The organism is Vibrio salilacus (genome assembly GCF_002811245.1).
Lineage (GTDB): Bacteria > Pseudomonadota > Gammaproteobacteria > Enterobacterales > Vibrionaceae > Vibrio > Vibrio salilacus.
Map to the genome: position 1 here is coordinate 1 of NZ_NIVQ01000023.1, position 40814 is coordinate 40814.

38 protein-coding genes, 1 tRNA gene and 1 riboswitch are annotated in these 40814 nt (G+C 43.3%); of the genes, 25 read left to right on the top strand and 14 right to left on the bottom strand.

What is annotated here, in order from left to right; all coding sequences use genetic code 11:
- Positions 1-813 precede the first annotated feature (813 nt).
- Positions 814-2130 carry an NAD(P)/FAD-dependent oxidoreductase gene (locus CDZ87_RS13695; protein WP_100754055.1) on the top strand — a complete coding sequence of 439 codons (1317 nt, stop codon included), beginning with the start codon at positions 814-816 and terminating at the stop codon, positions 2128-2130.
- A 286-nt stretch (positions 2131-2416) separates the two neighbouring features.
- Here CDZ87_RS13695 and CDZ87_RS13700 read toward each other — a convergent pair.
- Positions 2417-2492 (bottom strand) — tRNA-Asn (locus CDZ87_RS13700).
- A 535-nt stretch (positions 2493-3027) separates the two neighbouring features.
- On the opposite strand from CDZ87_RS13700, the gene uvrB reads away from it, so the two are divergent.
- The 3 genes from uvrB to luxU all read left to right on the top strand — a co-directional run bounded on the left by uvrB (position 3028) and on the right by luxU (position 7051).
- Positions 3028-5058 (top strand): excinuclease ABC subunit UvrB, encoded by a 2031-nt coding sequence (gene uvrB / locus CDZ87_RS13705; protein WP_100754056.1) that lies wholly within the window; start codon positions 3028-3030, stop codon positions 5056-5058.
- Positions 5059-5315: 257 nt separating this feature from the next.
- A complete protein-coding gene (gene luxO / locus CDZ87_RS13710; RefSeq protein ID WP_100754057.1) occupies positions 5316-6710 on the top strand; it encodes a quorum-sensing sigma-54 dependent transcriptional regulator LuxO in 1395 nt (464 codons plus the stop codon).
- Between the two features lie 2 nt (positions 6711-6712).
- Complete coding sequence (gene luxU / locus CDZ87_RS13715) at positions 6713-7051, top strand: quorum-sensing phosphorelay protein LuxU (RefSeq protein ID WP_100754058.1); 339 nt, start codon at positions 6713-6715, stop codon at positions 7049-7051.
- Here luxU and CDZ87_RS13720 read toward each other — a convergent pair.
- Positions 7040-7927 carry a YvcK family protein gene (locus CDZ87_RS13720; protein WP_100754059.1) on the bottom strand — a complete coding sequence of 296 codons (888 nt, stop codon included), beginning with the start codon at positions 7925-7927 and terminating at the stop codon, positions 7040-7042. The two genes, luxU and CDZ87_RS13720, sit on opposite strands and share 12 nt — an antisense overlap.
- Before the next feature lie 167 nt (positions 7928-8094).
- A riboswitch (molybdenum cofactor riboswitch) is annotated at positions 8095-8231 on the top strand.
- Between CDZ87_RS13720 and moaA the strand changes: the two genes are divergently transcribed.
- The 9 genes from moaA (at position 8220) to udp (ending at position 15425) form a co-directional block, all read left to right on the top strand.
- Complete coding sequence (moaA, locus tag CDZ87_RS13725; protein ID WP_100754060.1) at positions 8220-9209, top strand: GTP 3',8-cyclase MoaA; 990 nt, start codon at positions 8220-8222, stop codon at positions 9207-9209. Its footprint overlaps the riboswitch before it by 12 nt.
- Positions 9210-9284: 75 nt before the next feature.
- Positions 9285-9797, top strand: coding sequence for a molybdenum cofactor biosynthesis protein B (gene moaB / locus CDZ87_RS13730; RefSeq protein ID WP_100754061.1), 513 nt, complete (start codon positions 9285-9287; stop codon positions 9795-9797).
- A 14-nt stretch (positions 9798-9811) separates the two neighbouring features.
- Positions 9812-10291, top strand: coding sequence for a cyclic pyranopterin monophosphate synthase MoaC (gene moaC, locus CDZ87_RS13735; protein WP_038172997.1), 480 nt, complete (start codon positions 9812-9814; stop codon positions 10289-10291).
- Complete coding sequence (gene moaD / locus CDZ87_RS13740; protein WP_100754062.1) at positions 10288-10533, top strand: molybdopterin synthase sulfur carrier subunit; 246 nt, start codon at positions 10288-10290, stop codon at positions 10531-10533. The genes moaC and moaD overlap by 4 nt, the downstream gene beginning before the upstream one ends.
- Positions 10534-10535: 2 nt before the next feature.
- Positions 10536-10991, top strand: a complete 456-nt coding sequence (moaE, locus tag CDZ87_RS13745) for a molybdopterin synthase catalytic subunit MoaE (protein WP_100754063.1) — start codon at positions 10536-10538, stop codon at positions 10989-10991.
- Between the two features lie 224 nt (positions 10992-11215).
- Positions 11216-11410, top strand: a complete 195-nt coding sequence (gene nrtS / locus CDZ87_RS17195) for a nitrate/nitrite transporter NrtS (RefSeq protein WP_100754064.1) — start codon at positions 11216-11218, stop codon at positions 11408-11410.
- 130 nt (positions 11411-11540) lie between these two features.
- A complete protein-coding gene (locus CDZ87_RS13755) occupies positions 11541-11957 on the top strand; it encodes a CBS domain-containing protein (protein ID WP_038172993.1) in 417 nt (138 codons plus the stop codon).
- Between the two features lie 158 nt (positions 11958-12115).
- Positions 12116-14413, top strand: coding sequence for a zinc/cadmium/mercury/lead-transporting ATPase (locus CDZ87_RS13760; RefSeq protein WP_100754065.1), 2298 nt, complete (start codon positions 12116-12118; stop codon positions 14411-14413).
- Between the two features lie 253 nt (positions 14414-14666).
- Complete coding sequence (gene udp, locus CDZ87_RS13765) at positions 14667-15425, top strand: uridine phosphorylase (protein WP_100754066.1); 759 nt, start codon at positions 14667-14669, stop codon at positions 15423-15425.
- Between the two features lie 91 nt (positions 15426-15516).
- Here udp and CDZ87_RS13770 read toward each other — a convergent pair whose 3' ends face one another.
- Together CDZ87_RS13770 and metG are read right to left on the bottom strand one after the other, a co-directional pair.
- Entirely contained in the window at positions 15517-16329 is an 813-nt protein-coding gene (locus CDZ87_RS13770) for a hypothetical protein (RefSeq protein WP_100754067.1), read from the bottom strand.
- Between the two features lie 202 nt (positions 16330-16531).
- Positions 16532-18607: a methionine--tRNA ligase gene (gene metG / locus CDZ87_RS13775; protein ID WP_100754068.1), complete on the bottom strand. Its 2076-nt coding sequence runs from the start codon at positions 18605-18607 to the stop codon at positions 16532-16534.
- Between the two features lie 156 nt (positions 18608-18763).
- Here metG and apbC point away from each other — a divergent pair, with 156 nt between their 5' ends.
- From apbC to CDZ87_RS13790, 3 genes are all read left to right on the top strand, one after another.
- Positions 18764-19837 carry an iron-sulfur cluster carrier protein ApbC gene (gene apbC, locus CDZ87_RS13780; RefSeq protein ID WP_100754069.1) on the top strand — a complete coding sequence of 358 codons (1074 nt, stop codon included), beginning with the start codon at positions 18764-18766 and terminating at the stop codon, positions 19835-19837.
- Positions 19838-20083: 246 nt separating this feature from the next.
- Entirely contained in the window at positions 20084-20725 is a 642-nt protein-coding gene (gene udk / locus CDZ87_RS13785) for a uridine kinase (protein ID WP_100754070.1), read from the top strand.
- Between the two features lie 151 nt (positions 20726-20876).
- Complete coding sequence (locus CDZ87_RS13790) at positions 20877-23024, top strand: AsmA family protein (RefSeq protein ID WP_100754071.1); 2148 nt, start codon at positions 20877-20879, stop codon at positions 23022-23024.
- A 109-nt stretch (positions 23025-23133) separates the two neighbouring features.
- On the opposite strand, the gene cobO is transcribed toward CDZ87_RS13790, so the two are convergent.
- Positions 23134-23739 (bottom strand): cob(I)yrinic acid a,c-diamide adenosyltransferase, encoded by a 606-nt coding sequence (cobO, locus tag CDZ87_RS13795; protein ID WP_100754072.1) that lies wholly within the window; start codon positions 23737-23739, stop codon positions 23134-23136.
- Positions 23740-23869: 130 nt separating this feature from the next.
- Here cobO and CDZ87_RS13800 point away from each other — a divergent pair, with 130 nt between their 5' ends.
- On the top strand, positions 23870-24322 hold the full coding sequence (locus CDZ87_RS13800) for a low molecular weight protein-tyrosine-phosphatase (RefSeq protein WP_172953589.1): 453 nt from the start codon (positions 23870-23872) through the stop codon (positions 24320-24322).
- A gap of 44 nt (positions 24323-24366) precedes the next feature.
- Here the strand turns inward: CDZ87_RS13800 and CDZ87_RS13805 are convergent, their stop codons facing one another.
- The 3 genes from CDZ87_RS13805 to sodB form a co-directional block, all read right to left on the bottom strand.
- Positions 24367-25029 carry an SDR family oxidoreductase gene (locus CDZ87_RS13805; RefSeq protein ID WP_100754073.1) on the bottom strand — a complete coding sequence of 221 codons (663 nt, stop codon included), beginning with the start codon at positions 25027-25029 and terminating at the stop codon, positions 24367-24369.
- Positions 25030-25288: 259 nt separating this feature from the next.
- Positions 25289-25792: a VC2046/SO_2500 family protein gene (locus CDZ87_RS13810; RefSeq protein ID WP_100754074.1), complete on the bottom strand. Its 504-nt coding sequence runs from the start codon at positions 25790-25792 to the stop codon at positions 25289-25291.
- 133 nt (positions 25793-25925) lie between these two features.
- A complete protein-coding gene (sodB, locus tag CDZ87_RS13815; protein WP_038172980.1) occupies positions 25926-26510 on the bottom strand; it encodes a superoxide dismutase [Fe] in 585 nt (194 codons plus the stop codon).
- 301 nt (positions 26511-26811) lie between these two features.
- Between sodB and CDZ87_RS13820 the strand changes: the two genes are divergently transcribed.
- Together CDZ87_RS13820 and CDZ87_RS13825 are read left to right on the top strand one after the other, a co-directional pair.
- Positions 26812-27147 carry a Grx4 family monothiol glutaredoxin gene (locus CDZ87_RS13820; protein ID WP_038172979.1) on the top strand — a complete coding sequence of 112 codons (336 nt, stop codon included), beginning with the start codon at positions 26812-26814 and terminating at the stop codon, positions 27145-27147.
- Between the two features lie 85 nt (positions 27148-27232).
- Positions 27233-29191 carry a DNA topoisomerase III gene (locus CDZ87_RS13825; RefSeq protein ID WP_100754075.1) on the top strand — a complete coding sequence of 653 codons (1959 nt, stop codon included), beginning with the start codon at positions 27233-27235 and terminating at the stop codon, positions 29189-29191.
- Here the strand turns inward: CDZ87_RS13825 and CDZ87_RS13830 are convergent.
- Positions 29188-30174 carry a DUF3080 domain-containing protein gene (locus CDZ87_RS13830; RefSeq protein WP_100754076.1) on the bottom strand — a complete coding sequence of 329 codons (987 nt, stop codon included), beginning with the start codon at positions 30172-30174 and terminating at the stop codon, positions 29188-29190. The genes CDZ87_RS13825 and CDZ87_RS13830 overlap by 4 nt on opposite strands.
- A gap of 213 nt (positions 30175-30387) precedes the next feature.
- On the opposite strand from CDZ87_RS13830, the gene CDZ87_RS13835 reads away from it, so the two are divergent.
- The 4 genes from CDZ87_RS13835 (at position 30388) to CDZ87_RS13850 (ending at position 34203) form a co-directional block, all read left to right on the top strand.
- The gene (locus CDZ87_RS13835) at positions 30388-31308 is read left to right on the top strand and encodes a histone deacetylase family protein (RefSeq protein WP_100754077.1); all 921 of its coding nucleotides are present in this window, start codon (positions 30388-30390) and stop codon (positions 31306-31308) included.
- A 434-nt stretch (positions 31309-31742) separates the two neighbouring features.
- Complete coding sequence (locus CDZ87_RS13840) at positions 31743-31994, top strand: helix-turn-helix domain-containing protein (protein ID WP_058965064.1); 252 nt, start codon at positions 31743-31745, stop codon at positions 31992-31994.
- 118 nt (positions 31995-32112) lie between these two features.
- Positions 32113-33975 (top strand): hypothetical protein, encoded by a 1863-nt coding sequence (locus CDZ87_RS13845; protein ID WP_058965065.1) that lies wholly within the window; start codon positions 32113-32115, stop codon positions 33973-33975.
- A gap of 33 nt (positions 33976-34008) precedes the next feature.
- Positions 34009-34203 carry an AbrB/MazE/SpoVT family DNA-binding domain-containing protein gene (locus CDZ87_RS13850; protein WP_100754078.1) on the top strand — a complete coding sequence of 65 codons (195 nt, stop codon included), beginning with the start codon at positions 34009-34011 and terminating at the stop codon, positions 34201-34203.
- A gap of 10 nt (positions 34204-34213) precedes the next feature.
- Here CDZ87_RS13850 and abiEi read toward each other — a convergent pair whose 3' ends face one another.
- The 5 genes from abiEi to CDZ87_RS13875 all read right to left on the bottom strand — a co-directional run bounded on the left by abiEi (position 34214) and on the right by CDZ87_RS13875 (position 39123).
- On the bottom strand, positions 34214-34741 hold the full coding sequence (abiEi, locus tag CDZ87_RS13855) for a type IV toxin-antitoxin system AbiEi family antitoxin (RefSeq protein ID WP_100754079.1): 528 nt from the start codon (positions 34739-34741) through the stop codon (positions 34214-34216).
- Between the two features lie 46 nt (positions 34742-34787).
- Entirely contained in the window at positions 34788-35789 is a 1002-nt protein-coding gene (locus CDZ87_RS13860) for a hypothetical protein (RefSeq protein ID WP_100754080.1), read from the bottom strand.
- 70 nt (positions 35790-35859) lie between these two features.
- Positions 35860-37377: a hypothetical protein gene (locus CDZ87_RS13865; RefSeq protein WP_000848752.1), complete on the bottom strand. Its 1518-nt coding sequence runs from the start codon at positions 37375-37377 to the stop codon at positions 35860-35862.
- A gap of 97 nt (positions 37378-37474) precedes the next feature.
- Complete coding sequence (locus CDZ87_RS13870; RefSeq protein WP_100754081.1) at positions 37475-38575, bottom strand: tyrosine-type recombinase/integrase; 1101 nt, start codon at positions 38573-38575, stop codon at positions 37475-37477.
- A gap of 308 nt (positions 38576-38883) precedes the next feature.
- A complete protein-coding gene (locus CDZ87_RS13875; protein ID WP_001084862.1) occupies positions 38884-39123 on the bottom strand; it encodes a helix-turn-helix domain-containing protein in 240 nt (79 codons plus the stop codon).
- 224 nt (positions 39124-39347) lie between these two features.
- Here CDZ87_RS13875 and CDZ87_RS13880 point away from each other — a divergent pair, with 224 nt between their 5' ends.
- Both CDZ87_RS13880 and CDZ87_RS13885 read left to right on the top strand, forming a co-directional pair.
- A complete protein-coding gene (locus CDZ87_RS13880) occupies positions 39348-39968 on the top strand; it encodes a hypothetical protein (RefSeq protein ID WP_100754082.1) in 621 nt (206 codons plus the stop codon).
- A 149-nt stretch (positions 39969-40117) separates the two neighbouring features.
- Positions 40118-40411 carry a hypothetical protein gene (locus CDZ87_RS13885; RefSeq protein ID WP_100754083.1) on the top strand — a complete coding sequence of 98 codons (294 nt, stop codon included), beginning with the start codon at positions 40118-40120 and terminating at the stop codon, positions 40409-40411.
- The last annotated feature ends 403 nt before the right edge of the window (positions 40412-40814 follow it).

Genomic DNA, 40814 nt, shown 5'->3' on the forward strand with positions numbered 1-40814 from the left:
AAGTGGATCAGTTTTCGATGATCGTTAGTGGATCAGTTTTGCATGATCGGTGACAGACTAACCAAACAGGTGACGTCGCGCCTCCCGCAGGCGCGTGGATTGAAACAAACCAGTAAGTGTGATGAATAGCGATATTCTGGTCGCGCCTCCCGCAGGCGCGTGGATTGAAACGAGCTATAAACCTATGCACTTGCATTGAGAAAATGTCGCGCCTCCCGCAGGCGCGTGGATTGAAACCATTTTGGCACGACATCTGCCACCGCACGCTAAACGTCGCGCCTCCGCAGGCGCGTGGATTGAAACAAGTATAAATTCGTCTTCCACATCATCGCCGTACGTCGCGCCTCCCGCAGGCGCGTGGATTGAAACCAGTAGCCCTCATCGTTATCAACACGCACAATATGTCGCGCCTCCCACAGGCGCGTGGATTGAAACATTTGATCCAATGAGACCGAGTATATTGGCGGCGTCGCTGCATCTTTAATTTGCTGTTCACTGCCGCACAGGCAGCTTAGAAAACGTATGTAGCCAGAGACTGAGCCACGCGCAGTTTACTGCGTACAGTGTTGCGCCTCCCGTATCTGAGATTCAACTGCACTTATTAGAAGTTAAAAGCCCAGTCCTGGATGATATTAAAAAGTCAGACTTCTTTGAGCACTTCAAAGGCAAGGTATATATCAGCCAGTATGAAGCAATGGCTGATTTGGATAGTTCGATTTTTAATCGCTGATTTATTGCTACGCTATAAAGAGGATGAATAAAAATAAGTGATTGTACCACTTAGTAACTTGTGTATTTATAAAGGACCTATTTATGCCAATTACACGTAGAACATTATTAAAGTCCGGCCTTGCTATTGGTGCTGTAGGCGCTGTTGGTGTCGGATATACTGAAGTTAGTAAAATTGATACCAAAGCTAAAATTGTTATTGTTGGTGGTGGTGCCGGAGGAATTGGCATTGCTAACATGTTGTTACGCAAGCTTAATGGCGCGCAGATTACGGTTATTGAGCCACGCGATTTCCATTGGTATCAGCCTGGACAAACATTACTTCTTGCTGGCTCTTATAATAGTAAAAATGATGTTGTTACTCCCTTAGATCGTTATCTAGATAGCCAGATAAACTGGAAACGCGGCTCTGTGGTTGAATTTCAACCAGATATGAACGCAGTGATAATTGATGACGGTGAACAAGTCGCCTATGACTATTTGATTGTTTCTACTGGTATTGAGTTACGCTATGATCTTATTGAAGGAATGGACACTGGCTTAATAGGAAAAGATGGAATCGCTAGTATCTATTACAGTCCAGAAGCCGGTCTAGCGAGTTATAAGCAGGCTCAGCAGTTTGTCGACAACCCTGGGAATGGTCAAGCGGTGTTTACCCGTCCAGTTGGTGCGATGAAATGCGCTGGTGCACCAATGAAAGCCATAAACTTAGTTGAATATTTTGCCGCTCAAAGTGGGCGAAGAAACGAATTTACCTTCAACTACTATACGTCAGAAAATAGTCTTTTTGCTGTTGAGGTGTTTAATAACAAATTAAAAGAAATTTGGAAAAAACGACAAATCGAACCGAATTATGATCAGGTGCTCACCGCTATTGATAGTAGTAATAAATCGGCCGTTTTTACTCAGTCAGATGGTTCAAGCCAGCGCATTAACTGGGATTTTATTCATGTAGTGCCGCCGATGACACCACCAAAGGTTATTCGTGATTCCGCGCTAGCCGACAATAAAGATTTTCACGGATATTTGGATGTTGATAATTTCACCATGCAACATAACCATTACCCTAATGTATTTGGTATTGGCGATTGTGTCGGTACGCCAATTGGTAAAACAGCGGCATCAGTTAAAACCCAACTTCCAGTAGTGGCGGAGAATTTATGTAGTTTAATAAAAGGGCAGTCTTTAACCGCCAAATGGGATGGTTATACTTCTTGTCCAATGATTGTCGATGTCGGCCATGCAATGTTGTGGGAATTTAATTATGCTTTGCAACCGGTAACTGCACTACCCTTTGAAGTCGTTGATCCACTGGATGAAAGTGTGATTGCGTGGCATTTTGAAGAAACGCTTCTGAGGCCAGTTTATGATGTGATGTTAAAAGGCTATACACCGATCTAGTCATCTTTAAATGATAGGTTGGGCTTTATGGATAGGTGCAATGGCAGAGGCTATATTCTTTTAGTGGTTCTGTTGTGTATAGTTCACGGATGTCATCTTACTGAGCTGTACCAGCAGGGCTGAACACTTCACTAATCGATTTGCCGATACAAAAATTTGTCCGCATTTTTCTAATTTAAGCGATTACTCTAAAATGGTTTTGGCTTTGTTGTACTGTTTTCAGTTAGTGGTTTTGTAACGAGGTCTAGATACAAAAAAGACGTCCTAGGACGTCTTTTTTGGAATTTGGCTCCCCCTGCAAGACTTGAACTTGCGACATACGGATTAACAGTCCGCCGTTCTACCGACTGAACTAAGGGGGAATTGTTTTAGCGAGCGAATATTAGCTACCGAGTCGAATAGTGTCAATATTTTACCCAGCGATTTAATAAAAAAAAGCTTAAAAATTTGCTTTACTTTTCTGTAGCCCTTATCGCTAAAGGGCTAGATTTACTTATCCACCAAATTTGTGGATAAGTGTGTGCATTAAACTTGAGTATGTTGATCTTTGATTACTAAAAAGATTATGCACAACTCAATAATCTATAACCTTAAGCTTTGTTATATAAGGATTTTCTGTTTTTATTTAATGTTTTTGTCACAACGAGAGTATCGGATAGAAAATGTCAATATCAGGTGAAAATAAAGATAAATGTGAATATCTTGTGGGTGATATTTAGGGGGAAGTTACTGGTAGGCTCTGACGAGGTTGAGCATGATATCAGGATTAAAGGGATTGATCTAGTTGTTCTATGTGCGTTGATGTAAAACAGAGATTAATTTTCCGTGAATGCTTGAGTCTGTATATCTATACAGTCACAATGAGCAATAAAGTGCAACATCAACAAGAGAAAAGAGATGGGTAAAGTTTTCGATTTGGTCTCAGACTATCAGCCTGCTGGCGATCAGCCGACGGCGATTAATCAATTGTCCGAAGGGCTTGATGCTGGTTTAGCGCATCAAACATTACTTGGTGTGACTGGGTCAGGAAAAACCTTCACACTCGCGAATGTCATCGCCAATGCTCAGCGTCCTGCAATCTTGTTGGCACCGAATAAAACCCTTGCAGCGCAGCTTTATGGAGAGATGAGGTCTTTCTTTCCGAATAATGCGGTTGAGTATTTTGTCTCTTACTACGATTACTATCAGCCAGAAGCGTACGTACCGACTACGGATACTTTTATCGAAAAAGACTCGTCAGTTAACGCTCACATTGAACAGATGCGCTTATCTGCCACTAAAGCCTTATTAGAACGTAAAGATGCCATTATTGTTGCCTCAGTTTCAGCGATTTATGGTTTGGGTGATCCTGAATCGTATCTCAAAATGATGTTGCACATTCGTCGCGGCGACATCATGAACCAACGGGATATTCTCAGGCGTTTGGCAGATCTGCAATATAGCCGTAATGATGTGGCGTTTGAGCGTGGTCAATTTCGCGTGCGCGGCGAAGTGATTGACATTTTTCCTGCTGAATCGGACCAGGACGCGGTTCGTATTGAAATGTTTGATGATGAAATAGATTGTATCAGTGTGTTTGATCCATTGACGGGAGTGGTTAACCAGCGTGATTTAGCTCGCTACACTATTTATCCTAAGACTCACTATGTGACACCCCGTGACAGAATGCTTGAGGCAATTGAGCATATTAAGATCGAACTTGAAGCGCGTAAAAAACACCTGCTGGATAATAACAAGCTATTAGAAGAACAACGTATTTCCCAGCGAACCCAGTTTGATATTGAAATGATGAATGAGCTCGGTTTCTGCTCTGGTATCGAAAACTACTCGCGTTATTTAAGTGGTCGTAATGAGGGCGAGCCGCCGCCAACGCTGTTTGATTACCTGCCACATGATGGCTTGTTGATTATTGATGAGTCTCATGTGACAGTGCCGCAAATTGGCGCTATGTACAAAGGTGACCGCTCTCGCAAAGAGACCCTAGTTGAATTTGGTTTCCGTTTACCTTCAGCACTTGATAACCGACCACTGAAATTTGAAGAATTTGAATCACTTGCTCCGCAGACGATTTTTGTCTCGGCCACTCCGGGTAACTATGAGTTAGAAAAATCAGAAAATGATATCGCAGACCAAGTCGTGAGGCCAACAGGTCTCCTTGACCCGGAGTTAGAAGTTCGTCCGGTCGCGACTCAGGTGGATGACTTGTTATCTGAAATTCGCATTAGAGCGGTAAAAGATGAACGAGTGCTGGTGACGACATTAACCAAGCGTATGGCTGAGGATTTAACTGAATATCTCACCGAGCATGAGGTAAAAGTACGTTATCTGCACTCAGACATTGATACCGTCGAACGTGTTGAGATTATTCGTGATTTACGTTTAGGTGAATTTGATGTCTTGGTTGGGATCAACTTATTGCGCGAAGGACTCGATATGCCTGAAGTGTCGTTGGTTGCGATTCTTGATGCGGATAAAGAAGGTTTCCTGCGTTCAGAACGCTCATTAATTCAGACCATTGGCCGCGCGGCGCGAAATGTGGAAGGTAAGGCGATTTTATATGGCGACCGGATCACTAAGTCGATGGGGAAAGCCATCGATGAAACCAATCGACGCCGTCAAAAGCAGCAAGATCATAATGCCAAAATGGGCATTGAACCTCAGGCGCTGAAACGAAACATAAAAGATATTATGGAGCTTGGCGACATCACTAAGGGTAAAAAACAGCGCACGAGCAAAGCGGTTCCTTTGTCTAAAGTGGCTGAACCTTCACAAAGCTATGATGTTATGACGCCACAAGAGTTAGATAAAGAAATCCGTAAACTTGAAGCGCAAATGTATCAGCATGCTCAAGATCTCGAGTTTGAATTGGCGGCAGAAAAACGTGATCAAATTGACAAGCTACGTCAACAGTTTATCGCCAACAGTTAAGCGTACCCCAGTCAAAAAAATAGCCAATAGCAAGGATTCTATTGGCTGTTATTTGTGAATACGTTATTCACTAACAACGTCAGTTGGCTAGGTGACCCAGAAGGATCATGGTAAGAGCTGCATAGATTGTGCCAGTTGCTAAGCGATAAAATGGCGATTTGATCAAGCTTAAAGCGACTTTTAGAATGAAACGTTTGCAAATTGCAAAGCCTAATGCAATGATTTGTACATAATGCAAATTTAAATATGGCTAGGTTATGCAACAAGTGTTATCTGATCAGAAAGCAAGATATTTGCTGATGGTAGAAGATACAGCGTCGGTCGCGGCACTGTATCGCTCTTATCTTACTCCGCTGCAAATTGATATCAATATTGTCGGCACGGGTCGTGATGCGATTGAAAGCCTCAATTTTCGTACCCCGGATCTGATCTTACTCGATTTACGTCTACCGGATATGACGGGGATGGATGTGCTTCACGCGGTGAAAGCGAAGAATCCTGATGTGCCAGTGATCTTTATGACGGCGCACGGTTCGATTGACACGGCGGTTGAAGCGATGCGTCATGGCGCACAAGACTTTCTTATCAAACCATGTGAAGCGGACCGTCTTCGCGTTACCGTTAACAACGCCCTGCGCAAAGCCAACAAACTCAAAAATGATGCGAGCAGTTCTGGTAGTCAAGGTTATCAAGGCTTTATCGGCAGCAGTCAAACAATGCAAGCAGTTTACCGTACGATTGACTCAGCCGCGAGTAGTAAAGCAAGTATCTTCATTACTGGTGAGAGTGGTACGGGTAAAGAGGTATGTGCGGAAGCCATTCATGCCACGAGTAAGCGCAGAGACAAGCCATTTATTGCCATTAACTGTGCAGCGATCCCGAAAGATTTGATCGAGAGTGAGCTGTTTGGTCACGTCAAAGGTGCTTTCACTGGCGCAGCAACAGACCGACAAGGGGCCGCTGAACTGGCGGATGGCGGAACGCTGTTCCTTGATGAACTGTGTGAAATGGATCTTGATCTGCAAACCAAGCTATTGCGTTTTATTCAAACGGGCACCTTCCAAAAAGTCGGCTCATCTAAGATGAAGAGTGTCGATGTTCGTTTCGTTTGTGCTACCAATCGCGATCCGTGGAAAGAAGTTGAAGAGGGGCGTTTCCGTGAAGATTTATACTATCGTCTCTACGTGATTCCATTGCATTTGCCTCCTTTGAGAGAAAGAGGAGAAGACATCATTGAGATTGCGTATTCTCTGCTTGGTTATATGTCTAAAGAAGAAGGCAAAGATTTTGTGCGCCTCGCTCCTGAAGTGGTAGAGAGATTTTCTCGCTACGAATGGCCGGGCAATGTGCGCCAATTGCAAAACGTGCTGCGTAACGTCGTGGTGCTCAATAATGGTCGAGAAATTACCTTAGACATGTTGCCGCCACCACTCAATCAATCTACAAAAAGTGAGATTAGAGTACCGCTTGGCGTCGATAATGATGTTGTGTCAGTTCAAGATATTTTCCCGTTGTGGTTAACCGAGAAAAACGCGATTGAGCAAGCGATAAAAGCGTGCGATGGCAATATTCCTAAGGCTGCTGGATACCTTGATGTTAGTCCTTCGACACTGTACCGTAAACTGCAATCATGGAATGTAAAGGAAGCATAAACGTGGATTTATTACAACAGGCCAAACTAGACCGATTAGCCAATGAAATTGGTCAAGAAAACGTGCCAGTATTATTGGAGATTTTTCTGGGTGAACTGAGTCACTACATCGCTACTTTGTCACAACTCGATTCTCAGCAGCAAGACAGCTATCTTCAAGAGATCAGCCATGCCCTGAAAAGCAGCGCTGCCAGCTTTGGCGCCGAGGCACTGCGTACCTTTTCGGTTGAACTCGATGCAAGAGCGAAAGCGGGGGATGCATTAGCTTCTGAAGACGATAAACAGCAAATGTTATCTCTGCTCAAACAAACTGAACAGAGATACAAACAGTTACTCGACTAAGAGCTTCTCTATTGCTTGTTGCAACTTAATTCGGTCATGACGCCAATCCCTATTGGGTGAAGCTAAAGGTGTCGTGACGCAATTCCAACGCTGCAATTCAGGGTGGGCTTGATCACCAAGCACGACATCAATCTGTCGACCTTGGCAGGAGCGCTCGCACCAGTCGAGCTTTTCCTCTAATGTCATTTCTCCTGCGGGGCCAAATTCTGGCGACAAATTTTCGACAAAAATAACCTTAGCTTTGAGGTTATTGGCAATCGCACGGCCAATCTCGGGTAACAGTAAGGGGGGCATAATACTGGTCAGGAAGCTGCCCGGACCAAGGATGATGGCATCGGCTTGTTCTAGCGCTAATACCCCTTCTTTAGTGGCCGGTACTTCTGGCTCTAAATCAAGCCGAATCAGTTTATCTGGCATCTCATCAACATTGGTTTCGCCAGTAACCCAGCGACCATTGAGGGCTAATGCTCTTAAGTCGGAGGGGTGTTCAGACATCGGGATAATATTGACATCGACTTTGAGCATGTTGCGGATCAAATTGGTTGCATCAAGTGGCCGTACTGAGAGGTTATCGAGCGCAGTTAACATCAAGTTGCCTAGGTTGTGACCGTCAAGCTCTCCGGTGCCTTTGAAGCGGTATTCAAACATCATCGAGCTAATCGAAGGTTCTGTAATGAGCTGATTGATGCAGTTACGAGTATCTCCCCAGGCAATACCACCTTGACAGTTACGAATACGACCGGTTGAGCCGCCATTATCCGTCGTCGCGACAATGCCAGTGGCGTTTGAGCCGAAATCTTTCAATGCCGCAAGCATCCTACCGAGACCATGGCCTCCACCGACTGCGACCACTTTTTTGCTAGCGTAAAGTGTCATGCTGAGCTTCTATTTTTGTCATAACCAACTACAATTTAGAATATTGTATTCATATTAAATACTCAATAGGGAGTAATTTGCGCTTTAAGCACGATTTTTTGGTGCGCAGGGTGGAATCACACATAATTATTAAGTATTTTAATAGTCAAGCTACTACCCCATATAGGTGGTTGCCATAGCTCCGAGCTTCACAGGCTAAGTTCATCCTGAATACGCTTGTTAAGCCAGTGATATTTTGTCACAAGGGTATAATTGGAAATGATTATGCCTCCCGTGTTTGGAAAGGTGTTCCGTGGCGCAACAATTCGAAGATAGATTCAACCGTAAGTTTTATTACTTACGGCTTTCCGTTACAGATGTTTGTAACTTTAAATGCACTTATTGTCTACCTGATGGCTACCGGCCTTCGGGGCAGAAAAACTCGTCTTTTTTATCCCTGCCCGAGATTAAACGTGTGGTTTCGGCGTTTGCCGATTGCGGTACGTCTAAAGTCCGTATTACGGGTGGCGAGCCAAGTTTGCGCAAAGACTTCAACGATATTATCCATACCGTGGCTTCAACGTCAGGTATTGATAAGGTCGCGACGACGACTAACGGATATCGTATGGCCAAGCAAGTGGCAGACTGGAAGCAGGCAGGGCTAACGCATATTAATGTCAGTGTTGATAGCCTCGACCCGCGAATGTTCCAGCAAATTACCGGTGAAAATAAGTTTACCCAAGTAATGGATGGTATTGAGCGTGCTTTTGAAGTCGGGTATCAGCAGGTCAAAGTTAATGTCGTGTTGATGAAAGATCTCAATGCTGATGAATTGCCCGCTTTTCTGGCTTGGATTAAAGAACGACCGATTCAATTACGTTTTATTGAGCTGATGCAAACTGGCGAAATGGATACGTTTTTTCAGCGCCACCATGTGTCTGGAGTGGCGATTCGAAATCAATTGATTGCCAATGGTTGGCTACTGAAAGCACGAGCAAACAACGATGGCCCGGCGCAAGTGTTTATTCATCCTGACTATCAGGGTGAAATCGGTCTGATCATGCCATATGAGAAGGATTTTTGCGCAAGTTGCAATCGACTGCGTGTCTCGGCAATAGGCAAGTTGCACTTGTGTTTGTTTGGCGATCACGGCGTAGAATTGCGTGATTTGCTTGCAGATGATGCACAGCACTATTCACTGATAGATCGTATCCAAGCGCAATTGCAGACCAAGTCGGTCAGCCACTTCTTACATGATGGCAACTCAGGTATGACGCCACATTTGGCGTCAATCGGCGGTTAAATAAACTCAAACTATAGATAATGGCATTAAGCTTGGCGCTTAGTGCGAGTATTACTGATTAAAATAGGTGAACAAATGGGTCACGCAGATAGCAAATTTCAACCAGCAAATATCGCAGTACTAACGGTTTCTGATACGCGCACAGAAGAAACTGATACCTCAGGCGGTTACTTGGTTGAGCAAGCAAAAGAGTCTGGACACAATGTGGTTGATAAGCAAATTGTGATTGATGACATGTATAAGATTCGTGCGATCGTCTCACAGTGGATTGCCGATGATAACGTGCAGGCCGTCATGATCACTGGCGGTACGGGCTTTACTTCACGTGACAGCACTCCGGAAGCACTAAAGCCTTTGTTTGATAAAGAAGTCGAAGGGTTTGGTGAACTTTTCCGTATGGTCTCTTATGAGGAAATTGGCACGTCAACGATTCAATCGCGCGCCATTGCAGGTTTTGCCAATCATACGGTTATTTTCGCCATGCCGGGCTCTACCGGTGCTTGTCGCACTGGCTGGAGCAAAATCATCAAGCAACAAATGGATGCGAGTCATCGTCCTTGTAACTTTATGCCGCATTTAGCAGTTTAATCGGAGGGCGAGCAATGAGCGAATTTACTCACATTAATGCCTCTGGCGAAGCCAATATGGTTGATGTGTCAGCCAAGGCAGAAACGGTGCGTGAAGCCCGTGCCGAAGCCTTTGTTCATATGGCGCCAGAAACGCTTGAGCTGATTGTTTCTGGCCAGCACCATAAAGGTGACGTTTTTGCTACAGCGCGTATCGCCGGTATTCAAGCGGCAAAGAAAACCTGGGATTTAATTCCACTTTGTCATCCGTTGTTACTGTCAAAGGTTGAAGTACAGTTGCAAGCGATGCCGGCTGAAAATAAGGTCCGTATCGAGTCTGTTTGCAAACTCGCAGGAAAAACCGGCGTAGAAATGGAAGCGCTGACTGCTGCTTCTGTGGCGGCGTTAACCATTTACGATATGTGTAAAGCGGTACAAAAAGATATGGTGATAGAGCAGGTACGCTTGCTTGAAAAAACAGGCGGTAAGTCTGGTCACTTTAAGGTGGATGCATGATTAAAGTGCTTTTTTTTGCTCAAACGCGCGAGCTAGTTGGTATTGATGAGCTGCAACTTGACGGCGAGTTTAGCAGTGTTGAACAAGTGCGTGCGCATTTAGCTAAGCAGCAAGGTAAATGGGATCTTGCTCTAGAGCCGGGTAAGTTGCTCACGGCAGTCAACCAGTCGATCGTGCCGTTAGACCATCGGGTTGAATCTGGTGATGAAGTTGCGTTCTTTCCGCCAGTCACCGGAGGCTAAACATGGACAGTCGAGTATCGGTTTTTAAACAAGACTTTTGTGTTGGTGATGAATACCAAGCGTTGGCTGATGGAACCGCTTCAGGCGCTGTAGTGACGTTTGTTGGCAAGGTGAGAGATATGAACCTTGGTGACAATGTGACTGGTTTATCCCTTGAACATTATCCGGGGATGACGGAAAAAGCACTCAGCGAAATTTGTGATGAGGCAGAACAGCGCTGGCCACTACTCAACACTCGAGTGATTCACCGAGTCGGTGACTTGGATATCGGTGATCAAATTGTGTTCGTTGGTGTATCAAGCGCCCATCGTGGCGCAGCCTTTGAGGCGTGTGAATTCATTATGGATTACCTAAAAACCAAGGCGCCATTTTGGAAAAAAGAACGCACCACCGACATCACTCGATGGGTTGAGTCACGAGACTCAGATGCCAAAGCAGCCAAACGTTGGCAGTCATGACAAACGACAATCCTCTTCCTACTTGAAGCCGCAGCGGTGCGGGCTAGGTTCGTTCACCCCAATCACATAGTCTATCTAAGCTTATGGGGATTCACTCACTTGCCGACTACTTGCAACGCCAAGTGGTTTAGGTACATCTCTATTGCCTTTAAATACAATAACGACAAAGTTCACTATAGTTAATGTGATTAATAAAAAATTGAGATGGTAAGAAGGTGAATAGAATGAGCAAACTTGCAATAAAAAGATCGTTTGTGATTGCCTTGGTCGTGGGCACCTTACTCAATATTATCAATCAGTATGATGCGCTTCTTCTCACAGGCAGTGTCAATTTTTTTAAGGTCATCCTCACTTATTGTGTCCCTTTTTGCGTCTCACTCTTTAGTGTTTGGCTCTCGAAGCGTGATGCATTGGTTTAGTGACGAGCGTCTATTTGACTTTGATAGACGACACCGATTGCAAAAATTGTTGATTTCCATTTAGTAAAATCAAGAAATTAGACAACACTTACAGTATAAGCAGCGTAGGCTTGCAAGTAAGGAGACTCAAATGGAATCACTCAAAGTAAAAGACTATATGACCCTGCAAGCGGTAACTTTTACCCCAGAGATGTCGCTCAGTGCGGCGCTCGACAAAGTCATGAACTCTCGCTACCTCGGTGGACCTGTGTTGAATGAACGCCGTGAGGTAGTCGGCTTTTTATCAGGCCAGGATCTGCTCGAAAAACTCATCAACGTCAGTTACTACTGTCAAGACAGCCACACTGTCGCCGATTGTATGCACCCTGAGGTGTTGTCGGTTACCTCTGAAACGTCAATTATCGAGTTGGCGGATATGATGCGAGTAGGGAAGCCTAAAGTCTATCCGGTTATTGATAGTGGCAGACTAGTGGGAATTATCACTCGTCGGGATGTTTTGCGCGCAATTGGTAAAAACATCAACGATTGCTTTAAACATCCTGTGTGACCAATTCAATTAACAGTGACAAGAGGTGTGCCGCACACCTCTTTTGTAAGCGATATTGATTGAAAAATGCATTCTTTGTGAACGTGGCAAAAAAAGTTTGACCTTGGAGTAGACTCTAAGGTTTAGACTTAAGGTGTACAATGAATGGAGACAAACCTATGTGCACAAAACATCATGCATGCCGCTCACAAAAAATCGCGTTCAAACCTTCACAAACGGGGGGATGTTCTGGTCTCAACAAGGGGTCTATTACCATCTCTGACGTGATCACGCCAGAGTCTGATTGCTGCAGCTCAAGTGATTGTGGCAGTGGCGGCGACCCTTCCGATGAGGAAAGTGACTCCAGTCGCGCCGGCCTATTAACTTATCGCTGGAAGATTGAAGGGATGGACTGTCCATCTTGCGCACGAAAAGTCGAAACCGCAGTTACACGCGTTGAGGGCGTAATCAGTGCCAAGGTCTTATTTGCAACCGAAAAACTGATCATTGAAACCGAACATGCCGATGTGGTTACGCAAGTAGAGAGTGCCATTATTGACAGCGGTTTTTCTTTTACCACTCACCAACAGCCTCAAAGCACCCCGTCAGCGTCAAGTTGGCCATTGGTGATAAAACACAACGCACAGATTTTGGCGATTGCTTTGGCAATGATAATTGCTGCAATCATGCAACCTATTTCCCCTCAATTAAGCCACGGATTATTCGTGGTCACCTGTTTGTCTGGGCTTTATCCCATCGGACGCAAAGCCATTACTTTAGCTAAGTCAGGGACACCATTCTCGATTGAAACCTTGATGAGTGTTGCGGCACTCGGCGCGTTATATCTGGGAGAAACGGTCGAAGCGGCAATGGTGTTGCTGCTGTTTTTGATTGGCGAGCGCCTTGAAGCTTTTGCTGCTTCGCGGGCCCGCAGTGGCGTTAAGGCTCTGATGGCGTTAGTGCCAGAAAATGCCACGAAAATAGTGAATGGTCAGCGAGTCTGGGTTGGCGTCAGTGAATTACAACCTAGCGATATTATCGAAGTATCACCGGGTGGAAGATTGCCTGCCGACGGGCGCTTGCTTGAAGGGACGGCCAGTTTTGATGAAAGTGCGTTGACAGGGGAGTCGATACCCGTCGAGCGGAGCCAAGGTGATGCGGTCATTGCTGGCGCCGTTGTGGTTGATAAAGTGGTGCGATTGGCTGTGACATCAAAACAAGGCGAGAACGCGATAGACCGGATTCTTCATTTGATTGAAGAGGCGGAGTCACGCAAAGCACCTCTTGAACGTTTCCTTGATAAGTTTAGTCGCTGGTATACACCGCTAATGATGCTGGTGGCGCTTATTGTGATTATTATGCCGCCCCTTGTGTTTGCTCAGCCTTGGGAAACTTGGATCTACCGTGGTTTAGCACTGCTGTTAATCGCCTGTCCATGCGCACTGGTGATCTCCACACCTGCGGCGATTACCTCCGGTTTAGCGGCGGCCGCGCGTCGTGGTGCTTTGATTAAAGGGGGAGCCGCATTAGAACAATTAGGCCGAATTGAAACCGTGGCATTTGATAAAACGGGCACCTTAACGCAAGGCAAACCTCAAGTGACGGATGTAATTGGTTTTAGTGGTTGGTCGTCGGAGTCGGTACTTGAAAAAGTCGCAGCGATTGAAGTTGGCTCTAGTCATCCATTGGCGATTTCTGTGGTTGAAAAAGCGAAACAACGTGGACTTAATATCGTTGAAGCAGAGCACAAACAAGCGTTGGTTGGCAGTGGCGTTCAAGGTTTTATCGACGGGGTTGACTATCAAGTTCTCGCACCTAGTCGGATTAAGGTCAAGGTGAGCAACACGATAATAGCGCAAATAGAACAGCTTGAAGCGCAAGGGAAAACAGTGGTGGTCGCTTTTCAAGCTACTGAGATTATTGGCTTAGTTGCGTGGCAAGACACGTTGCGAGAAGACTCGTACCAAGCGGTAACAGCATTAAAGGCTCTGGGTATTAAGTCGATTATGCTCACGGGTGATAACACGCGTAGCGCTGATGCGGTCAGCGCCATGATTGGCATTGATTATAAAGCAGAGCTACTGCCTCAAGATAAAGTGACTTATGTTGAGCAACTGAGCAAAGACGTCAATGTTGCGATGGTGGGCGATGGAATTAATGATGCACCAGCGATGAAAGCGGCTCATATAGGTATTGCAATGGGCGGAGGAACCGATGTGGCTTTAGAAACGGCTGATGCTGCCTTGACGCATAATCGATTAACTGAGCTGGCGGGTATGATTGAACTATCACGCGCTACAGTGGCGATTATTCGACAGAACATAGCGCTAGCGCTCGGTCTTAAAGGCGTCTTCTTGGTGACAAGTTTACTGGGTATTACCGGGTTGTGGGTTGCGGTATTAGCTGACAGTGGGGCGACCGCTATCGTCACGCTCAATGCATTACGCTTGTTAAAATTTAACTCAAAACAGGTTTGATCCATCTACACTGACAATGGCCCTTGCTTCTATGACGTGAGGGCTGTTTTTATGCAACTACCTTACTCAGTTTACCTAAAAATGTGATGCAAACCGATTTTGCGTGCAATGTTGATATTTGTTGCGCGCATTGTTGTGATTAACATCACTATAAGAGTTTGGTTTGTTCGTTACAGTATAACCGTACCCGATGAATTTAAGAGCGTAAAAGTCGAACAAACGACGCTGCTACGCCACAATAAGGAGTTCCCCTATGTCTCAAGCTGTATTCCACCTTGGTGTTACTGAATCTGATCTTTCTGGTGCTACATTAGCGATTATTCCTGGTGATCCAGCGCGTGTACAAAAGATTGCTGAAGAGATGGAAAACCCAGTATTTCTTGCTAGCCACCGTGAGTACACCCTCTACCGTGCAGAGCTAGACGGTAAGCCTGTTGTGGTTTGTTCTACTGGTATCGGTGGCCCGTCAACATCAATTGCTGTAGAAGAGCTTGCTCAACTTGGTGTACGTACTTTCCTTCGTGTTGGTACCACAGGTGCGATTCAACCGCATGTCAATGTCGGTGATATGATTGTGACAACGGGATCGGTTCGTCTTGATGGCGCGAGCTTGCACTTTGCGCCGATGGAATTCCCTGCTGTGGCTGATTTTGAAGTTGCAACGGCAATGAAAGCGGCAGTAGAAGAGAGTGGTGCAACAGTGCACATGGGTGTCACGGCATCTAGTGATACGTTCTACCCTGGTCAAGAGCGTTACGATACGTTTTCTGGTCGCGTTGTGAAACGTTTCCAAGGGTCGATGCAAGAGTGGCAAGACATGGGTGTACTCAACTTCGAAATGGAATCGGCAACCTTACTTACCATGTGTGCAAGCTCTGGCCTTAAAGCGGGTTGTGTTGCAGGGGTTATCATCAACCGTACCCAGAAAGAGATTCCAGATCATGCCACGTTGAAAGAGACAGAAGCCCGCTCAATCAAAGTGGTAGTTGAAGCAGCTCGTAAAATGTTATAAGCAACGTTTAACACATACAAAAAACCTCGCGCCGGCGAGGTTTTTTGCTTTTAATCAACAACGAATTCATTACTTATCGATAGTGGATGAATTAGCTAAATGCAATTTTAGGTAATGGTTGATAGAGATTTTCAGTCATGTCTGACAACATTTGGTCATAGACTTGTGAGATAACCAACGAGATATCCGTCGCGAGTTGATACAAGTCTTCATTATTGAGCGTGAGTTCGTTACAGGCATTAATCTCAGTTAACGTGTGCATTGCCTTAGAGCTTATTGGCGACGCAACTGACAGGGGGCTTATGATCGACAATTGATTGAGCTTTCGACGCATCTTATCGCAGTAGTATTTGACGCGCAGCATGCCTTCTGCATCATTTGAGTCCTGAATGGAAATCCGCAATTGTGTCAGTACTTCCATGCTATCGAGGACCTGCTGCCAGTTCATATGATACTCATCACTAATGTCTTCACGACCAGATTCAATTAACCAAGCGATCGCGATTTCATCCATCAAAAACATGCAGTGCCGGATAGTCTTACCGTGTAACACCTGATTGCGAGCAACGGAGCGTTTATCCCACTCTTTATGCAGTGCCTTTAGCTTGAGTTGCAGGATCCGGTACATAGGTTTGTTTTCAAATTGAGCGTTGGCAATGAGGTCGTTTGAGCATGCCATCATGGCATCATAATTGTCTTCGAGCTTAGCTTGGTGAAGGTCAAAATGATGGCTGGTCAGCGCTTGATGGGTCATGGCACGATGTTGGCGACTTAACAGTAAAATCTGTCGTAGAGAAACGAGAATATCGAACTTACGTTCTAATCCTGTATAACGTTGTTTTGAAAAATAAAAGATTGTCAGCAAAATAAGCATAGAAATAATCAGAGAAACCAGCACAAACATAACCTACTCCTTGTCAATATGTACTACCAAAGGGGTAAGGCACTTTTGATGCCAAGAATTAAGGTTATATAAAACAAATACTTAAAATAAACCGGTTCTATCTAATGCCCAATAGTGGTGCAACTAGGCACCGAAAGTGTGAGTTTGGACACAAAAAAGCCCCGCTACAGAGAGCGAGGCTTAAGGTTAAAGTTAGCGCAGATTACATGACTCGCATACCTGGCTGAGCACCTTCATGAGGCTCAAGAATCCATAGATCGCTACCGCCAGGACCTGCGGCTAGGATCATGCCTTCAGACAGACCAAATTTCATCTTACGCGGTTTAAGGTTAGCCACCATCACCGTCAGCTTGCCTTCTAACTCTTCCGGTTTGTACGCTGACTTGATGCCAGAGAATACCTGACGAATTTCACCACCGATATCCAATTGGAACTTAAGCAGTTTGTTGGCTTTTGGCACTTCTTCACAAGAGATGATACGAGCAATACGCATATCTACTGCGGCAAACGCATCAAACTCAATCTCGTCTGCGATTGGATCTTTGTCGAGTTCGGTTTGGCTTGCTTGGTTCTTTTCCGCTTCTGCTTTCTCTTTTGCTGCCATTTCCACTGCCGCATCTTCTTTTGACGCTTCGATCATCGCTTCGATGTTTTTAGGGTCGATACGGTTGAATAGGGCTTTGAATTTAGTGATCTCGTGACCCGTTAGTGGAGCGGCGATACCTTCCCAAGTAAGTTCTTGGTTTAGGAATGCCTCCGTACGAGCGGCAAGTTCAGGCATGACCGGCTTCAGATAAGTCATCAGCACGCGGAATAAGTTGATACCGACAGAACAGATATCTTGCAGTTGTTGATCTTTGCCTTCTTCTTTGGCGACCACCCACGGCGCTTTTTCGTCAACGTATTGATTGGCTTTATCAGCAAGTGCGGTAACTTCACGAATAGCACGACCAAATTCGCGCGCTTCGAATAGTTCAGCAATGCGATCTGCGGCGGCAACGAATTCGTTGTATAGCTCAGGTTCGGCGAAACTCTCTGACAACTTGCCATCAAAGCGCTTAGCAATGAACCCTGCGTTACGAGATGCAAGGTTCACAATCTTGTTAACGACATCAGCGTTGACTCGTTGAGTAAAGTCTTCCAGATTCAGGTCGAGATCATCGATACGACTGTTTAGTTTGGCCGCGTAGTAGTAACGCAGACACTCAGGGTCGAGGTGGTTTAGGTACGTGCTGGCTTTAATGAAGGTGCCTTTTGACTTAGACATTTTCGCGCCATTGACGGTAACGTAGCCGTGAACAAAGACGTTATTTGGTTTACGGAAACCACTGCCTTCAAGCATCGCAGGCCAGAACAACGAGTGGAAGTAAACAATGTCTTTACCGATGAAGTGGTAAAGCTCGGTTTGGCTGTCTTTGTTCCAGTACTCTGCAAAGTCGAGATCGTCACGTTTATCACATAGGTTTTTGAATGAGCCCATGTAGCCGATAGGGGCATCTAGCCAAACGTAGAAAAACTTGTCTTTTTCACCTGGGATTTCGAAGCCGAAATACGGCGCATCACGCGAAATGTCCCATTGTTGTAGGCCAGACTCGAACCATTCTTGCATCTTGTTCGCGGTTTCTATTTGTAATGAGCCCGAACGCGTCCACTCTTTGAGCATACTTTCAAATTGCGGTAAGTCGAAGAAGAAGTGCTCAGAATCTCTCATGATAGGAGTGGCGCCCGATACGGCTGATTTAGGGTCAATCAGTTCGGTTGGGCTGTAAGTCTCGCCACAGTTATCACAGTTGTCGCCGTATTGGTCTTCAGACTTACACTTAGGACAAGTACCTTTGACGAAACGATCCGGTAAGAACATCTCTTTTTCAGGGTCAAACAGCTGAGAAATCGTACGGCTAGAGATAAAACCGTTTTTCTTCAGTTCTAGGTAGATATAAGACGCTAGCTCACGGTTCTCTTCTGAGTGGGTGCTGTGGTAATTGTCGAAGCTAATATCAAAGCCCGCAAAGTCTTTTTGGTGTTCTTCACTTACAGCAGCGATCATCTCTTCTGGTGTAATACCCATCTGTTGTGCTTTAAGCATGATTGGCGTGCCGTGGGCATCGTCAGCACAGATGAAGTTTACAGTGTTGCCACGTAGGCGTTGGTAACGTACCCAGATGTCCGCTTGAATGTGCTCAAGCATATGGCCTAGGTGAATCGAACCGTTAGCGTACGGAAGGGCACAAGTTACCAGCATTTTTCTTGAAGAAAGAGGTCGTGGATCGTTTGCCATACTTAATATTCGCTTCTAGATAGGTATAAAAAATTGAAAGTAATACTACCCTATCCAACCAGTGACTCCAAGGTCGGAAAGGCTCGATTACCTTAGTTTTTTCAGGGTTCAGTATCTGGTGGCACAGTGATAGGATGAGATGCATAAGGAGGACCTATGCGTCTATTCAGTTCAAAGCAAGACTTTTGTAATTGGTTAAACCAATTTGAGCATCAAAGCTTGGCTCCCGAGTGGGCCGATGTCGCCAATGTTGTCTCGGTTGAGTCGGACCGTTTTAACATTGAAATTCCCTTTGCCGCCAATACGCTTGTTGATGAGTTAACGCAGTGGATTGACCATGCCCAGCAAGCCGGGCAAGTGGCTCGTTTCTCCTATTCACTGTCGGTCGAGCCTAAAGCACTTGAAACACATCTGGGAGCGACGGTGAAAGGGGTGAAAAATATTATCGCAGTGACTTCCGCGAAAGGTGGGGTAGGAAAATCAACAACCTCGGTCAATCTTGCGTTAGCGTTATCTAAATCAGGCGCCAAAGTGGGTCTATTGGATGCGGATATCTATGGGCCTTCAGTACCGTTAATGCTCGGGCAGAGTGATGCGCATCCTGAAGTGCGAGACAATAAGTGGATGCAACCGATTAACGCTCACGGAATTTATACCCATTCGATCGGCTACTTAGTGGCAAAAGATGAAGCGGCAATCTGGCGTGGACCTATGGCGGCAAAAGCCCTAGCGCAACTGCTTAATGAAACCGACTGGCCCGATCTCGATTACCTGGTGATCGATATGCCACCGGGCACCGGGGATATTCAACTCAGCTTAGCCCAGCAAGTCCCTGTAACAGGTGCCGTGATCGTCACTACGCCACAAGACTTAGCCTTGGCTGATGCACGTAAAGGCGCTGCGATGTTCAGCAAAGTCGATGTGCCTGTGGTGGGGCTGGTTGAAAACATGAGCTATCACATTTGCAGTCATTGTGGTGAGAAAGAACACATTTTTGGTCAAGGTGGCGCGCAACAAATGGCTGCGGATCTTGGCCTCGATCTGCTCGCGCAAATCCCTTTACATATTCAAATGCGTCAAGATATCGATAATGGTCTGCCAACGGTGGCAGCGCGACCAGATTCAGAACATACTCAGTTGTATATGATGTTAGCTCAATCGATCAGTTCACGACTCTATTGGCATGGCAAAGCAAAACCTGATTCTATTTTGTTCACCATGGTGGAATAGCATTCAGTTTCATTAAAAAAGAGCGTTGAATTGGCGCTCTTTTTAATTCTTATCTGGTGTAATCGATTGCGCTGAAATCTTTTATTCTATTTCGTTAAATCGTGCCAATCACAACTGGCAACACTGACTTGAACTCCCTATAATCAGGCGGTTTATCTAAATTTGTCCTAATGCACAGAGCTCGAATCGTTGAGTGATGCTAGCATTAGCATATGACACCAATCTAAATCATCGGGTGCAAGAATAATGTCTGATAATAATCAATGCGTCATCGTCGGTATTGCTGGCGCGTCTGCTTCTGGAAAAAGCTTAATCGCGAGCACTATTTACAATGAGCTTCGTGCCAAAGTGGGCGATCATCAAATTGGTGTGATTACGGAAGATTGCTATTACAACGACCAAAGCCATTTGAGCATGGAAGAGCGTGTTAAAACCAACTATGACCACCCGAGTGCACTAGACCATGACCTTTTGTGTCAACATCTTGAGCAGCTAGTTCAAGGCGAGTCGGTCGAAGTGCCAGAGTATAGCTATACAGAACATACCCGCACGGAACATACCACCACAATGACACCAAAAAAGGTGATTATTCTGGAAGGTATCCTTCTTCTCACTGAGCCTCGCTTGCGTAATATTATGCACGCAACCGTCTTTATGGATACACCACTGGATATCTGTTTACTGCGTCGCGTAAAGCGTGATGTGGAAGAGCGTGACCGTACCATGGAATCGGTACTCAAGCAGTATCAAGAAACGGTTCGCCCGATGTTCTTGCAGTTCATTGAGCCTTCTAAACAGTACGCTGATATCATTGTTCCACGTGGCGGTAAAAACCGTATTGCCATTGATGTACTCAAAGCACACATTGCAAAACTTCTGAAAGCTTAGCGATGTTTGCTTGTTTAAGACTTTATTTTTTATGAGATAAGTGGCACTTTTAGTGCCACTTTCTTTTTATGGTCGTCAGATAATCGCGATGATCATTGGTACTTGGAGCGGACTTAACCCTTGAGTCTCTCACCAAGCAAGGATAACGCTGATGAAGAAATTTTTCCTAATACTAGCAATTCCGGTAATTGCTATCCTTGGTGCGCTAGTCGCACTGGTTATGTTGGTCAACCCTAATCAATTTAGACCGTTAATAGTCGAACAAGCAAAAACTCACACAGGCCTAGACCTTGTGATTGAAGGCAATATCAGTTGGCAGTTTTTTCCGTCGATTGGTTTTGAATTAGGCCAAACGGCGCTACGCAACCCGCAAGGTTTCGACAAACTGAACATGTTTAAGGTCGATAGCGTTGGTATTGATGTGTCGGTTATGCCGCTGTTTAGTCAGCAGCTTGAAATTGGTAACATCACGCTAGATGGTGCGGCATTTTCACTTGAGACGCTCAAAGATGGTCGCAAGAACATCGATGTACTTACCAAGGCGCAGAGTGCGCAAGCTGAGTCTGTTTCTGGCGCGGCGACCTCTTCACCTGAAACTTCAGAGCCGATAGCAGCAGAATCTGCTGGACCATCAGCATGGACAATCAACCTTGCTGGTGTAACGGTATCCAATGCTTCGGTTGAAATCGTCGATAAGCAAGCAGGGAGCCTAACTAAGCTTTACGATGTGTCGTTAAATTTATCTGAATTTGCCGTTGATACTTGGACAAAAATTGACTTTGCCGCCAAAGGTGAAGCCAATCAGCAGCAGTTCACCGCTCAAGGTGATGGCGAATTTAAACTCGCTCCAGGTTTCAAACAGTACGCGTTACGCAACATCAATCTCGAGACCACGTTCAGCGATCCTGCAACGCAAATCGACAGTGCAAACATCGGCTTAGAGACGTTTGAGTTTGATAAAGCCAATGCGCTGACTTATGCAGTTAAAGGTAACGCAGCCGGGTTAGATATTGATATGCAAGGCTCTGCGTCATTCACGGTTGACCAAGCGATGAGCAAGGTGGTAATGAATAAGCTTACCCTTGATGCTACCTTCCAAGGCGATAGTTTACCTCAGTCACCGATGAACGTGGATATGGCCTCGGATCTGACGTTTGATCTCACCAAGAGTCATTTAAGCTTTGTGCTTGAAAAGCTGACCGCTAATGCGCTCGCGTTTGATGGTAAAGCCGATGTGACGTTGGCTGACATTCCCAAAATCCGTTTTGCGCTGCATAGCCCAGATATAGATTTAGATGCGTTCTTGGTTTCTGCACCAGCGGGCGAAGAGAAATCTGCCACTCCAGCGCCACAGAATTCGCAGACATCTACCTCTTCTACTGAACCCGCGAAGCAACCGACGAAAGAGGTTGAACCCGATCTATCAGCACTGAAAACATTAGATGTTAAAGGTGATATTGCCATTGATAACTTCAAAGCCAGCAACGCGCGTATGCAAAACGTCAAAGCAAGCTTTGAAGTCAACCGTGGTGTTGCGGAATTAACTTCATTTACGTCTAATCTGTATCAAGGTTCGATTAACGCCACTGCTCGTCTTGATGCGCGCCAATCACCAGCGTCTTACACGGCGATAAAGCGTATTAAAGGCGTTAAAGTTCAACCGTTGCTGATGGATGTTAGCGGAAATGATACGCTAGAAGGTACGGGCAACATTGATATCGATGTGCGAGGAAGGAGCCTAACTCCGACAGGGATCAAACAGAATTTGTTGGGGACCATAGTGATTAATTTTGCTGATGGTGCGGTTAATGACATTAACATTGCGCAGCTAATTCGTGAAAATTACGCGAAAATTAAAGGCGAGCAAGTACCTGTCAGTGACAACGTACAAAAAACCGATTTCAGTGCGATGAAGGCGACCTTGACGCTCAATAAAGGCAATGTTTCGACCGACAACCTTACCATGCAGTCACCGCTATTGCGTATTCGTGGTGATGGCAGTGCTAACTATTTGGATGAGACCGTTGATTTTACTGTCAGTACTTCGATTGTTGGCTCACTGGAAGGTCAAGGTGGCAAAGACATTGACGAGCTGAAAGATGTGACGATTCCTATCAACATCTCAGGAGCATGGACAGAGCCTAAATTTAAATTGGTTTTTGATGAAGTCTTGAAGCAGAAAGCAGCAAAAGAGATCGATCGTGGACTGAAAAAACTCGATGAGAAACTTGGCGACAAAATCAAAGATGAAAAGACTAAGGAAGCGGTGAACAGTTTAATCAAAGGCTTGTTTAACTAAATCTACTTGCTGTTAGTTTTTATTGGTCAAAAGCAGTGCTACTCATAACGAATGCACTGCTTTTTTATTGTCAGTGACTGGATTATTGCCAATGACAGTTGATGGTCAGTTACCAGTCGACGCCTTTCAGTGCTTTGACACCAGACTCAAAGGCGTGCTTAACGTTTTTCACTTCTGAAACCGTATCGGCCATTTCGATTAAAGTGCGATGTGCGCCGCGGCCGGTAATCACCACTGACTGCATTTTCGGTCGATTGTTAAGCGCTTCAACCACTTCATCTAAATCAATGTAACCGTAGCTCACCATGTAAGTCAGCTCATCAAATAGCACCACGTCGATAGCATCGTCTTGGAGCATGCGCTTACACTCTTGCCACACTCGTTGTGCAGCGTCTGTATCGGCGGCTTTGTTTTGCGTCTCCCAAGTGAAACCTGTCGCCATCACTTGAAACTCCACGCCGAGTTTTTCGAGTAGGTTGCGCTCACCATTGTCCCACGTGCCTTTGATAAACTGAGCAACCGCAGCGTTTAAGCCATGGCCAACCGCTCTTGCTATAGTGCCAAAACCAGATGTCGATTTACCTTTACCATTACCGGTGATGATCAGCAGGAGGCCTTTCTCTTCTTGCGCCGCTGCCACTTTAGCATCGACTTGCTCTTTGACTTTTTGCTGACGAGCTTTGTGACGAACTTCTTTATTGGTTTCAGACGTCATGGGAAATCCTTTTTTATTTAATCAAACTGTGGCTATGATAGCCTAATCAGCGAGATGCAAATACCTATGATTTTTATGGGAAAGTGGCGATTTTTATGGGGAATTGACGTCAATGGCAATTAGGAGCACGATGAGTAAGAAAATTTTAGTGGTGTGTATGGGCAATATTTGTCGCTCACCGACCGGAGAAGCTATTTTACGTGCGAAATCGCAACAAATGGGTGTTGATGTCGACATTGATTCGGCAGGCACAATTGGCTATCACCAAGGAAATCGACCGGATCCACGTGCGAAAGCGGCAGGAGAAAAGCGTGGTTATTCGTTCAACGGGATTCGTGCTCGTAAAGTTATCGACAGTGATTTTGAGCGATTTGACCTGATTTTAGCTGCGGATGAAGACAACCTTGCCGATCTTAAGATGCAGTGTCCTAGCCATTTACAACACAAACTCAGGTTATTTCTTAGCTATGCTGACTCAGACTATGAGGAAATTCCTGACCCTTACTACGGCGGTGACAGGGGGTTTGAGTTAGTCATAGATTTGATCGAAGAAGCATCAGAACAGATTTTACGCTCTTTATAAATTCTCCCCTCGTTATCAACTCAGGTTCATTGATTCAATCAACCTTAAGCTGCCATTACTCTGCCACTAAAGTAGTCGTTTGAAACAATATATTCGGTGTTACGAATCAGTTCATCTTGAATTTCTGCCCAATGCGAATCGTGATGTTGGGCAGCAGGCACGACACCACCAACGCGAATATTAAACGGAGTAAGCTCCTTTGCCCAGCTTTGGGTAAAGCCCGCTACCATAGATGTTGCATTGTCAAAACCAGACAGATCTTGATAGTCGGCATAAGCGATGACATTGACGATGACGCCATTTTTTTTCTCTTGGCACATTCTTTCTGCGGTTGCTTGACCAAAAGTAAATAGGGTGGCAGCCATTAAAGAGAGTCGCTGGGTGAAAAGATCACTGGCGCGCTGATCAAAAATATTGGGCATCGCTTCTGCGGTTAGTGCATTGATCAAGACGTCGGGTGAGCGTTTGACATTTTTATCTATGAACGAGAAGAGAGCCTGAATGGAGGCAAGCGAATGGTCGTTAAGAGTGAACTGAAATACTTGATCTGAGATGGTGCTACATTGTTGATAAGTCTGCGATAGTTGCGGTGTTTTTTTATCACACAGGATGACGGTTGCGCCGAGTGAAACAAAATGTTGCGCTAATGTGCTACCGATTTGAGAACCAGCTGAAGTGACTAATATTACAGCAGTTTTTATATCCATGGGCTTAAACCCCTTACAAGCAGTGAGTGAATAATTGCGTTTGTATAGCATGGTTGATTAACTGTTGTTTGGTTGTGAATAAGGTCAAATAACCTTGTGAGTGAGTCAGGTTATTTACGATTATTTGGCGTCATTCACACTCTACGAGTAAACGGTTTTATCAGTTCAACAAATGAGACGATTGAACTGTGATCTTATCGATCCTTTGCAGATTTAATACCACTGTTAGTGATCGATAGACTATCGATAGGGGCAGAGACTAAGCTTGAGCCTGAAGCTGGAAGGTACGCTGTGCTTTAATCAGTTGATGATAAAGATCAATCGGTATTAACTTTTTCGGTTCCTGTTCCGCTAGCATTCTGCGGTGATGACCGGATAGGTTGTGATAAACCTCTTCAGGAAGATCATGCGTCTCTTCTGGAAGGTACGCTAACGCATCGGGCTTGAGGTAGTGGCATAGTTTAGCGCTAGGAAGGCCAGCACTATGGAACAACTCGGCTTGCTGTGCAGACTGCTGATATGAACCTTGATCAGAACGCAGTGATTGAGGCATTTGCAACTCAAAGCGTTTACGCAACGCTTGTTCACTTGAGTCGACCTGTTCGAGTTTTTCAATTGGCGTGTTATCGCGCACATCATCAGAGAACATCGACAAAATTAAAGCAAAGTCAGCACGACGACCTTCATGCACGGCATGGTTTATTCCCGTACCGAATTGAAGCTCATTAATAATGGCGGCTTTGTCTAATGTATGAATGTGCATAGTGTCTCTCTTTTGATGCCCTTATAACGACTAACTTGAGAGAAACTTTAGAAAAATCAGTATTCGAACCAATAAAAAAGCCAGCGAATGCTAGCTTTTTAAGCGACTAAATTTTAAATCCTAGGGGAGAGGATTATTTTGCTAGGTTTTCTGCAACGAAGTCCCAGTTAACCAATGCCCAGAAACCGTTCATGTAATCTGGACGAACGTTACGGTAATCGATGTAGTATGCGTGTTCCCATAGATCAACAGTAAGAAGTGGTGTTGTCCCTTCTTCTGTCAGAGGCGTTGCAGCGTTAGACGTGTTAACGATCTCTAGAGATCCGTCTGCTTTTTTCACAAGCCAAGTCCAAGAAGAACCAAAGTTATTGATTGCTGAATCAGTGAACTTTGCTTTGAACTCTTCGAAAGAACCGAATGCCGCGTTGATTGCTTCTGCAACTGCGCCTGTTGGCTCACCACCTGCGTTTGGCGCTAGACAGTGCCAGTAGAAAGTGTGGTTCCAAATTTGAGCTGCGTTATTGAATACGCCACCGGTAGAAGTCTTGATGATCTCTTCTAGAGATTTACCTTCGAACTCAGTACCAGGGATAAGACCGTTTAGCTTAACAACGTAAGTGTTGTGGTGCTTACCATGGTGGAAATCTAGCGTTTCCGCTGAAATATGTGGTTCTAGTGCATCTTTTGCGTAAGGAAGAGCTGGTAGTTCAAATGCCATTACTCGATTCTCCATTTATGTGAAAGAGTGACCTCTTTCGATTGCTTCCAGTGTTATTTATTATTCATGGTCAATCTAAGTTGCCATGAACGATTTGCTACTTGCGGTATAGTTTAGCAAGTTTTTACTTTATTAAAAGCATCGCTGACAAATTTCTATATGAAATTTCTTTATTAGTCAGTGTTGATGGATCTCAAAATTGCTTAAGCTTGCAAGACCATACACATAATAGGCTTTTTATTCTGTGCTAATGGTTTAGAATGGCCGACAAATTTGCAAAAACTTCATTTAAGAGGAAGCAATGGAAACTATCGATAAAATTAAACAGCAAATCGCAGAGAACACGATCCTTCTTTACATGAAAGGTTCGCCAAAACTTCCAAGCTGTGGTTTCTCTTCTCAAGCAGCTCAGGCGCTGATGGCATGTGGTGAAAAATTTGCTTACGTTGACATCTTGCAAAACCCTGATATTCGCGCAGAACTTCCTGCTTATGCCCAGTGGCCGACATTCCCTCAATTATGGATTGAAGGTGAATTAGTTGGTGGTTGTGACATCATCATTGAGATGTTCCAAAAAGGCGAACTGCAGTCTTTGATCAAAGAAGCCGCTGAGCGTAACCCGTCAGAAGACCAATAATACTGGTTAAATTTACAGTTTTTCTTGATTTATAAGGGCCACATTCGATAATGTGGCCCTTATTGTATCTGGCTATTTGTACTGTATGTCTCGTCTTTTTATTGCCGAAAAACCCAGCCTTGGCCGCGCGATTGCTGCGGCTCTCCCTGGACCAAAAAAAAATGACCAAGGTTTTATCCGTTGTGGTAACGGTGATGTGGTTACTTGGTGTATTGGTCATTTGCTTGAGCAAGTCGAGCCAGATGTTTATGACGATCGTTATAAAAAGTGGAATCTCGCCGATTTACCGATTGTCCCTGAGGTCTGGCAATTAAGACCGAGAAAGTCGGCCAACAAGCAACTCTCTGTCGTGCGTAAATTGCTTAAGGAGTCGAGTCAGATCATTCATGCTGGCGATCCAGACCGCGAGGGGCAGTTGCTGGTTGATGAAGTCCTCGACTACTGCAAAGTGACTAAAAGTAAAAAACAAGCGGCGCAACGTTTACTTATCAGTGACTTAAACTTACCAGCCGTGAAACGTGCGTTGAATCAAATGCGCAGCAATCGTGACTTTATCCCTTTGTCTGTTTCTGCTTTGGCGCGTTCGCGAGCTGACTGGTTGTATGGGATGAATATGTCACGAGCTTATACACTGCTTGGCCAAAAGGCGGGCTACCAAGGTGTATTGTCGGTCGGGCGTGTACAAACGCCGGTACTCGGTTTAGTTGTGCGTCGTGACGAAGAGATAGAGAATTTCTCTCCACGTGACTATTTTACCTTGCATGCGTTGATCCCTTATCAAGACGATGCGCGTCAATTTGATATCCGCGCCCGCTGGAAGCCTAGCGAAGCCTGCAAGCCTTGGCAAGATGAAGAAGGGCGAGTCCTTAATCGCAAGTTAGTCGAGAATGTTGCCAATCGTATTGTCAATCAACCAGCTACCGTGGTGGAGTCAGAGCAAAAACAAACCAAGCAAGCCGCGCCACTGCCCTATTCGTTATCAACACTGCAGATAGATTGTGCTAAGCGCTTTGCAATGAGTGCGCAGCAAGTGTTAGATACCTGTCAGTCGTTGTATGAAAAACATAAACTGATCACCTACCCACGTTCTGATTGTCGTTATCTGCCGCTGGAGCATTTAGCTCAGGCAAGTAGTGTTTGTGATGCGATCGGTAATAATGCCAAAGAGCTTGCGCAAGCGGTGCAGGGGGCGAACCTCTCACTTAAGTCGAAAGCGTGGAATGATAAAAAGGTCGATGCGCACCATGCCATTATTCCAACCCCCAAGAAAGCGTCAATGAATGCGCTTTCTGGCAATGAAATGAAAGTTTATCAACAAATTGCGCGACAATATTTGATGCAATTCTACCCTGCAGCAGTGTATGCAGAGGCGAAGTTAGTGTTTGACATTGCGGGTGGCAGTTTTGTTGCCAAAGGTCGACAATTGGTCTCTGCTGGTTGGAAAGCGTTGCTGGGTAAAATTGATGATGAGGACGCCAATGTCGATAGCGTACCAGCCTTGACTGAAGGATGCGTGCTCACTTGCCGTGAGGGTGAGATCAAAGATTGTAAAACCGAGCCACCAAAACACTTTACCGAAGCCACTTTGCTTCAGGCGATGACAGGTATCGGTCGTTTTGTTGCAGATAAAGAGCTAAAAAAGATCCTCAAAGAGACCGATGGACTTGGTACCGAAGCCACTCGAGCGGGCATTCTCGATACCTTGTTTAAACGCCAACTTCTTCAACGACAAGGTAAAGCGATCCTTAGCAGCGCGGCAGGACGAGGATTGATTCATGCCTTACCTGCAGAATCGACCTATCCAGATATGACGGCCAACTGGGAGCATCAGCTGCAAGGGATGGCGGAGCGCAATCAAGCGTATCAGCCCTTTATGCAGGCACTGCAAACCCGTATCGATGGTTTGATGTCCCAAGTGAAATCGGGGGAGATTCCACAATCACTGCGGCACCTGCCTAAGGTTGAACGCCCTGCCTACAAGAAGCGAAGTAAAGGCGGTTATCGTAAAAAACCAACAGCAAAGAAAGGTACTAACACGCGCTAACCTACTTGGCGTCCGCAGCGTTTAAATAATTGTTGCCAGTAATTAACGTGATCACGGATCGCGCGGCGAAATTGGTTGTGATTGTTTACCAGTGGATAAACGTACGGGTGAAGTTCGGGTTGAGGTTCAAACAGCGTTAATACTGGATTAAGGATCTGATAGTAACTATCGAGCTGCGCCATATACGGTTGAATAACGCCAACGTATTGTTGTTCGAAGACATTATTTAGATATTTGAATTTAGTGGCATCACGTTGCGCGCTACAGATGATTGTTTCATCAAAGGTATTGAGTTGACGGGTGACGGTATCAAGTTGATGCGTCGCATTGACCAATGAAAAGTCCAGATTGCCTATAACAGCACTCTTTTCTAACGTTTCCTGCACTTGTTGGATTTGGTATGGCTCGCCACTGAAAGCGCGTTGAATATACTCAAGTGCTTGGCCGACTTGTTGCACTTGCGGCGTCAATGCTTTCTCTAGCCAGTGATTACCGGAAAGCTGATGTTGCATGGCCTCACTGGTATAAAGTAGGTTCCATTGATGAGCATTAAGTTGAGCTTGTTTGTGGTTTTCAATTTCCGCCAATTTTTGTTTTAGTTGTGCATCGATGATATCGTTCGCCTGGCACTGGACAAGACCCTCCAACAGTTGTCGTTGGTAGTCATAACGGTGAAACTCATCGGCAACTTTACCCAGTACTGAATTGCGTTCGGCTATAAGGTTAAACAGCCCACACTGGCGCAGCTGGTAGCTATCTAACAGGCCAATCGATAGCGGTTCTATATCGATGAAGAGCTCTCGCTTACGTGGCAAGTGAGCTAACGGGGTTGGCGTCATGGTGACTTTTTCAACATTCTGAACGCGGGCAACTCGGCTCAAGTAATCTTGGTACCAGTCGCTTGGATTATCAGACCAGCATCCATTGAGTGTTAGGATCAATAGCGGCATTAATAAAGCATTAAGTCTTGTTGATTTACTCATGAACGCCATCCTTTTGGCTAAGGTGAAATTATGAGTATGACAACGTCAAGCTATTGTCTGCAAGTAAACGTCATCGATTTCGTGAGTACGCTGTGCTTGAGGTCAGAGCGATACTATGAACTGATGATACCGATTTGTTATAAACGAGTGGGCTGCTTATTGTTAACGGGGTTATGATATTCTTCCACTTATTGTCCATTTTCCACTAATGCCATGATTGCTCTTATTTATCACCCTATCTACTCACAGCTCCCGTTGCCCGACGGCCATCGTTATCCGATTAACAAATATCGCCTGTTATACCAAGCCGTAGAGCAACGTCGAGAGAGTCAACCGTTGTGGGACATGGCATTTCGTCTGGTTCAACCTTATCCGCTAACGGCAACAGAAGTAGCACAAACTCATAGTCCTTATTATGTGCAAGCGCTAATCAGTGGAGAACTGCCAGCAGCCAAAATGCGTCGGATAGGGTTTCCTTGGAGTGAAGCACTTATTGAGCGCACGCTCACCTCAGCAGGAGGAACTTGTGAAACTGTACTGCAAGCACTAGAGCACGGAGCGGCCATTCACTTAAGCGGCGGTTATCACCATGCCCACTACGACTTCGGTAGTGGATTTTGCTTATTTAACGACTTGGTCTTGGCGGCTAAGCATGCACTGGATCAACCGGGAGTGGATAAGGTATTGATCATCGACAGTGATGTGCATCATGGTGATGGGACCGCTACACTATGTAGTGAGGCGGCAGACATCGTAACCTTATCTTTTCATTGTGATAAGAACTTTCCTGCCAGAAAGCCTGACTCTGATTTAGACGTTGCGCTGAGTCGAGAAACTCAAGATGACGAGTTTTTAAGTGCGTTTACAAGTGTTGTCACAATGGCCATGAATCTTCATCAACCCGATGTAGTGATTTACGATGCTGGGGTTGATATTCACCAAGATGATGAGCTTGGTTACCTTGATATCTCTACCGCAGCCATTTATCAACGCGATCACTTTATGCTTGCGCTCGCCAAGGAGATGCAGATACCGATTGCCTGTGTCGTGGGGGGAGGGTATCGAACCGATCATCAACAACTAGTGCCGATACATATGCAGTTATTAGAGGCTGCGTTCCGTGTTTATGGATAACACGTGTTTTTATGGATAACACTAGAGAGGCAAGCGGTCATCTTCAACAGTAATGCTCGTGAGGCTTGGTGAGATGTAGATATGAAAAAAGCCCTGATAAATCAGAGCTTTTTTCATTTAAAATTGGCGGAGAGATAGGGATTTGAACCCTATCTCTTTGAAAACCTATATTTATCAAGCTCTTGATTTTATTAGCTTTCTTCGATTATCAATCAAATGTCGCGTTGACAGTTGTGAATCACATTTAGTATACAAAAACAGCTTAACTTAGCAAGTGAATCAAGCAGATAACGCGATAAAATTTTGTAGACAAAGATAACTAAAGGACGATGGTTGTGATTTCAGGCATTGTATAACTCAATAAACTTTAACCCCTTGGGGGCATAAATATAGTATTATCCCCCCAAGGGGTTAAAAATGTTATGGAGAATAAGATGTTGATTACTAGTCCCAGACAGTTGGGCATATACCTAAGAGATGTGCGCCGAACTCAAAAACGCAATCAAACTTTAGTTGGTGACATTGTAGGCTTGAAACAAACCACGGTGTCAAAACTGGAACGAGATCCAGCTTCGTCAAGCATCGAGAGTTTAATGCGCCTACTGTCTTCTCTTAACCTTGAGCTACATATTGAAGAGAAGAGCATAAGCAGAGAGCAAGGCAAGGTTGATCCTGACGATTGGTAAATCGTCTAAATAGACTTTATCTGTATAAGTCAAACCGATAACATCGTTGAATATTAGTGCTTTGGGGATGTACTGAATGACTTATTGCGAAGTGTTAGGCCAAAGGAGAAGTTGAAAAATGTACAACCGTTTACATGATTTTGATTCCGAGATCGACTCTATCGTTTATGATTACGAGCGATTTGTTATGCATACAAGCCATTTACCTCATTTGGGATTGTATCACAAAGATAATTTTCTGTTCTGTGTAATAGATGGTATTGACCCAATAGAAGCGAAAACACATGCGAAAAATTACGACGAGCGTTATCGAACTATTTGTAATCCCTCTCCATTAATTGTTCCTAAAATTGAAGATGATTTTAAAAAAATTCATTTCCGAGATGCATGGAAGAAAATTAATGACCATGGACACCCTTACACACATCCTGAAATAGAGAATGAGCTATATCTGAAACTTCCTAAAAAGTTTCATCCGTTTATCTTTGACTATAAAATGGATACTGGCAACTTTATACTAGAATTAGAGTTCACTCCGACATTAGATGAGATCAGTGAATTAGAATTATTGTTATCAGATTTAGGCTTAGATAATTATAAGTTAATTGTGGTAAAAAATACTGAAATTAGAGAACAACTAGAGATAAAAAGGAGAGAGCAAGGAAAGCTTTCGACCATTCTCAAACATGATCCCCATGCACTTATCTTGAAGGCTAGTGGACTTCTAGGGAATAACATACCTAGACTAGTATTGGAGAAGTACGAAGAAGATCAAGATTTTTGGGTTGATCATAAAATGGAAATTTTTCGAGAAATTGATTTTAATAAAAAAGATATCACTCAATTAAAAAATTTTGACATAAAGGGCTCTTGCTTTGTCGATGCTACATTTCATGATAGAAATAATCTGAGGACTTATATAGCATTATATAAAACTGTAATTATTGCTCTTCCACAAAATACACGAGAAAAACGTCAAACATTTTTTGAAATGTTCAATATTACAGAGTTTGAGATGAAAATATTAATCAAAAATGGAAGAATTAAATTTTCAATCCTTGATAACTTAAATTTGTACTCTTTGGAATTAATTGATTCAATTCTAGAGGTTGACCCGAGTGCTATTATTTTTCCAAGAAGCATTGCTGCATCTTGTTTAATAAGCATGAGGGAAAGAACTGGCTTACTTGGATATTCTTATACTACTGATGAACAATTTCGTTTTTTAAATGCACTCCATAACTCAAATAATAGACATGAGCGTTTGGCAAACGCACTTTCTGATTCATGGTATGGAATGGAGTCTTTGGTTAATCAGAATGGTTTAGCGTTAATCGGCCATATTGGTGTTGGAGGTTTGTTAAGCCGTATGCATTTTGACTCGGATGACTCTCTTGCTTTTTATAGCGCTAGCTATGAGATTGCACAAGGTTTAGGTGCACATTACTTTCCATTTGAAAGTTCTAATGAGCCTAGATATATAAAGGCTTCCGAAATTGTTAGTTCGGTTTACCATGGGGTTGATAAGAACTCTGCTGTAGTGAGAGAAAGTCGTCTGAACTCTTTATTAAACAGTGTTTATACCGTTGATAATGATATGAATATTTTGGATTTGGACAGGATTTTTTCACATAAGGAGATCCCTTATGCCTCTGATATTCTTCAGAACTGGTCTAGCTTAACGCAAGATGAAATTGACCATAAACTACTTAAGTTACGAGAAGATATTAGTAAATTAGAGAGTAATCAGAGACGTATTTCTTCTCTTGATTTCAGTGGTTTTATTGGCGGTATAGCTGCATATGCAACAGATAAACCCGCTGTCAGCCTACTAGTGTGGGGGCTTTTGGTTACGAGCAATTATTTGAAATTGACTCAAGCTGAAACTGAAGCTTTTACCCGCTTAGCTGCTTTAAATAACCGAGTTGATAGAGACGTTGTTTTAATAAAGAACTCCCGTGATAAATTGGCAACAAAATGATAACCACCTGTTTCTAAAGTCTTTTAAGGAATAATGCAAAACAAACCAGAAGCAGACGTGAATGAGCTTCTAGAAGACCATTATGAAAAAGCTTTTCTAAGTCTGTTAGATAAAGAAATTGATGAAAACAGCCCAAACCTTGTAATAGCGACGCCTGAACATAAGCAGGAATTGGACGAGATAGTTGGTGATTACAAAATTGATCTCAACGGAGAACTCAGTAACTAACATACTCAACTCAGTAAATCTCATTGCATAGCATATGAGTATTTCTACCGACGCGTTTTAAGTCTCGAATCGCCGCTGATTCCCTTGCGATTCTTAATGGTCTATCGTAAAGAATCGTATTGTTCAGGATGTCAATGTCACTACGTTCAGTATGTGTAAACTCGATAACACCATATGGCGTTTTAAAAGTCCCTTTTCTTCCCGTTGTCATCACTGTCAAACGATCAATTGGGATTTGAGAAATGACACCATACTCTGAAAGAGCGGATTCAAGTGAGATGTAGTTATATTCACCACGTCTAAGGCTTTTCGCAACATATTCAATGGTATCACCGCCTTTATGACGACTTAAAGCAAAAACATAAACTCCTCTGCATGCTCGCTCTAGCACTCCAAATTTGATCAAACGCGATAAGCTCTGCTTAAAAGCTTCGGCACTGTCATCAAAAAACACTCGCCGTAGATTACCTTTGGTATAGACATAAATTCCCTGCCTATCGAATTTGTACAATCTTTGTAAGGCGGTCTTAATGTCCATGCTAGCGATCCAATTAAATCAACATTAAAGATAACAATAGCATACCTTATTGTTCACTTAATGGCTTATTGAGAGAATCACTTTTCTCTCCTCTTTGTGAAAGCTGCTGCTCAAGCTTTTGGTTTCTGGTGTTCAGATCGGTTATCGTCTCTTGAGACTGACGTAAACTGTTTTCCAATAATTTATTGTTAACTGAAAGCGCTTGATGCTCAGCTTGTACCTTTCGAAGAAGTTTGTCTGATTCCGCAAGTGCTGTTTGTGTTGACTTGAGATCAGCCAGTGTTTCGTTCAGTTTCTGGGCTGTATGTTCATAACGTTCTACTTGTTCTGACAGTTTCGACTCATATTTTTTTGCTTCATTACGTGAATATTCAAGCTGTACCGTTTGCGCAGCAAAACCTTTCTCAATTTTTGCTAAGCTAGCCTTTAGCTCATTGATAGTCTCATGATGACTGTCTAGCTTTTCCGTTGTATGTTTTAGAGAGTTTGTAAGCTGGTTGTTCGTCTTGATTAGATCAGATTGCTGATGCCTAGACTCCATAAGCAATTCGTCTATGTGTTCAATTTTTTCTTCGAGTGATTCATTCAGTTCGATTTGCTTTAATAGTCGAACTTCCATTTCAGCACACGTATTTTCTGCCATAGCTTGAGCTTTGATTGCTAAGTCAGTTTTTGTATCGAATTCGTGAATACGAGCATTCATCAAGTTTTCATAATGTTGATGAACTTGGCAATTTAAGGATGTGGTAATGCGCTGAATTATCTTGCAAATTTCTTGCTCAGACTGGGCTAGTAGATTTTGAACCTCAATGGGTAATTCATAAGAAGCGATTACAGAATTTTCTGTAGCAGCAGTATTTTGCTCTTTACGCGTCGTATCAATTTCACCAGAGTCGATTAGTCGTTCCAAATCTCGCTTGATAGTTGATAATTTTCCGCGCCCCAACTGTTCTTTGATACGCCACGTGGATACTTCATCTCCTTGGCTTAAAATTTCTTGCACTATTTTAATAAGATCTTGATCTGTATAAGATTTAGGCCTAGCCATTATCATCACCATTATTATTGTTATTATCAAGGTTTGTTAAGTAAGTAACTTACTTACTAACTTACTAACTTTACTTATCGAGTTGCTGTGTTTCACGATCAGCCATTTTGTTTGGTTCCAAATCGACGGATTTCAACAGTATTTTGGCTCTTGTTTGCATGTGTGGCGGGAGCATGAGCATTTCTTTCATTGTCGTATCTAAAAAGGATTCCACCATCTTTTGTTGCCCTGATTGCTGGGCTTTTAACCCGAGGAATACCTGCTGACAGAATCTGCTAAGAGGTTCAATAATTCCATCCTTCAACGAGTCTAAAACTCGTTCAAGTTTGCGTCTCTCAGTTCGAAGTTCAGTTATTGTTTGATGTTGAATCGTTAACTCTTGGTCATTTTGCTCTTTTTGATCTTCTTGCATCATCAATTCACCTTGCACGATGCTTTGCTGCATGATGGTTTCGTCTAATAACTGTTTTTGTATTTGTGTCTGCTGCTCAAGCTCAGTCAGTTTGGCTTGTTGAGCTTCAATTAAGCGGTTCTGAAAGTTATACGTTCTCTCTTCTTTTGGGAGTTTCGACTCTCTGTTCATTTGCTTCCTCTGCTGAGAGCGGCGCTCACTTTCAGGAGCCAGCTCCGCATGAAGGCCTTTACAATGAAATAAATGCTTGTTAGCAAAATCAAAAACTAGTCGTTGGAAGTATTCGCCAAACTGCTTGTTTTGAGATCTGTTTAGTTTTCCGCCTTTAGGAAGCAATTCGATTTTTGGATGTCGGTCTTGGATATAACTGTTCACCACAGCAATCTGTGCTTTCAGTAGATCAAACTCGCCAGTCACTGAGTTTTGCGCTGAAAGAAAGTAATGTGTATGTGCTCCCGTATCTTCATCTACTAATCTTTCATCGTCGTGGGCGACAACAAAAAAAATCGGATACTCTGGAAAGTGATGCTTCAAGAAAAACTCAGTAAAGTGAATATACTCTTCCGTGGTGATTAATTTATTGCTCACCCCCCATTTTGCTGGAATTTTAAAAATTCCTTCTTGTACATACAGGTTATTGGCATTTGGAAAGGAAACCAGCTGATTGTGTGCGTCTAGGTACTTTTCCAGCATCTTGATACGTTGCGCTTTATATGTCATCGGAAGCAGCTTAAATCGCGAAATTTTTCTGTATGAACAGCGACCTTCTGTATTTAAAATGTCATTAAGAAACTCAGCAGCTTTATCATTCCCAGCTTTTAACAAGGAAGCAATAGCCTTCTTGATTTTGTGTTTATGGCTGGTGCGTTGACTTTGTAACTTCTTATGCATATGAAGTTTTGGAGCGGGTGCCACTTGATATAGTAAGCTCCACTTTTCTTCATGCCTCCACTGGTCTAAACGGGTGATGTTCCCGTTCACATATATTTTGTTGAAAGGCAATAACTCAGGTAACCATTGTATTGAAGTTTTTGTTTCAAATGGTTCGAAATTTCCATCTTCAGTTATGCGATGAGTGATACGAAGCGAATGCCTTAATGATGCCTCACAAGCTCTTCGGTCATCTTGTCTTGATGTATAGTTTACTCTGCTATGATAATGATGAATTGTCTTCATACCCGACCTCCGAAAGGTCGAGTAAACAACTGTAATAGAAAGCCAACTGGTCGTTGTATTTGTATTGCACTTTTACAATACGTGTTATTAAGAGTGCTCATCGCGCACTCTCCATAACGCTTTCTTGTTGCTGAGGTGCTTGAAATTTTTGCGATGCATCCAATGCAAGCTTAGTTGCAAAAGGCAGCTTTACGTCACTGTCTGGTATGAGTAACCCAAAAGAGTCTTGTAAATGCCGAGCAGCTTGTAATGAACAATCAGAGGAGTCTTCACGGATCCACTTTCCGTAGTGACGATCAATCATTTTGGTGTCACTATGCCCCATCTGCTGGGCTAACCACTCCTTGTTGATGCCAGCTGTTAGGCATTGAGATGCAAATGTGTGACGTAGCTGGCCAACTCCGCGATGTCTCACACCAGAAGCAATGAGATAGTTTTTGAAAAAACGCTCAGTGAACTCTTTAGCATCTGTGAACGGTTGATTCGTTTTAGTATTCACGAAGATGAAGTTAAGAGATTCTTGTTTTAATGTTTTATTATCGCGTTGCAAAACATTCACGGTTTTACTTCGACGTTTTCCCATGAGTTTTAGCTGTGATTTCAAAATAGAAATAGCAAGCGGGTTTAGATCGACATCGCGCACCGAATCTGTTGTTTTCGGGCATTTATAAACATCAAGTACACAAGCACGACGAACATAAAGTTTTTTGTTTTTCCAATCGACATCGTCCCAGCACAAGGCGATAAGTTCGCTAATACGAAGACCTGTTAGGATATCCAATGCTGTTGCATTTTTTACTTGCGGGCACACATCGTTGCAATTCGATAGTCGAGCGATTTCTATCTTGGTGAAGGGATCGGGTTCTGTTTTTTCTACCAATAAGTTCTTTATGTTTTCCATGGGATTATGATCGATGGTCTGATCCGCTAAACCTGTAGAAAAAACAAAGCGTAGGATAGTTAAGTGCTCATTAATAGTTTTATTTTTTAAGTGTGAATGCCAACCTGCAATCGTCATTCGAAGAGTACTATGCTTGATAGAACGTAAGTCATCTTTACCAAAAATTTTACGTAATCTGTTGATCCGAGGTTGTTCCCCATTTTTTGTGGATTTAACTTTGCGATACTCGCCATCCGCAATAAAAATGTCTAGATAGTGACCGAAGCTTTGAGTGCTGCTCATTGTTTTTACTGTCATAATTATTTCTCTTTTTCGATTTTTGATTGATTCGAAATGGAAATTACGACCAAGATAAAAATTTGTCAAACGCACAAGCCACTGAAAAATAACAATAAATTATTTACTCTGACCTTGTTTATATATAATAAGAAACAAGCGATGTTAAATTTGAGATAATTTATCAAGCGGATAAGGAGATGGAGTTTCTGGATTTACGGAAGCGAAATTTTTTTCGTAAAAATGAACTGTTTGAACAAAATTTAACCAACACCGCAAAGGTGGCTAATTGGGGATTGATAGTTCAGAGAAGTTAAAAGGTGATTTCATCAGCTGATGTCATCAAAAAAAACATTGACGCTGACATCAAGAACCACAGCCAGATTGTGTAAGATTTCATCCGTCACACGTATCATGCCCGTCTCAATTTTTGCCAATTTACTACGAGTCATATCGATTCCGCGTAATGTCGCAATACGCTCTACATCCTGTTGAGACAACCCTTTGCCTAAGCGGGCTTTTTTTATATTTTCACCCGTGATGTTCTTTGATTTTGTGATCGAGTTCATGGTAGTTAATGCACCTATATGGGTGCATTGAACTATCTCAGATAGTACTATACCCATGTGCACCCAAATGGGTGCACATGAACTTTAATAGCATTTATCAAAATGATATCCGCTTCGATATCTATCAACTAATGGATTGAGATAGTTGTGTAACAACGAGAACCCATAGGACAAGGTGTTCGTATCTATCTCATTTATTTTAGAAAAATAGTAAGTAGGTTTAAATGGAACTCGCCATCAATCATTCAAAGGTAAGATCAGGAAATGGAAAAGCGAAATACTTTGTTCGTACAGGCGAAGTCATCTCGTCTAATCTTGAATCCACAACACATACCTATTCTGATACAACCGTAACAGGTAGATCGTACATAACCAGTAGAACTAAAAAGAAAACGGTATTTTGGCTTAGATTTGAGAACGGACAGGAAAGAAAGTATGTACTCAATAGTGATGTAGATATTCTGTCAGGTCAAAAAATAAGCTTACTGTATTTGGAAGGGAAGAAATCAACTTGCTTGGTTGGTATCGCGAATCATACCGCAGGTGAATACATTCCATACTTTAGTAGAGCAGAGTTCCGTAAAGTGTTTAAACCCAACAGAGAAAATATGACATTGCTCGCTAGCGTTGGTTTAGTGGGTAGTGTCGCCCTTTATCACTCTGAGGTCTTGAAGCATGATCTAAACATCGCCGAATGGCTGGTCGGCGGATTCTTCTATGCCATGGGTATCTTTTTTGTGTCTGGTTTAGTGTTTCTATTTATTGCATTAATTCAAACTATTTTAGACTTTGATTATTATTTATTTAAGAAAGAAGTTAAAAATAACTTAAATAAAATCCTTTAATGACTTAATTAAAAGGCATTGTTATTAATGGCGTGCCTTTTAATTATTTAATTCCTCACTAAATAAAAATAATATCTTTACAAATCAATTATTACTTGGTAAATATAGACATAAGCCAATTAGGCCAAACTTAATTAAGGAAAGTTAATATGAAGAATGTAATGATTAAATTTAAGAATAGTCGTAAATCAAGTTATGTTATTGAAAGAGACATCTTAAAAGACAAAGCCGAAAAATTCCAAATTAAACACAGTAATATTTCTGATGAAGAAGCGTTGCGTAGAGCGAATCAGATGCATTCTGAACATAAAGATAAGCCTGTATATCATGTGGCGAATAATTACTCAGGAAGTGAGAAGGTTAAGAAAGAGAACCGTGTTCCAGGTTTATATGGTTGCAACCGCTATAAGTCAAAGAAACCAGAAGTATTTAATATTTTATGATTTAACGTTTCACCACCATAGTTAATTCATTATTTAAGTCTCTGGTTTATGGGGAAACTATAAGAAAAAATAAAACCCCAGCTTTAAACTAGGGTTATATTAATATAATCAACAACTAATGACGATATATAATCGTTAAAGGCCATTCTGCAAGATGAACTCTCTTAATAACTTGTTAAGTTCAATATTGATTTTTGGAAGCGATAAACTGTGGCCTAGTTTATCTTCTAAGTAATTTTTTGCTTTTGACTTATCGACAGTTGCTTTTAGTGCGTCAAAACGTCCGTAATCGTTCAAATTAGCGGCTGTAATTTGCCCTGTCATAAGCTTTTTAAGTAGGGTTCCATCTCAGGGTGACCGCATGAGTGTCTATATTTTCACCACATTATTAAAACCAGCACTT

Excerpts from the sequence above, each read along its gene's own strand:
- CDZ87_RS13860 (WP_100754080.1), bottom strand. The coding sequence starts at position 35,789 with ATGGCTAGGCCTAAATCTTATACAGATCAAGATCTTATTAAAATAGTG.
- CDZ87_RS13825 (WP_100754075.1), top strand. The coding sequence starts at position 27,233 with ATGTCTCGTCTTTTTATTGCCGAAAAACCCAGCCTTGGCCGCGCGATT.
- CDZ87_RS13800 (WP_172953589.1), top strand. The coding sequence starts at position 23,870 with ATGAGTAAGAAAATTTTAGTGGTGTGTATGGGCAATATTTGTCGCTCA.
- metG (WP_100754068.1), bottom strand. The coding sequence starts at position 18,607 with ATGGCAAACGATCCACGACCTCTTTCTTCAAGAAAAATGCTGGTAACT.
- moaD (WP_100754062.1), top strand. The coding sequence starts at position 10,288 with ATGATTAAAGTGCTTTTTTTTGCTCAAACGCGCGAGCTAGTTGGTATT.
- CDZ87_RS13755 (WP_038172993.1), top strand. The coding sequence starts at position 11,541 with ATGGAATCACTCAAAGTAAAAGACTATATGACCCTGCAAGCGGTAACT.
- CDZ87_RS13810 (WP_100754074.1), bottom strand. The coding sequence starts at position 25,792 with ATGCACATTCATACATTAGACAAAGCCGCCATTATTAATGAGCTTCAA.
- cobO (WP_100754072.1), bottom strand. The coding sequence starts at position 23,739 with ATGACGTCTGAAACCAATAAAGAAGTTCGTCACAAAGCTCGTCAGCAA.
- CDZ87_RS13880 (WP_100754082.1), top strand. The coding sequence starts at position 39,348 with ATGGAACTCGCCATCAATCATTCAAAGGTAAGATCAGGAAATGGAAAA.
- nrtS (WP_100754064.1), top strand. The coding sequence starts at position 11,216 with ATGAGCAAACTTGCAATAAAAAGATCGTTTGTGATTGCCTTGGTCGTG.
- CDZ87_RS13760 (WP_100754065.1), top strand. The coding sequence starts at position 12,116 with ATGTGCACAAAACATCATGCATGCCGCTCACAAAAAATCGCGTTCAAA.
- moaB (WP_100754061.1), top strand. The coding sequence starts at position 9,285 with ATGGGTCACGCAGATAGCAAATTTCAACCAGCAAATATCGCAGTACTA.
- moaC (WP_038172997.1), top strand. The coding sequence starts at position 9,812 with ATGAGCGAATTTACTCACATTAATGCCTCTGGCGAAGCCAATATGGTT.
- uvrB (WP_100754056.1), top strand. The coding sequence starts at position 3,028 with ATGGGTAAAGTTTTCGATTTGGTCTCAGACTATCAGCCTGCTGGCGAT.
- udk (WP_100754070.1), top strand. The coding sequence starts at position 20,084 with ATGTCTGATAATAATCAATGCGTCATCGTCGGTATTGCTGGCGCGTCT.
- CDZ87_RS13840 (WP_058965064.1), top strand. The coding sequence starts at position 31,743 with ATGTTGATTACTAGTCCCAGACAGTTGGGCATATACCTAAGAGATGTG.
- udp (WP_100754066.1), top strand. The coding sequence starts at position 14,667 with ATGTCTCAAGCTGTATTCCACCTTGGTGTTACTGAATCTGATCTTTCT.
- sodB (WP_038172980.1), bottom strand. The coding sequence starts at position 26,510 with ATGGCATTTGAACTACCAGCTCTTCCTTACGCAAAAGATGCACTAGAA.
- CDZ87_RS13720 (WP_100754059.1), bottom strand. The coding sequence starts at position 7,927 with ATGACACTTTACGCTAGCAAAAAAGTGGTCGCAGTCGGTGGAGGCCAT.
- CDZ87_RS13770 (WP_100754067.1), bottom strand. The coding sequence starts at position 16,329 with ATGTTTGTGCTGGTTTCTCTGATTATTTCTATGCTTATTTTGCTGACA.
- abiEi (WP_100754079.1), bottom strand. The coding sequence starts at position 34,741 with ATGGACATTAAGACCGCCTTACAAAGATTGTACAAATTCGATAGGCAG.
- CDZ87_RS13875 (WP_001084862.1), bottom strand. The coding sequence starts at position 39,123 with ATGAACTCGATCACAAAATCAAAGAACATCACGGGTGAAAATATAAAA.
- CDZ87_RS13870 (WP_100754081.1), bottom strand. The coding sequence starts at position 38,575 with ATGACAGTAAAAACAATGAGCAGCACTCAAAGCTTCGGTCACTATCTA.
- CDZ87_RS13830 (WP_100754076.1), bottom strand. The coding sequence starts at position 30,174 with ATGAGTAAATCAACAAGACTTAATGCTTTATTAATGCCGCTATTGATC.
- CDZ87_RS13790 (WP_100754071.1), top strand. The coding sequence starts at position 20,877 with ATGAAGAAATTTTTCCTAATACTAGCAATTCCGGTAATTGCTATCCTT.
- apbC (WP_100754069.1), top strand. The coding sequence starts at position 18,764 with ATGCGTCTATTCAGTTCAAAGCAAGACTTTTGTAATTGGTTAAACCAA.
- CDZ87_RS13695 (WP_100754055.1), top strand. The coding sequence starts at position 814 with ATGCCAATTACACGTAGAACATTATTAAAGTCCGGCCTTGCTATTGGT.
- CDZ87_RS13820 (WP_038172979.1), top strand. The coding sequence starts at position 26,812 with ATGGAAACTATCGATAAAATTAAACAGCAAATCGCAGAGAACACGATC.
- luxO (WP_100754057.1), top strand. The coding sequence starts at position 5,316 with ATGCAACAAGTGTTATCTGATCAGAAAGCAAGATATTTGCTGATGGTA.
- CDZ87_RS13845 (WP_058965065.1), top strand. The coding sequence starts at position 32,113 with ATGTACAACCGTTTACATGATTTTGATTCCGAGATCGACTCTATCGTT.
- moaE (WP_100754063.1), top strand. The coding sequence starts at position 10,536 with ATGGACAGTCGAGTATCGGTTTTTAAACAAGACTTTTGTGTTGGTGAT.
- CDZ87_RS13835 (WP_100754077.1), top strand. The coding sequence starts at position 30,388 with ATGATTGCTCTTATTTATCACCCTATCTACTCACAGCTCCCGTTGCCC.
- CDZ87_RS13850 (WP_100754078.1), top strand. The coding sequence starts at position 34,009 with ATGCAAAACAAACCAGAAGCAGACGTGAATGAGCTTCTAGAAGACCAT.
- CDZ87_RS13885 (WP_100754083.1), top strand. The coding sequence starts at position 40,118 with ATGAAGAATGTAATGATTAAATTTAAGAATAGTCGTAAATCAAGTTAT.
- CDZ87_RS13865 (WP_000848752.1), bottom strand. The coding sequence starts at position 37,377 with ATGAAGACAATTCATCATTATCATAGCAGAGTAAACTATACATCAAGA.
- CDZ87_RS13805 (WP_100754073.1), bottom strand. The coding sequence starts at position 25,029 with ATGGATATAAAAACTGCTGTAATATTAGTCACTTCAGCTGGTTCTCAA.